Annotated in this window: 47 protein-coding genes and 1 pseudogene (1 of these 48 running past the window's edge); 20 read left to right on the top strand and 28 right to left on the bottom strand. The window is 49.5% G+C overall.

What is annotated here, in order from left to right:
- On the bottom strand, nucleotides 1-2249 hold the 5' portion of the coding sequence (locus NDA01_RS15835; protein ID WP_348228685.1) for a TIGR02921 family PEP-CTERM protein. Its footprint begins 553 nt before the window's first position; 2249 of the gene's 2802 nt are visible here — the first part of the coding sequence; the start codon lies at nucleotides 2247-2249; its stop codon lies off the left edge, out of view.
- Nucleotides 2250-2348: 99 nt separating this feature from the next.
- Nucleotides 2349-3101, bottom strand: a complete 753-nt coding sequence (locus NDA01_RS15830; RefSeq protein WP_348228684.1) for an actin-binding WH2 domain-containing protein — start codon at nucleotides 3099-3101, stop codon at nucleotides 2349-2351.
- 149 nt (nucleotides 3102-3250) lie between these two features.
- On the opposite strand from NDA01_RS15830, the gene NDA01_RS15825 reads away from it, so the two are divergent.
- The 3 genes from NDA01_RS15825 to NDA01_RS15815 are packed head-to-tail and all read left to right on the top strand — an operon-like array spanning nucleotide 3251 to nucleotide 9603.
- Nucleotides 3251-3925 carry a hypothetical protein gene (locus NDA01_RS15825; protein WP_348228683.1) on the top strand — a complete coding sequence of 225 codons (675 nt, stop codon included), beginning with the start codon at nucleotides 3251-3253 and terminating at the stop codon, nucleotides 3923-3925.
- A gap of 2 nt (nucleotides 3926-3927) precedes the next feature.
- Nucleotides 3928-4971, top strand: coding sequence for a DUF1822 family protein (locus NDA01_RS15820; RefSeq protein ID WP_348228682.1), 1044 nt, complete (start codon nucleotides 3928-3930; stop codon nucleotides 4969-4971).
- A 6-nt stretch (nucleotides 4972-4977) separates the two neighbouring features.
- Nucleotides 4978-9603, top strand: a complete 4626-nt coding sequence (locus NDA01_RS15815; protein WP_348228681.1) for an nSTAND1 domain-containing NTPase — start codon at nucleotides 4978-4980, stop codon at nucleotides 9601-9603.
- Here the strand turns inward: NDA01_RS15815 and NDA01_RS15810 are convergent.
- From NDA01_RS15810 to NDA01_RS15795, 4 genes are all read right to left on the bottom strand, one after another.
- A complete protein-coding gene (locus tag NDA01_RS15810) occupies nucleotides 9575-9898 on the bottom strand; it encodes a DMT family transporter (protein ID WP_348228680.1) in 324 nt (107 codons plus the stop codon). The genes NDA01_RS15815 and NDA01_RS15810 overlap by 29 nt on opposite strands.
- Nucleotides 9899-9966: 68 nt before the next feature.
- Nucleotides 9967-11496, bottom strand: a complete 1530-nt coding sequence (locus tag NDA01_RS15805; RefSeq protein ID WP_199295940.1) for a glycoside hydrolase family 1 protein — start codon at nucleotides 11494-11496, stop codon at nucleotides 9967-9969.
- A complete protein-coding gene (locus NDA01_RS15800) occupies nucleotides 11486-12676 on the bottom strand; it encodes an MGDG synthase family glycosyltransferase (protein WP_348228679.1) in 1191 nt (396 codons plus the stop codon). The genes NDA01_RS15805 and NDA01_RS15800 overlap by 11 nt, the downstream gene beginning before the upstream one ends.
- A 40-nt stretch (nucleotides 12677-12716) precedes the next feature.
- On the bottom strand, nucleotides 12717-13235 hold the full coding sequence (locus NDA01_RS15795; RefSeq protein WP_348228678.1) for a thiol-disulfide oxidoreductase DCC family protein: 519 nt from the start codon (nucleotides 13233-13235) through the stop codon (nucleotides 12717-12719).
- A 246-nt stretch (nucleotides 13236-13481) separates the two neighbouring features.
- Between NDA01_RS15795 and NDA01_RS15790 the strand changes: the two genes are divergently transcribed.
- Nucleotides 13482-13682: a hypothetical protein gene (locus NDA01_RS15790; protein WP_348228677.1), complete on the top strand. Its 201-nt coding sequence runs from the start codon at nucleotides 13482-13484 to the stop codon at nucleotides 13680-13682.
- 101 nt (nucleotides 13683-13783) lie between these two features.
- Here NDA01_RS15790 and NDA01_RS15785 read toward each other — a convergent pair whose 3' ends face one another.
- Nucleotides 13784-15100: a GTPase family protein gene (locus NDA01_RS15785; protein ID WP_348228676.1), complete on the bottom strand. Its 1317-nt coding sequence runs from the start codon at nucleotides 15098-15100 to the stop codon at nucleotides 13784-13786.
- Between the two features lie 254 nt (nucleotides 15101-15354).
- Here NDA01_RS15785 and NDA01_RS15780 point away from each other — a divergent pair, with 254 nt between their 5' ends.
- Nucleotides 15355-16176, top strand: a complete 822-nt coding sequence (locus NDA01_RS15780) for a C39 family peptidase (protein ID WP_190435457.1) — start codon at nucleotides 15355-15357, stop codon at nucleotides 16174-16176.
- 112 nt (nucleotides 16177-16288) lie between these two features.
- Here the strand turns inward: NDA01_RS15780 and NDA01_RS15775 are convergent, their stop codons facing one another.
- Together NDA01_RS15775 and trxA are read right to left on the bottom strand one after the other, a co-directional pair.
- Nucleotides 16289-17419, bottom strand: a complete 1131-nt coding sequence (locus NDA01_RS15775) for an alkene reductase (protein ID WP_348228675.1) — start codon at nucleotides 17417-17419, stop codon at nucleotides 16289-16291.
- 38 nt (nucleotides 17420-17457) lie between these two features.
- The gene (trxA, locus tag NDA01_RS15770; protein ID WP_348228674.1) at nucleotides 17458-17820 is read right to left on the bottom strand and encodes a thioredoxin; all 363 of its coding nucleotides are present in this window, start codon (nucleotides 17818-17820) and stop codon (nucleotides 17458-17460) included.
- Between the two features lie 182 nt (nucleotides 17821-18002).
- Between trxA and NDA01_RS15765 the strand changes: the two genes are divergently transcribed.
- Nucleotides 18003-18341 (top strand): ArsR/SmtB family transcription factor, encoded by a 339-nt coding sequence (locus tag NDA01_RS15765; protein ID WP_348228673.1) that lies wholly within the window; start codon nucleotides 18003-18005, stop codon nucleotides 18339-18341.
- A gap of 182 nt (nucleotides 18342-18523) precedes the next feature.
- Complete coding sequence (locus NDA01_RS15760; RefSeq protein ID WP_190435469.1) at nucleotides 18524-19063, top strand: hypothetical protein; 540 nt, start codon at nucleotides 18524-18526, stop codon at nucleotides 19061-19063.
- Nucleotides 19064-19168: 105 nt separating this feature from the next.
- Here the strand turns inward: NDA01_RS15760 and NDA01_RS15755 are convergent, their stop codons facing one another.
- The 10 genes from NDA01_RS15755 to NDA01_RS15710 form a co-directional block, all read right to left on the bottom strand.
- The gene (locus NDA01_RS15755) at nucleotides 19169-19723 is read right to left on the bottom strand and encodes a GNAT family N-acetyltransferase (protein ID WP_348228672.1); all 555 of its coding nucleotides are present in this window, start codon (nucleotides 19721-19723) and stop codon (nucleotides 19169-19171) included.
- A gap of 74 nt (nucleotides 19724-19797) precedes the next feature.
- Complete coding sequence (locus NDA01_RS15750) at nucleotides 19798-20985, bottom strand: class I SAM-dependent rRNA methyltransferase (protein ID WP_348228671.1); 1188 nt, start codon at nucleotides 20983-20985, stop codon at nucleotides 19798-19800.
- A 155-nt stretch (nucleotides 20986-21140) separates the two neighbouring features.
- A complete protein-coding gene (locus tag NDA01_RS15745; RefSeq protein ID WP_348228670.1) occupies nucleotides 21141-25025 on the bottom strand; it encodes a leucine-rich repeat domain-containing protein in 3885 nt (1294 codons plus the stop codon).
- Between the two features lie 403 nt (nucleotides 25026-25428).
- Nucleotides 25429-25872, bottom strand: coding sequence for a hypothetical protein (locus NDA01_RS15740; RefSeq protein ID WP_431193422.1), 444 nt, complete (start codon nucleotides 25870-25872; stop codon nucleotides 25429-25431).
- Between the two features lie 88 nt (nucleotides 25873-25960).
- Nucleotides 25961-26896 (bottom strand): NADP-dependent oxidoreductase, encoded by a 936-nt coding sequence (locus NDA01_RS15735; RefSeq protein WP_348228669.1) that lies wholly within the window; start codon nucleotides 26894-26896, stop codon nucleotides 25961-25963.
- Nucleotides 26897-26965: 69 nt separating this feature from the next.
- Entirely contained in the window at nucleotides 26966-28615 is a 1650-nt protein-coding gene (locus NDA01_RS15730) for an ABC1 kinase family protein (RefSeq protein ID WP_190435482.1), read from the bottom strand.
- A gap of 184 nt (nucleotides 28616-28799) precedes the next feature.
- Nucleotides 28800-29861, bottom strand: a complete 1062-nt coding sequence (locus tag NDA01_RS15725; RefSeq protein WP_348228668.1) for a mannose-1-phosphate guanylyltransferase — start codon at nucleotides 29859-29861, stop codon at nucleotides 28800-28802.
- A 161-nt stretch (nucleotides 29862-30022) separates the two neighbouring features.
- Nucleotides 30023-31525, bottom strand: a complete 1503-nt coding sequence (locus NDA01_RS15720; RefSeq protein WP_348228667.1) for a sensor histidine kinase — start codon at nucleotides 31523-31525, stop codon at nucleotides 30023-30025.
- 17 nt (nucleotides 31526-31542) lie between these two features.
- A complete protein-coding gene (locus NDA01_RS15715) occupies nucleotides 31543-31989 on the bottom strand; it encodes a response regulator (RefSeq protein ID WP_348228666.1) in 447 nt (148 codons plus the stop codon).
- 29 nt (nucleotides 31990-32018) lie between these two features.
- Entirely contained in the window at nucleotides 32019-34106 is a 2088-nt protein-coding gene (locus tag NDA01_RS15710) for a PAS domain-containing sensor histidine kinase (protein WP_348228665.1), read from the bottom strand.
- Between the two features lie 159 nt (nucleotides 34107-34265).
- Between NDA01_RS15710 and NDA01_RS15705 the strand changes: the two genes are divergently transcribed.
- The 3 genes from NDA01_RS15705 (at nucleotide 34266) to NDA01_RS15695 (ending at nucleotide 38694) form a co-directional block, all read left to right on the top strand.
- Nucleotides 34266-36503 (top strand): S8 family serine peptidase, encoded by a 2238-nt coding sequence (locus NDA01_RS15705; RefSeq protein WP_348228664.1) that lies wholly within the window; start codon nucleotides 34266-34268, stop codon nucleotides 36501-36503.
- Nucleotides 36504-36625: 122 nt separating this feature from the next.
- Nucleotides 36626-37288: a protease complex subunit PrcB family protein gene (locus NDA01_RS15700; RefSeq protein WP_348228663.1), complete on the top strand. Its 663-nt coding sequence runs from the start codon at nucleotides 36626-36628 to the stop codon at nucleotides 37286-37288.
- 215 nt (nucleotides 37289-37503) lie between these two features.
- Nucleotides 37504-38694, top strand: coding sequence for a SpoIID/LytB domain-containing protein (locus tag NDA01_RS15695; protein WP_348228662.1), 1191 nt, complete (start codon nucleotides 37504-37506; stop codon nucleotides 38692-38694).
- A 193-nt stretch (nucleotides 38695-38887) separates the two neighbouring features.
- Here NDA01_RS15695 and NDA01_RS15690 read toward each other — a convergent pair.
- From NDA01_RS15690 to NDA01_RS15675, 4 genes and pseudogenes are all read right to left on the bottom strand, one after another.
- Nucleotides 38888-39688 (bottom strand): annotated as a pseudogene (locus NDA01_RS15690) (acyltransferase); the annotation flags it as partial.
- 297 nt (nucleotides 39689-39985) lie between these two features.
- Nucleotides 39986-40120, bottom strand: a complete 135-nt coding sequence (locus NDA01_RS15685) for a hypothetical protein (RefSeq protein ID WP_277876157.1) — start codon at nucleotides 40118-40120, stop codon at nucleotides 39986-39988.
- Nucleotides 40121-40380: 260 nt separating this feature from the next.
- Nucleotides 40381-41694: a hypothetical protein gene (locus NDA01_RS15680; RefSeq protein ID WP_348228660.1), complete on the bottom strand. Its 1314-nt coding sequence runs from the start codon at nucleotides 41692-41694 to the stop codon at nucleotides 40381-40383.
- A gap of 159 nt (nucleotides 41695-41853) precedes the next feature.
- Nucleotides 41854-42717: a hypothetical protein gene (locus NDA01_RS15675; RefSeq protein WP_348228659.1), complete on the bottom strand. Its 864-nt coding sequence runs from the start codon at nucleotides 42715-42717 to the stop codon at nucleotides 41854-41856.
- 321 nt (nucleotides 42718-43038) lie between these two features.
- Here NDA01_RS15675 and NDA01_RS15670 point away from each other — a divergent pair, with 321 nt between their 5' ends.
- The gene (locus NDA01_RS15670; RefSeq protein WP_348228658.1) at nucleotides 43039-43527 is read left to right on the top strand and encodes a hypothetical protein; all 489 of its coding nucleotides are present in this window, start codon (nucleotides 43039-43041) and stop codon (nucleotides 43525-43527) included.
- Nucleotides 43528-43574: 47 nt separating this feature from the next.
- Here the strand turns inward: NDA01_RS15670 and NDA01_RS15665 are convergent, their stop codons facing one another.
- Nucleotides 43575-44807, bottom strand: a complete 1233-nt coding sequence (locus NDA01_RS15665; RefSeq protein ID WP_348228657.1) for a class I SAM-dependent methyltransferase — start codon at nucleotides 44805-44807, stop codon at nucleotides 43575-43577.
- The gene (locus tag NDA01_RS15660; protein WP_348228656.1) at nucleotides 44804-45418 is read right to left on the bottom strand and encodes a DedA family protein; all 615 of its coding nucleotides are present in this window, start codon (nucleotides 45416-45418) and stop codon (nucleotides 44804-44806) included. Before NDA01_RS15660 ends, NDA01_RS15665 begins: the two co-directional genes overlap by 4 nt.
- 193 nt (nucleotides 45419-45611) lie before the next feature.
- Between NDA01_RS15660 and NDA01_RS15655 the strand changes: the two genes are divergently transcribed.
- Together NDA01_RS15655 and NDA01_RS15650 are read left to right on the top strand one after the other, a co-directional pair.
- Nucleotides 45612-46469, top strand: coding sequence for a DUF1206 domain-containing protein (locus NDA01_RS15655; protein WP_348228655.1), 858 nt, complete (start codon nucleotides 45612-45614; stop codon nucleotides 46467-46469).
- Nucleotides 46470-46516: 47 nt separating this feature from the next.
- Complete coding sequence (locus NDA01_RS15650) at nucleotides 46517-47296, top strand: photosystem II electron transport protein, Sll1252 family (RefSeq protein WP_348228654.1); 780 nt, start codon at nucleotides 46517-46519, stop codon at nucleotides 47294-47296.
- An 82-nt stretch (nucleotides 47297-47378) separates the two neighbouring features.
- On the opposite strand, the gene NDA01_RS15645 is transcribed toward NDA01_RS15650, so the two are convergent.
- Nucleotides 47379-47849: a tetratricopeptide repeat protein gene (locus NDA01_RS15645; RefSeq protein ID WP_190553270.1), complete on the bottom strand. Its 471-nt coding sequence runs from the start codon at nucleotides 47847-47849 to the stop codon at nucleotides 47379-47381.
- A gap of 180 nt (nucleotides 47850-48029) precedes the next feature.
- On the opposite strand from NDA01_RS15645, the gene NDA01_RS15640 reads away from it, so the two are divergent.
- The 6 genes from NDA01_RS15640 to NDA01_RS15615 are packed head-to-tail and all read left to right on the top strand — an operon-like array spanning nucleotide 48030 to nucleotide 55965.
- Nucleotides 48030-48773, top strand: coding sequence for a PspA/IM30 family protein (locus NDA01_RS15640; protein ID WP_348228653.1), 744 nt, complete (start codon nucleotides 48030-48032; stop codon nucleotides 48771-48773).
- A gap of 13 nt (nucleotides 48774-48786) precedes the next feature.
- Entirely contained in the window at nucleotides 48787-50190 is a 1404-nt protein-coding gene (locus NDA01_RS15635) for an ABC transporter substrate-binding protein (RefSeq protein ID WP_348228652.1), read from the top strand.
- 42 nt (nucleotides 50191-50232) lie between these two features.
- A complete protein-coding gene (locus NDA01_RS15630; protein ID WP_348228651.1) occupies nucleotides 50233-51693 on the top strand; it encodes a TIGR04222 domain-containing membrane protein in 1461 nt (486 codons plus the stop codon).
- A complete protein-coding gene (locus NDA01_RS15625; RefSeq protein ID WP_431193421.1) occupies nucleotides 51599-52345 on the top strand; it encodes a sigma-70 family RNA polymerase sigma factor in 747 nt (248 codons plus the stop codon). The genes NDA01_RS15630 and NDA01_RS15625 overlap by 95 nt, the downstream gene beginning before the upstream one ends.
- 45 nt (nucleotides 52346-52390) lie before the next feature.
- The gene (locus NDA01_RS15620) at nucleotides 52391-53518 is read left to right on the top strand and encodes a DUF1822 family protein (RefSeq protein WP_348228650.1); all 1128 of its coding nucleotides are present in this window, start codon (nucleotides 52391-52393) and stop codon (nucleotides 53516-53518) included.
- 38 nt (nucleotides 53519-53556) lie between these two features.
- Nucleotides 53557-55965: an ABC transporter substrate-binding protein gene (locus NDA01_RS15615; RefSeq protein ID WP_348228649.1), complete on the top strand. Its 2409-nt coding sequence runs from the start codon at nucleotides 53557-53559 to the stop codon at nucleotides 55963-55965.
- Between the two features lie 10 nt (nucleotides 55966-55975).
- On the opposite strand, the gene NDA01_RS15610 is transcribed toward NDA01_RS15615, so the two are convergent.
- A complete protein-coding gene (locus NDA01_RS15610; protein ID WP_348228648.1) occupies nucleotides 55976-56446 on the bottom strand; it encodes a hypothetical protein in 471 nt (156 codons plus the stop codon).
- Between the two features lie 109 nt (nucleotides 56447-56555).
- Between NDA01_RS15610 and msrA the strand changes: the two genes are divergently transcribed.
- A complete protein-coding gene (gene msrA / locus NDA01_RS15605; protein WP_348228647.1) occupies nucleotides 56556-57209 on the top strand; it encodes a peptide-methionine (S)-S-oxide reductase MsrA in 654 nt (217 codons plus the stop codon).
- Between the two features lie 158 nt (nucleotides 57210-57367).
- On the opposite strand, the gene NDA01_RS15600 is transcribed toward msrA, so the two are convergent.
- On the bottom strand, nucleotides 57368-57496 hold the full coding sequence (locus NDA01_RS15600; RefSeq protein WP_431193420.1) for a hypothetical protein: 129 nt from the start codon (nucleotides 57494-57496) through the stop codon (nucleotides 57368-57370).
- Nucleotides 57497-57671 lie beyond the last annotated feature (175 nt).

Below are 57671 nucleotides of genomic sequence, written 5' to 3'. Positions count from 1 at the left end.
CCACCATTGGCTTGGATGATTTTGAGAATGGTGTCGTCATACGCGATCGGTTGTTCTCCCAAATGCACCATCCATAAAGGAGTAGAGAGAGTTGCGATCGCCTTTTGCTGATTCTTGCCTAGTTCGTAACTACCACCATCTGTTAACAACAAGACACCATCATAAGCAGTGTCACCCTGTAGGCGGGAGTATTGTCGTAACATCTGGGTTGGTTGTAAAGAGCCGTAGAAGGCTATTTTGGCTGGATTGAACTGGTGAATATCATCAATACGTTGGGGTTTCGCATTGGCAGCTCCAGTGATATAGAGATCCGCATCATTATTGGCGAGGTTATTGTCAGCAAACCCATGTTGTTTCAGCCACTGGATTGCCTGATTCAGTTCCTTGGCGTGGGTTGACATACTGTAGGAACTATCTACGACAACGGCAAACCGTTTATTTTGCAAAGATGTGTAGTCTTTGAGGGTAATTGGCTTGGCCGAAACCTGATAATCTCCCAGTTCGACTTGATGCGAAAGAGGGATAACTGTGTCAATTGCTGGTAGAAAAGCTGGTAGCCAATCTACTTGATTTAATAAAGGTGACTGCCCATTATAGAGACGTTGGGTTTTGCGGTTCCAAAAGACATTGCGCTTCTCGGTGAGTTGCGGCAATGCCCAGCCTTGGGATTGGCGCATCACTTTGTAGGTCAGCCACAGATGCATCTCTGTCGGGCGATCGCTGGGTACCTCTGCTCCAGGTAATGGTTTAGGAGGAATGGGAAATGCCCGCAGACGGTATTGCTGCGGCCCTACCTGTTCTAGCAATGCTGGGTCAACGCTGCGTCTGACTTCTGCGGTGTAGACTTGTTCAGCTGCTCCGCGTGGGGATACTTGAAATACAAAACGCTGGTCCAGGTTAGCAGTATCTCCCAACCAGATCCCAGTGAGGACGGCTGTCTCGGGAAGTGTAAAGGCATAGCGGATTTCCTGCTGCTGCTGGGTTTCATTTTTGTAAACCTCGTACAGCTCAACTTCGGCCCAGTCTCCCTGCTCGGTAACTTTTAGCTGTTGCGATCGCAGCCAAACATTCTCCTGATCGATCGCCAACAAGCTGGCCTCTGGCGATTGCCGCCAAGGAGCTTCGGCAATTCTGAGAATCGGTCGAATCGTGTCGGCTTCTGCCTTTTCAATCGGAGTATCAAAGAATTGAGCGTAAAGCTTCTCAGCTCTCTCGCGATCGTTGTAAGAGCCTTGATATAAGAATGGTGCGAAGAGACAATTGTTAGCTTCTCGCCAAAACTGAGCGATGGGTTCTGGCAGAAATGTGTCAGTGATGTAGTAGCTGTTCTCTGAATAACCAAGATATCGATAGTCTGCCAAATAAGCATTGAGCAAACCCGCCCGGATCACATCTGATTTAGCTACAAGAGCTTGGCGATCGCGGTCTGTCTCAGGTGGGCTTGATAGTAACTTAAAAGCTTGAATTTGCGGCTGTTGTAGAAAAGAGAGGAATAGCACTAACCAAGCGGTTAAACCTGCGATCGCGATTTGCAGCGCCTTCTTTTGGCCGTACTGTTCTGCAAAAGCTTTGAGGACTCGATGCCCGGAGCGGATATAAGAACTGCCCAACTCAAAGGGAAAAAGAAGAAACAAAAAGGCGCTAAACCCTAGCAGGACGCCACCTGCCCCTGCCCACCAGTAGTCCCAGTTCCAGGATTCCATTAGAGGTTTTACCCATTCAAAGGTAAAAAACCAGAGGACAAGTGCAGGAGTCACGGGAACGCTGTAAGACAAGATGCTGAGTCCAGCATAGACGCTCAAGCCAATCAAAAAAGTGTGGGCAACCACTTGCATGCTGGCGATCGCTCGATTTTGTCTGGCATAGCCATAGAGTAACTCTAGATAAAAAGCGACAATGCCAACAACTGCAGTACCGAGAATTAAAGTGCTTGCAGGATTCAGCCGTTGCCAGATAAATAGCCGCAGCAGACAGAGTAGCAGGAGCGGCACTTCGACGCCAAAAAACAAGCGAATCAACTGTAGCGGTTGAGCGCGGAACCTCCGCAGCCCTACAGCAGTAGCTATTGTAGAAACAACAATTAAAATCGCCAAAGTCAACAGTGACTCTGTGATCCAAGGATCTGCAAGATTCTCTTCGAGTAGATAAACACCTAGTTGAGGTAAGAGCCCAGCACAGACAATGAATAAAAATGCAATGTTCCAAACCCAAAAGACGGTATGGAAGATGGCATGGAGAAAATTTTTCATGCTCGAACTCCAGCAGCAGTAAATTTGACGAGTTTATGAGCGGTGATCTAACAAGGACGATTTAGCAAAAGAGACCAGGATAGAAGCGAGGTAGAACTTTCAGAACCCTAAAATGTTTTTCACGGCATCTAAAACATGGGAGTAAATGTTGCCTTCCAAGTTCCGAAACAGCTCAAAATCTTTGTTGGGTGCGCCGAAGAAGGGTCGTAAAATCCATCCCATTTGGCTACCCACAAAGCCGTAGAGCACCAGCCAAAGTTGCAAAATTTTCTGCCGAGTTTTAGTGTCTGTTTGGCTTTCTAGCTCTGTGGGTCGCATTGCCTGATAGAAAGCATTCACGCCAATCAAGCCAGTCACCGCGAAGATCACCACATTGAGGAGCTTAAAGAACTCATAGTCCAAAACTGACAGACGAAAAAAGAGAGTGATGGGGGCAAAACTACAGAGCAACAAGCTGATGAGCGACACCGATGATAATAGCAAGGCAAAATGTTGAGCAAAGCTGCGGTTGGAGCCAAAAAGGATATTGAAGAAATACAGTGTCGGCAGGCAAATTACCAAAGTAATTAAGTACAGCGCTGGTAGCTTAATGGCAGAAGCCACAATTTGCAGTCCGCCTGTAAAGGAACCAATCACGGCTCCATAAACTGTAAATAGAATCGAGCTGGCGACCAGCAGGGCAATAATTTTTTGTTCTAGCTTAATTCCCTGATTCACTTCCTCCATAAAGCCTGGGCGATCGCGCAAGAGCTGCATCAATATCCCAAAGTAACCCCCAACATGCCCTCCAACCTGCCCCCTAGCGTGCCCCATATTTTCTCCCTCTGCGATTTGCTGTAGCCAGCAGTTCACTTTTCTCTCAGGCGATCGCAAACAAATTTTGGGAGTTACACTCAGGCTTTGCTGAAACTTTATATTGGCGAATCAAGCTAAATGGTTTATCAATAAGAAGCCATGAAGTAGTGCCATTCAGTGGTGCATGTAGAGATAGTTGAGCAGCCATGAGTGAACGGGACGAACAACTGAGGCAACTGGTTGCGGCAGTCTGCCAAGCGACTCCTCAAACTTGGCAATGGCAACAGGCCATGACGCTCCTGCTGACTCAGGTGCTCGCTTTGCCTGGCTTGGCGCGCTCTAGTCATCCCAACTACGCCGATGTCCTCAATGAAACGCTGATCGAGTTGGGCGATCGCCTCTGTAGCGAGTTTCAACCACAACCGAATTTATCCTTTGAAACGAGTTTAGTCGCCTGGATTAATAAAAAACTCCGCTTAAAATATCGAGTCCAAGACCTCCACAGCCCTACTCAGCCAACTCCGTTGCCTTTAGAGATAGACCTACCTGCTACGGCTGCTTGCACCATTTGGGAACTGGATGCCGAGATTGAGCAGCAACAGCAACAGCGCCGCGCCAAGCGGGTGGGCCAGCAGTTGCAGCAATATGTTGAGCAAGACCCTGAAGCTAGATTGCGCCAATGTCACCCCGGCGCTTATCCCCAAGCCCATGCTCAAGTGTTGGCCCAACGCTTACTGTTGAAGTCACCGCCAGACAAATTAACGGCGATCGCTCGTGAGCTAGAAGTGCCTTACCAAGCGCTTTACTGGCATTGGAAACACAAAGTTTTACCTTTGTTGCAAGAAATCGCCCAAAATTTCGGCTACCAACCCGATAAATAGGTATGAACAGCACTCACACTCCGCTCCTCACCGTTCCTCTCAACCGCGATGCTCATGCTTGGGCGCGGAAATTTGCCGCTGAGCAAATCAATCCGCATCATGGCAAGCGGGTTTATCTCAATACCTTGGCGGTCTACGCCGTTCACACCTATCTCCGTTGGATTCGCATTGCCACGGATCTTAGCCAAGGAGACAGTTGGCAACTTCATTTGCAAGCGGTGTTAGATGTGGCCGATCTAGTCATTCCTAACGTAGGGAAACTAGAATGCCGCCCCATCCTGCCGGAAACCTCGGTTTGCCACTTACCACCAGAAACCTTAGATCAGCGCATTGGCTACGTTGGTGTACAGTTTCAGCCCCAATTGGATGCTGTGCAATTGCTGGGTTTTGTTCCGGCGATCGCGCCTTCAACCTCACCTCTCACCCAACTCGCTCTCACCGATTTTCAACCTCTCGCAACCTTAGCGGCTCATCTGCATCAACTCCACAGTGCCCAGGCAGTTACTACTCCAGAAACACGAATCACAGTGCCGAGTGCGCCCGTAAATTTAGGGCAGTGGCTACAGAACATCTTTGAGGTAGGCTGGCAAACTTGGGAAGATTTGTTTAGTGACGATCTGCGTCCAGCCTTTAACTTTAGAGGCGATCGCTCCGCACCCGCGATCATCGCTTCTGAAGCTAGCCTGGAGCCACCAACAGGTATACGACGAGGAAAGTTAATTGAGTTAGGAGGACAACCCACGGCTCATGTAGCCGCTCTAGTTGTGGAAGTCACTCCTTTACCAGGCACTCCTGAGATTAAACATGAAGTCCTCCTGCAAGTCCATCCCACTCGCGAGCAGCGTTTTCTTCCCCCAAATCTGCAACTCATCGTGTTGGATGCAGCAAATCAACCCGTTTTGGATGCCAGTGGTGCTCCTTTAGCAGTTCACAGCCACCAAACTGATAACTTCATCCAGTTGTTACTCAGAGGCCGGACAGGCGAACAATTCCATGTCAGATTAGTCCTAGGAGAAGTCAGCGTCACCGAAAAGTTTGTGATTTAAATGCCGATGGGGAAGCTAGTTGTCTTCAAGTTGGGTGCAGGCGATTTTGAACGGGGCTTTCCGGTAACGTTGCAGATTGGTGTGGAAGGCGATCGCCCCAGTACAGAAATTACCGGAGTTCTCCCGCCCAACCCCACAATATTGGAAGACTACCAGCGCTGGCAAACCACTTATCTCGCTCTGGGTTGGCAATTTAACTTACGGATTGAAGCACCCAGCGGGCAAGTTAATCGAGTTTCCTTTACCACGCTCTGTCAGGATGCGGCTGATACTTTAAGCGCTAATCTCAATCATTGGCTCAGCGCTGGCTCATTTCGTCCTGTCCGCGAGAAGCTGCTGGAAAAACTGTCGCCTGCCGATCTGATTCGGCTAATTTTGCAAGTTGGAGATCTGCGTTTACGCCGCTTACCTTGGCATCGGTGGGATTTTTTTGAGCGCTACCCGAATGCTGAACTTGCGCTCAGTGCGCCTGGATACGAACGACTAGACCGACCTGCGATCGCTAGAGACAAAATCCGGATTCTGGCAGTATTGGGCAACCGGGCAGGAATCGACACAGAAGCCGATCGCCAACTCCTGGCCCAACTCGCCCCCACGGCTGAAGTTGTTTTTTTGGTAGAACCCAAACGTCAGGAACTGAATCAACAACTTTGGGATGCCCAAGGCTGGGATATCCTGTTTTTTGCAGGACATAGCGCTAGTCAAGCAGATGGGGCCACAGGCCAAATCGCGATCAATCCTAACCAGCGTTTGGGGTTAGGCGACTTGAAACATGCCCTCCAGCAGGCGATCGCTCAGGGGTTGCAATTAGCCATTTTCAATTCTTGTGATGGTTTAGGCTTAGCCCACGATCTACAGGCTTTGCATATCCCCCAGATGATCGTGATGCGAGAGCCTGTGCCTGATTTGGTGGCTCAGGAGTTCTTGAAAGCCTTTCTTACAAGCTTCACTCAAGGAGCACCGCTCTATCTGGCAGTGCGGCAAGCCAGAGAGCAATTGCAAGGATTAGAAGATGAGTTTCCTTGCGCTAGTTGGCTCCCGGTTATTTGCCAAAATCCTGCTGAACTGCCAATGATTTGGCAGCCTCAAAACCAAGCGGTAGATCAGAGGGTTGAGTCAGTTTCCTTAGCCCCCGTCCCGCCTTGTCCTTATCGTGGTTTGGCAGCCTTTCAAGAGTCGGATGCGCCGTTTTTCTTTGGGCGGGAAGCTTTTACCCAAAAACTGCTGCACATAGTACCCACTCAACCTTTAATCGCTGTGCTTGGGCCTTCTGGCAGCGGCAAATCCTCAGTGGTGGCAGCAGGGTTAATTCCCCGCTTACGAGCGGAAGGAGATTGGCTGATTTGCAGCTTGCGTCCTAGCCAACGACCCTTCTTGCGCTTAGCGGAGCAGTTTGTAACGCTGCTAGAGCCAGACCGTAGCGAGACAGAACAATTAATTGCAGCTAATCACCTCGCTGCTGCTTTGCAACAAGGAACTCTAACTCTGCCCGATGTGATGGAGCAGATTCTTTACAAATACCCCACCGCCAAGCGATCGCTGCTGTTGGTGGATCAGTTTGAGGAACTCTACACCCTTTGCCAATTAGATACGGAACGACAGCAGTTTCTCGATCAGCTCTTGGCTTTGCTGCCATCTGGGACCGCCTGTACGTTGGTCTTGACGCTACGAGCAGACTTCCTCGAATCAGCCCTAGCCTACCGACCCTTTGCCGATATCTTAAGTCAGTTCGCTCCAGAATTGATCGGCCCTATGAGTGCCGCCGACTTGGAAGCTGCGATCGCCCAACCCGCCGCCTTGATGCAAGTCAAAATTGCCGATGGCCTCACCGTCCGGATTTTGGAGAGCATCAGTCAGGCTCCCGGAAACCTGCCACTCCTAGAGTTTGCGCTGACTCTACTGTGGGAGCGGCAGCAACGAGGTGAGTTAACTCATGCCGCCTATGATGCGATCGGCGGAGTCAATCAAGCGCTAGCCGTTTATGCTGAGCAGGTTTATGCAAAGTTGGCTGCGGCTGAGCAAAAACAGGTGCAGCGTTTGTTGACGCAGTTGGTACGGCCTGGAGAAGGTGGTGTCGATATCCGCCGCTTAGCCACTCGCCGTGAGATTGGCGAAACTAACTGGCCCTTGGTCAGACGCTTGGCTGATGCTCGATTGGTGGTGACGAATCGCAGTGCCGATGGCATAGAAACCGCAGAAGTCGTGCATGAAGCCTTGATTCGGGAGTGGCAGCGGTTGCGGCAGTGGATGGAGGAGGTGCGGACGTTCCGGTTGTGGCAAGAGCGACTGCGATCGCTGATTCGGCAATGGCAGGTGAGCGATCGCGATGATGGAGCCTTGCTGCGGGGTGCCCCTTTACTGGAAGCCCAATTCTGGTTGCAAGAACAGTCGGCAGATCTAAGTTCAGAGGAGCAGGACTTTATTCAGCGCAGTTTAGCTTACCAACACCAGGAGCAGTCCGAGCGTCACCGCAGCCGCCGCCGGGTGATTTTCGGCCTCAGTTTGGGTTTGCTTGGGTCGCTGGGATTGGGCGCGATCGCGGCATGGCAATGGGAACGAGCAGAAATCCAAACCCGCAATGCTCAACTCAGTGCTCAGAGCTTTTCCTCAGAAGCGCTTCTGGCCTCTGACAAAGCTTTCGATGCCCTGCTGGAAGCGCTTCGCGCTGGTAATCAGCTCCAACATGCGTCAGGCGTAACACCCACCACGCGCATACGAGTTGCCTCGACCCTCCTACAAGCACTCTATACGGTGCAAGAGCGTCAACGACTGGAACAACATCGAGACTCGGTTACCAGTGTCAGCTTTAGCCCCAACGGTCAAACCCTAGCCTCAGCTAGTGCAGACCGAACCATTTTGTTGTGGCGGTTGGATGGCACCTTGCAAAGAACGATCTCCGGTCATCGCGATCGCGTCACAGCGGTGCAGTTTAGCCCGGACGGAAAACTCATCGCATCGAGTAGTGCTGACCAAACGGTGCGCCTGTGGCAAGCCAATGGCACACCCCTGCAAGTTCTCCCAGACCATGCCGCAGGAGTAACCAGCGTCAGTTTTAGCCCGGATAACAAAATTTTCGCTTCAGCCAGTACGGACGGCACGATTAAACTATGGCAACGCAATGGTACGCCCTTAAAAACTTGGACTGCTCAGGGAGATAGCATTCAGTCTCTGAGCTTTAGTCCCCAGGGTCAGACACTAGCCTCCGCCCACGGTAACGGTAGCATCAAAGTTTGGCGACTCAATGGCACCCTGCAACAAACCCTCAAAGGACATAAGGGCGCAGTGAACATGGTGCGCTTCAGCCCCAATGGCCAACTGCTGGCTTCAGCTAGTAATGACCAAAAGATTCGCCTATGGCATGTGGATGGAGCAATGCTTCAGGTTTTGTCAGGGCACCGCGCCGCCGTAACAGCCATCAGTTTTAGCTCGGATGGGAAAAGGTTAGCTTCTGTGGGCGGCGATCGCACCGTCAAACTCTGGAATCTCAAGGGCAAGCTGCTCCAAACTTTACCGGGTCATAGCTCACGGATTGAAACCATCAGCTTTAGCCCGGATGGGCAACTACTCGCTTCTGGGAGTGGCGATCGCACCGTTAAACTCTGGCAACTCCAGCGCCGCGCCTCACAGAGTATTGGCGATCGCAGTAATATCACCAGTCTGAGTCCCAACAGTCGCCTGATTGCAGCAGGGAACCGAGAGGGTCTGATCCAACTTTGGCAGCAAGATGGTAAACTCCTGCATCAATGGCAAGGGCACGCAGCTCCGGTTTACAGCATTCGTTTTAGCCCCAATGGTAAAACTCTGGCTTCCGCTAGCAGTAATGGCACGGTGAAGCTTTGGCGGCAGGATGGCACTTTGCTGACCACCCTAACAGGGCATAACGCTGCGGTTTACGATGTCAGCTTCAGCCCCGATGGTCAAACATTAGCGTCTGCCAGCTTCGACCACACCGTGCGCCTATGGAACTCGGCAGGAAAACTCTTGCACATTCTATGGGGTCATCAAGATTTAGCTCTGACTGTTCGCTTTAGTCCAGATGGGCAAATTTTAGCTTCTGCGGGCAAAGACAGCACGATTCGGCTATGGCGGCAAGATGGATCGCCTCTGAAAACCCTAGAAGGCCACAATTCCAGCGTCCTAGCCATTAGCTTTAGCCCGAATGGTCAAATGCTAGCTTCTGCCAGTGCCGACAATCTGATCAAGCTATGGAGTATCGATGGTAGATTGCTCAGCATTTTACGGGGCCATAGTAATACTGTCACCAGCATCGGCTTCAGTGCCGATGGCCAAACCTTAGTATCTGGAAGTGCTGATAACACTGTGAAACTGTGGAGCTTGGATGGCACACTGCTGAAGACGCTCCAGGGATATAACGGAAGTGTCTTCGGAGCAACATTTGGCCTGGATAATCAACAAATTCTTTCCGTGAGTAATGGAAAAGTGGTGTTATGGAGCCTAGAACTAGACTGGCTGATGCAACAAGGATGTGATTGGGTCAGTGATTATCTACGCAGTAACCCGACAGTACATCCTCGCGATCGCCAGTTATGTCCAGGTTCATCGCCGCCTGCCATCGGGCAACTCAAGTCAGAAATCAAAAAAGCTATCTTTTGGCGACGTTCAGGCCAATGATACCAAAGAGGATCAGAAGTATACAGGCCATCTTGAAATTGCTCAGGCTCTCGCCAAACAAAGCTGCTCCCAAGATCGTGGTGCCAACAATGCCAATCGCTGACCAAATGGCGTAGGCTACACTCACTTCTATTCCTTTGAGAGAGAATCCAAAACAGATAAAAGCGGCTGGATAGCCAATCACAGAACCCAATAGATATTTGGAATTAACGAAACCATTGGTTTTCTTTAAGCACAGAGTTGCTATCAACTCGCAAAGAATGGCAGACGCAAGAAACACCCAGCTTTGATGCATTGGAGGCAAACACTTTAGAACCTTTCCCTATTAAGCCACTAGAATCCTTGCGCTCCATCACGATATTGTCATCCCGATACATTCACTCGCTCAGCCATGATTTCTTGAATTAATTGGGCATAAGTTTCTGAGGGGCGATCGCCGAGGTGGTCTTCTAGCAAGCGATCGCTGCCGTGAGCAAAGTCAATGGTAAACAAACCAAAACGTGGAGTATAAGAACCCCACTCATAGTTATCAGTGAGTGACCAATGCATGTAGCCAATCATGGGCACAGACTCCTGCAATAGCCGCTGCACCTGCTGGAGATGGGCTTTAAGAAACTCACTACGACGAAGTTGATCCGCCCGATGGGTGGCTACACTGTTATCTGGCTTCCGCCGCAGCGCCATACCATTTTCAGCAATCATCATAGGAAGATTACGGAGATCTTCGGAATAGTATTTACAGAAGAAATGTAGACCTTCGGGTAAACTGCGCCAATCCCACCACTTGCTGGTAATGCCACTCATCAGCCAAGCCCGGAAGCCCTTAGTTTTAAACTCGAAATCTGAGAAGGCGGGGAGACGAAAAATATGAGCAATAAACGGATCGTAGTAATCGATCGCTAGATAGTCAATGACCTGAGGCCGAGGTGAAAGCTCTAGCTCTTGCAAGAATAAGTCAAGCTGCTCAAGATTGAATAAGCGGTAGCCTAAACGATTCACACTCCAATGGGTAAAGCGCCCCAGTTGATAAGGCAAATTATGTCGGAAGGGCAGTTTTGCTTCTAGCAGCGCTGTTTCTAACTGATCCGCCTTGTCATGAATATACTCTTTAATATCTCTTGGCTTAACATCATGTTGTCGTAAATCTAGTAGATCCCAAATTACTTTCTCTGACCAATAAAGATCGCTACAGTAAGTATTGAGAGAGACTCGTGGCGTGGTCCACCCAGAGGCAACATAGATGTCATGGATACAGTTGTAAGCTCGAACATGAGCGGCCAACATGTGATTATAAGCCTCTAGGACGATGCTCGAACCCATTGCCGCATCCGAGGGAAACTGCCGGCTTAAATAGGTATTGGAAACTAAAATATTCGGTTCATTGATGGTGATGTACCAATGGATCGGCGGCAGTTGATGATGATCTACTAAGCGACGATTAATGTGTGTGACTGCCACCCGGACATATTCCACAAAATAATCAACAGTCGCTTCAGTCAGCCAAGCATCTATCCCTAACCAAGCAGGATGAGTGAAATGATGTAAGGTAACGACTGGCTCCAAACCATACCGACGACAAGCAGCAACGCGATCGCTATAAGCATCTAGGGCACTGTAGTCAAAAGCTGGAAGAGAACTGGGGTGGCGATCGCTAGAAGGTTGAATTCGGGCCCACTCTAAGCCTAAGCGAAATGAGTTTAAGCCAATGGTTTGGCAACGCTGAAAATCTTCTTCATAGCGATGCCAAAATTCAGTCGCCCCTACCGTCGGCATCACGCTGCCTTTCGACTCACTCCAACACCAGTTGTTCTGGGGTTGTCCAGGACCGTTATATCCCCCTTCGCTTTGGTAACCGGAGGTGGCAACTCCCCACAAGAATGATTCACGTGACATCGTTGAGTTGTTCTGCATAGGGTTCTAGATTCGAATCTTTAGAAACGTAGTGAGATTGCCAATTGTGGAGAACATATTCAGCAATATTCAGAGCAGCCGCAGGCTGACCAATTTCCAAAGCTGCCTGCCGCATCTCTGCTAGGCGCTCTGGATGCTGTAGCAGATATTGAACTGCTGGAGTGACCATTTCTAAAAGTCGCAGTTGCACCCCTGCGCCCGCCGATGCAATTACGTCAGCATTTTGCTCCTCTTGACCGGGAATCGGATCAACAATCACCATCGGTGTACCCCGCGCCAAGATCTCGCTGGTAATCAGTCCCCCTGCTTTCGTAATCGTCAAGTCGCTGGCTACGATCAAATCATCTACATGATCAATCATGCCCAGCCGACGCAGCTTAGTTGTATCGTTGTCCTCCAAATCGGACACTGCTTCTAACAAATCACCATTACGTCCAGCGACCAACACTACCATGCTCGCCCCGGAGTACTCCACTAGACTAGAAACCATTGTCCGGACTCGCCTGGGGTTTAGGCCACCTCCAAAAAGTGTAATGATCGAGCCATCAAGAGGTAGATCATGCTGCGATCGCACCGCGACTTTAGTCTTAGGCTTCGTACTCTCTAGGTGGATTGGAATCCCGGTTACATGCAGCAATTGCGGATTTACCCCCCGCTGCACTAAAAAATTCGCACTTAAATCATTCGGCAGGAAGTAGCCATTCACGCCATAGTTAATCCAAGTGCTGTGGGCGATTGTGTCAGTCACAACCACATATTGCGGTTTGGAGACTTCATCTTCCTGGTCTAGGAGTTGTAACAAGCGGCTGGGAATCTGCTGCACACAGACCACCACATCGGGATCGGCTTTCTTGATAAACTGCCCTAACTTGCGAAAGAAAGGACGTTCCAACCGAGCCCAAGTGAGATTACTGTCAATAGCGCGTTCCAGGTCATCTACGTCACTGCCTTCATAAAACGCCTTGTAGAGCAATGGCACTTTTTCGCTTAGTTGCTCATAAAGTTGCGTTATGGCGTTGCGGTAAACTGAACTGGCATAGGTAAGGGCGTCTTCACTGAGCACTTCTACATCAGGAAAGCGAGCGAATGCGTCCTTCAAGGCTCTGGCAGCGCTGACATGCCCTGATCCTAAAGAAGAGTACAGAATTAAAATTCGTGTCATGGGGACTCATTTAAGAAAGAGTTGCCTGATGCATCCATAGTTAAACATCATCGTGAGCCAATTGACAGCGTCCTTGAGTCTGGCATTCTAGTCGCTGCTGGCGTTCTGCCGCGATCGCCGCTAAATGGGGTCGTCCCGTCAGCGCCAGTCGCCGATCTGCCCAAAAGTCATACAGGCGATCCACAATGGGTCCAATTACAGGCCATTTTGTGGCGGCGTAGATCCAGCCCATCTCCAGAATTTCATAAACTCGGCGAAACACTTCCACATTCTTGATCACGGTGCCATCGGCTAGCACGGCATGAATGCGTCCCATAGCCGCTGCAAAATCTACTCCACCATTGGCTTTGGGATCGTAGTCATCCTTGGCAATGTCTACAAATGCGACTAATCTTCGGCCTGCATCGCGCTTAGCCAAGAAATTAACTTCCCGCAAGCACAACGGGCATTCACCGTCATATAGCAATTTAATTTTCCAGGAGGGGGCAGCGGCTACAGTTTTAACTTCGGATAGCGGCAGTTGAGTAGACGAGGCATCTTCGTAGGCATTTAAGGACATAGCAGTTCTAGGGTGATGAGTGCTCAAGTAAGAGGAGTATTAGCTTACTTAGTATTTTAAGAAAATTAACAATTAAAAGGCGTAGCAGATTACCGTCCGATACGGCTAATTATTTGCCTGCTGTAACAGGCTTCTAACTTAGATAACAACAACTAAAGAATTGTCTTTCTCCCCAGATGACCCCAGCCCAATGTTTTTATACTGAAGCAATTCCCATCGTTTCGAGTTAAACGAGGAGGCTCCGAAATGGTTCACACTTACGAAGTATGGGTTGATATCAAAGAGTGTGCTGAGCAGCTATGCACGACCTTTAACCACGGCACAACCCGATACGAAATCGATGCTGAGTCAATGCAGAGAGCGGGTGGTATCGCCTGCGATCAGGCTAGAAGTGACTACCCACGAGGTGCTGAGTACGACGCAAGAGTTACCAGGCTGCTGAGATAGACACGCGTCACATGGCAACAATGACTGTAGGGGCGGGTTTTGCACCTGCCCCCTGAATACATCAGGGCAAGCCAAGATGAGGGCAACTACAAAGCTCGCCCCTACGGCTTAATTCCTTTGAAGCGCTCTTGGGCTGACTTGAAAGCTTCTTGCATCACCGTCTGAATCTTTTGGGGATCAGGCTTTTTGCCACCCATTAAGTCGCCGAAATAAACACAAGCTCCTTCACCCAAAGCCCAGGTATAAGCTGCTGCCCAAGATGCAGCGATCACACTGCCGAAGCCAGGAATAAACTTGACTAGTTCTCGTCCGATCGCCTGCGCCACAAAACCACCTGCGATCGCACTGACGACACCTCCTGCTTGAGACGGGGTGAGGGTTTGGCCGTAAAGTTTTCCCAGTAAACCCACTAGCGACACCTGCAAAGCGGTGAGGACAGGCATGGTAGCAAATGGTAAGGGTACAGCGGCGAGAGTCGCAGCACTGATGGAGAAGGCCAATAGATAGCGGCGGCTGACATCTCGGTAAAGATTACCAATTTTCTCACCAGCACCTTGCTCTAGCAGTTGATGAATTGCTTGCGCTTCTGCTTCTGGCAGTAAATCAGCTAAGGCATCACGGAAGGCTTCTAAACCATAGAAGACCGGATGATAGTCATCTTCTTCGAGTGTGAAGTCGATTAAGACAGCGCGATCGCATAACTTCCCAAAAGCGTTCTGCAAAGCGCTAAAGGCGCGGTTTACTTCTGTATAGTCGGGGGGATGCGTCGGATGATCAGCGGTGCCAGAGGGATATAGCTCATGTAAGCAGGTCACTGCCAGCAGGCAGGGGATTTCGGGATAACGTTGCCGCAGTTGCTGAGCAATCTGACGCAACGTATCGGTAGCAAAGTCGTTAATTTTGACCGTGAGAATTAACACTCTGGCACATTGGGTTTGTTGCTGTAGATCCCCAATGAGTTCCTGAATGACTAGCTGCGTCTCCCGATTCACGTCACCTAGCCCAACCGTATCGGTAAAAATCAGCAACGGTAAATCGTTGGAAGGGTAGGCATAGCGCTCCGTATGCTGGGTGTGAGGCCGAAAACCCTGGCCTACGATCTCCGATGAAACTCCTGTCAAGCCTCGGACAATGGAGCTCTTGCCAGATTGGGGTTTGCCAATCAGCAGCGCTTCCGTGGTAGGCAACTCGGCCCGCACTTTCTCTAAAATTTCGGCAACCTGCTCTTCGCTGACGTTGAACCAGCCTGATGTCAGTTGAGTGACTTGCTCCATTGGCAAGAGTTTGGTGAGGCGAGTTGTGGCATTGCTCCAAACCCCCGAAATACGCTGCTTCCAAGCTTCTTTGCCCGCTTCAGGGGTCATGCCTGGAGTTGGTGGATGAGCGGATTGAGAATCTGCGTCAGGGGGTTGGGTCATGGCATCAACACAGCAACGAGGGGCAACTTGACTGAAGTTGGAGAGAGCTTCAGGGAGTAGATTCTTAAGATTGTTAAACTTAGGAGCTACTTATAGCTATTTTAGCGAAGTCTACGCCAAGCCCTGTAGACCAAGGATTGAGTTCAAAGATTGAGTGGCAATAGCAGCGATCGCGCGATCGCTTAAGCTATCAGAACAGGGTTGAGGCAGAGATATGGTGGAACTGTCCCCTTGAGTTGATCTTCAATGAAATTATGAAACTCAAAGTTATTCGCAATACTACTTTTAAGCAATCCACAGATGATTCTGCCAAGTTGCCTGAATCAGACAAAGTCCAGGTCGAAGCAGGTAAAGTATTTGAAGTTCATTCGTGGAAAGCAGTAGGCAAGAATCATCTCAAGGTGGCACTCCTCAAAGATGTTCTAGGAACACCGCCGCAAAATACTTGGTATGTTTATACACCCCATACTCAATTAATCAATAATCAAAACAAAGTGACGACGGCTGCTCCTCCAGGGCCGAAGATTTCACTGCCGCTCCCAACTCGCCGTCTACCAGAACGCAAAACGCTAAATATTCCTCACAAAAGCCAGTTAGATAATGCTTTAAATCCTACTGGTGCTTGTAATGTCACCTCCTACGCGATGGTGATGGCATACCTCCAAATTAAGGGACGAACCGGGGTAGGACAGCTAGAGGATGAACTGTATCGCTACATGGAGCGCAATGGTTTGTCCCGTTGGGAGCCGCTAGATTTAGCAAAAATGGGTCGAGCTTATGGCTTAAAGGTAGATTTCACGACTCAAGCGCGGCTGTCGGATATCCGTAAAGCGATCGCGGAAGGGAGACCTTGTATTATTCATGGCTACTTCACGAGCTTCGGTCACATTATGGTCGTCCGTGGTTATGATGCTAACGGTTTCTATGTCAATGATCCCTATGGGGAGTGGTTTGCGTCAGGCTACAGAAACGATCTATCTGGGGAAAATCTCCATTATTCTAATCAGTTGATCCAAAGCAAGTGTTCGCCAGAAGGACCTAACTTTATTTGGCTCCATCGTCTTGCGAAAGCTTGAGGCATTCTGCAACATCCAAAAAAACTAAAAAAGCGATCGCCCGTGATTAAAGCAGGCGATCGCGTGAAGCTAGTTGAGTGTTTCGGTCAAGCGCTGGTTAGAGTTAGAGCATTTAGGCAGATTGGAGAGCTAAAGTGGGGTAATCGATATAGCCTCGCTCATCTCCCCCATAGAAAGTAGAGCGATCGGCAGGATTGAGCGGCGCATTGACGGCAAAGCGTTCTGGTAGATCTGGATTGGCAATAAAGTGTCTGCCATAAGCGACCAAATCTGCTTCTCCGTTGGCTAATGCCGCATTGCCAGTCTCGCGATCGTAGCCCCCCGCAGCAATCAGCGTGCCTTTGAAAATCGAGCGGAAGTAGCCTGTGGTCAAGCGAGATGCGGGTGTGTCAGCGGTAAAGTTTTCATCAGCTCTGGGTTCCACAATATGTAGATAAGCCAAATTGAACTGGTTTAACGCTTGAGCCGCATAGCTAAACGTCGCTACTGGATCAGAGTCAGACATGCTGTTGAAGGAACCGCTGGGAGAGAGACGAACTCCAACGCGATTCCCGTTCCGGGAGGCTTCGCCAACGCCGTCCCACACACTAGTCACTGCTGCTGTGACTTCTAGCAGGAACCTAGCTCGGTTTTCAATCGAGCCACCATATTCGTCTGTGCGATGGTTGGTACCATCTCGCAAAAACTGATCGATTAGATAACCATTGGCCGCGTGGATTTCTACGCCATCAAACCCAGCCTCTAGAGCATTTTGCGCTCCTTGGCGATATTGCTCTACGATCCCAGAAATCTCATGAGTTTCTAGAGCGCGGGGCGTGACAAAGGGCTGCATCCCTTCGTAGGTAGAAGCTTGTCCTGTAGGGGCGATCGCGGAAGGAGATACAGGCAACGCCCCATCAGGTTGCAAAGAAGGATGGGAGATTCGTCCCACGTGCCAAAGTTGCAGAAAGATCCGACCTCCCTTGGCATGCACAGCATCGGTGATGAGCCGCCATCCTGCCACCTGTTCTGGTGAGTAAATCCCAGGAGTACTGGGATATCCCAAACCCTGCGGTGACACTTGGCTGGCTTCACTGATGATCAAACCTGCCGAAGCTCGCTGAGCGTAATAAGTCGCGATTAAGGCTCCAGGTACATATCCTGCGCTCGCCCGATTGCGAGTTAGCGGAGCCATCACTAAGCGATTCGGCAATTCGTAAGGACCGAGCTTTACCGGAGAGAGCAGATCAACATTGGCACTCATGAACAAAATCTCCCTGAGATTCCTGAAAATCAACGAAGTTAGGCAGCGGAATGAGAAGCGCGATCGCGGTGTAACAAGGCGTTGAGCTTATCTGCCAAGACTTGCATGCGCACCACTCCGCTCACTTGGTCAACAGCATGACCATCTTGGAAGAAAATGAGAGTAGGGATAGCGCTGATGTTGTATTTCGTCGCAAGTTGCTCGTAGTCGTCCACATTGAGCTTGGCTACCTTTGCCTGCCCCTCAAACTCTGCGGCTAATTCTTCCACAATGGGGCTGAGCATTCGGCAAGGCCCACACCAAGGAGCCCAAAAATCTACCAACACGGGCATGGAGCTAGCCAGCACTTCGCTGTCAAAGTTTTCGTCGGTCAGCTTGATGGATTGATAATGATCTGACATGGCGTTACGCCTCCAGTTGGTTGTTGCAGTTCAAGTAGTTAAACAACCATTTAACTAAATAGTAAACAACCTGTCCTCGATCGTCAAGTACTTGTTTAAGTATTTAAGTAAAAGCTTTTACGCCTTAAGATAGAAGTAGAATCATTAGCCATAAAAAGGGGTTCTACCCTTGCGATCGCCCCATGCTCGACTCCAACCTTGATTCATCTCGCAGCGCTGCCCCGCTCCTAAAACTAGACTCAGAACAACGGGCTAAGATCTTTGCAGCTCTTGGCGATCCTACCCGTCTACGAATTGTGGATTTGTTAGCCCAGTCCGTAGAAATGAGCGGCTCCGAACTCGCCAACCATCTAGAAATTAGCCTGGCCTTATTCTGCCATCACTCCAAAACTTTGGTTGACTGCGGCCTAGTCCAAGTCAGAAAGGAAGGACAAACCAAATACAGCTCGCTTAATCGCTGTCTACTCGCCCACTGTTTAGCCAGCATCAAAGGACTGCCTGACGCCAACAGCTCTAATTAAATCTAATTAAAGGATTTCTTAACGCAATTTTTAATTGGCTGAACCACAGTATTTCCGTAGGAGCAAGTTTTGTGCCTACTCACCCAAGCAGTCCAAGCAATCTTATTTAGCTCGCTTCAGAGAAAATCTCCAGAAGCGGCAAGACGGCCTAGAATGCTTAAGGAAGCTTAGAAGATGCATGAATGGAGACGACACGCACGTTCGCGATTCTTGCTCCTGTCCCGGAAATTCACCTGCTTTCGGGACTAGAAGCGATCGCTGCTCAACTCAACTTAGATGAAGTCACAAACGAAGGGTTGCCCAAGGTGGCTTTTGGTAGTATGGCCTTTGAAGTCATTCGGAAAGCGGATGAGCTTCGCAAAGAACGCGCGGTCGAAGTGTTAATTTACGCTTCTGAGGCTCAAGGAGATCAGCCATTAAATCCCGAAGTTTGGTGGCGCGCCCGTTACATTGGGCATGTACCTTCTCGCAATGGCCGTTACCCAGGCAAATCGATGTTTCGTCCCCAATCTACTGCTGGAGCGAGACCGACTTGGGCGATTTACTGGGAAGTGCAAGAATTAGAGAAACTGAAAGCCCCAATCGCGATCGCGTCTTTGCAAGGGTTGGGTCAAAAGGCACCTCTGAAAGGGCGCTTTGTCCCTGAAGATCCTGTTTTAATTGAGTATCCTTTTGCTGCTTTTGTCGCTATCTCTCGTCAAGCTGCTGCCGATCGCAAGTAGAATCAAGCGATCGCTTTTAGCGAATGGTAAACCTAGGCTTAGGTAGCCATTCGCTAAACTTTGGGTATAACTACATCCTCAATTTAACTCGCTGCCATCTGCTAGTCAGACTGCTGATAAATGCTCCCACGCTTCCCGCGTCAGTTGCCATTCCGTTTGGCTCCATCCCCGCGCAGTCATCCAACTAGGGCTAGGACGTGGGCCAATTTCAACAAACCCGTATCGTTGAGCTAAACGGGTGACTCGCAAGTTTGCACTCACGGAAACACCCCGGATCTCTTTTAATCCCAGATCGCGGAAGCCAAACTGAATCAAGGCTTGAGCAATCTCGATTGCGTAGGCATAACGTCCCCAAAACTGGGGAGCTAACTCAATCCCTAGTTCTGCTTGCTCAGCACCATAACCTTCACGGCGCAGTCCACCGCAGCCAATCAGGTCATGCAATTTCCGGCGATCGCGGATGGCAAGCTGATAGTTGCGACGGGGAGACTCGGTTGCCCACTGGCCGAATAGGTGGAGCAATTCACGGGTTCGGTTGGGTGACACCTCTTCCGGCGCACAGAATTCGGCATATTTTGGATCGGCATGATAAGCCATAAAAGCAGGCTCATCTTCCTGGATAAAGTCTCGCAGTAGAAATCTTTTAGTGACGATCTCCATCGTTTTTCTTCTACAGTAGCCCGAAGGTGATCGCGAACAGAATTCTGAACCTCAGTCGTTACTTAACTCTCTAGTTATCTCACTCGCCCCACCACAAACTTGAGATAGCGGCCTTCGGGGAAGTGGGCAGGGACAGGATGATCGAGAGGTTGGCCCGCTTCATGGATGATTTGCACACGTCGCCCTGCTGAAGCTCCTGCTGCCGCGATCGCTTCCTTAAATGCCTCTGGGCTAACTTGGCTTGTACAACTTCCGCTTACCAACAAACCACCGGGAGCTACACAGCGCAGAGCCAGCGCATTGAGTTTGACATAAGCTCTTTGGGCAGCATGGCGGTTTTGCTTACTCTTGGCGAAGCTGGGCGGGTCAAGAATCACTAAATCAAAAAAGCGTTTTTGTTCTGCATAGCTATTGAGCAGATTGAAACAATCTTGCGTCACAAAGGTGTGGCGATCGGGGTCTAAACCATTGAGCGCAATATTGGTATCTGCCGCTTCCGCCAATCCCTTGCCAATGTCTACGCTGGTAACGTGTTGGGCTTTGCCGCGCAGGGCATACAACGAGAATGCTCCGGTGTAAGCGAAGCAGTTTAGCACCTCACGTCCTTGGCTCAAGTCTTGGACAAAGCGGCGGTTTTCCCGATGGTCTAGAAATAGCCCCGTCTTTTGCCCAGAATACAAATTTACCTGAAACGAAAGGCCGTGCTCTTTCACCACTAAATCATCCGGTGCAGCTTGGCCCCACAACCGTTCTATCTTGCTATCAGGTTTGCCCTCAGTCGCTTCATCAGAGGCTCTATGTTGAGTGCGGAGAAAAATACCTTGCAGCGGTTTGGCGGCTTTGAGCGCATCCACTAGCCAATCTAGGAGCACAGCCGCCCCTTCCATGTAAGTTTGCACTACGGCAAAGTCGTTGTAGAGATCCACTGTGATCCCTGGTAGGCCATCTCCTTCTCCAAATAACCACCGATACGACGTACAACCTTTGTCTCTGAGAGGAGAACGTAAGTCCCAAGCCGCCTGGACTTGTTCCCGCAGCCAGCGTGGATCTGGAACTTGCTCCTCCGAAAAAATCCGAATCGCGATCGGGCCATTAGCATCCCAAAGACCATAGCCTGTCCAGTTGCCGCACCGCGCGCGCACCCAAGTTCCAGAGGGGAAATGCAGATTCGACGGGACATGGTTACGGTAGACCCAAGGATGTCCTTGCAGGAGCCGCTCTTTGAGCGCAGTGGGAAGTTGAATGTGGGGCAGCTTTGCCATGATCTCAGTTAAACAGCCGTTTCTTGTCGCTGCGCCTAAAAATAGTCCTTTTCAACTATACAGGCGCGATCGCCTCTTATCTCTTCCTGCCTAGCAGTTTAGTGTTGAGCTGCTGGTAGTTGCTAGGGGAATGCTTAAAGCCTACTAAATCACAGTTAAGGTGCAGGAGGAAGCTGAGGTGCAGGAAGTTCAATGCCTAATTTGCTGCCTAAATCTATGGCGGTATTGGCAAAGTCAGTGACACCTGCGATCGGAGTAGCAATCGCAGCACCGATGGCTGCTAAAGCAATTAAGCGCTTTCTCAATCGGGTTAAATTGCGCTGATTTTCAGGTTTCTTGATTTCTGCTTCTACGTCATCAATGTCATCTAAGGCATCATTCTGGATTTCCTGAGGAAATTGCGTGGCGATTTGGCGCATGTTGGTAATGAGTTGCAAGAGTTCAGCAATGCTGGCACCGCTGGTTTGGGTAAAGTTGGATGCTGTCACTTGGGCGCTATCTTTAGCTTCGTTAACGATGTTACCGATATTTGCGCCTTGATTATTGTTTGTGTATTGAGAACCTTCTGACATCGCTCTTGCCTCTGCTTTGTTAATGATTGGTCTACTGACTGCGAGTTTAGCAAGATCACGCATGTCTTCGTATACTCTTTCACTCATGCTCCCCTTCTCGTTCATTTGCCGCAATTCGATCGGTTCGTAACCATCTAGAAGTTGGCGCAGATCCATAACGATACCTAACCGGCCGATTGGATGGGACCGAACTCCCATTTTTTCTAATCCTAGGAGTTCCTGGTATTCAAGGGGTGGATGGCTGAGATAGCCAGGGACAGGTACCCACTCAGTTACTTCAAGATTGGCGAAGGTGTCGTGAATTCTGTTGAATACATCGCGGATCATTAGCAGAAAGGATCGCCGGGTTGTTTCACGACCGCTGATAGAGATGAAGATCTTCTTATCTTCTAGGTCAGCTTTGATGCGAGCAATGTTGTAGGTTTCGCTACCTTCGCTATAAGCGAGCATGATCCCACTGCGCCAATAAGTTTGGCTGTGGATTTTGTCGTGAGTGAGAACAATAAAACGGGAGAGGATGCTTTCGGGCAAGATGCGATAGTGATACTGAAATTCTAGGGTTTCACCTTCGAGCTTGGTATCTCCGGGTTCCTCTTTAGAGAGAAGTCCAGGGATCAGAAAGGTATCTATGGGGCAGTTAGGGATCTGAAAACAGAGCTGAAATTGTTTCATCAGCTCAATTAAGTAGTGATGACGGTTGGCAGGGTAGCGCTGCGAGTCGAGAACGCGGCTGAGGTCAGCATAGGTGAGAATGCCTTTGGTTTTAGTTTTGAGGATTTCGTCACTGAGGAGGGCATATATACCCTCAGTCACCCAATCAGGGTTTAGAACGTTTGTGGATTGAAGAATCGGGTGATCGCGGAAGTTAAGTACTAGTCCCAGGTTGTGCAGCAGGTCGATCAGTTGTTCCTGGTTCGGTTCTTCGGTGACAGTTTTGGAAGCACAGATGCAGGCGTATTTGCTATAGCTGATAAAGTCTTCATCCATGCTCTCAAGCTGCTCTTTTACCTCGAACCAGGAAAGTGGTAGAAGGTTGTAAACATCGCTCAATTGACCCACTTCACGAATAAGGGCATTGCGGAGGTCGTTGATACCCTCGCTGGTGTCGCAGGAAGTTTCGAGGATGTCTTTAATGTTGGGGTATTTGTCGCGTAGGGCTTTGCGATTAATGTCGAAAGGCTGTTCGTCTTTCTTGTTACCTACGATGATGACGGGGGATTGACCACCAAAGCTTTCGATCAGTTTAAGCCAGCGTTCAATTTGGTTCTCCTCTTCGCTGGTGCGGCAGTTACACACCAAGAGGTAGAGCGATCGCTTGGTTAAGAAAAACTGGTGAGTGGCATGGTAAATCTCTTGTCCGCCGAAGTCCCAGACATTCAGCCGCACATCTTTGCTGTTAACGTAAATATTCCAAGTTTCAATGTTGAGACCATCCGTTTGTGACTCGTGGCGATTGAATCGGTTGTAGAGGAGACGGTTGATCAGAGAGGTTTTGCCGACGCTACCTTGACCGATGAGAAGGAGTTTGGCTTCATTCAACGGGCGGACTTCGCCACTTCGGAGTTGACGGCAGTAATTGAAGATAGCCTCAACAGAACCAGGATCGTGACTAGGGTTTGGTGGACCAAGAATTTCTGGAGAAATGGGTAGCGGGTTTCGGCGCAGATCTAGTTTATTGAGGTCGGGTACTTCTTCGAGCCAATTGGGTATCTCAGTGATTTGGTTGCTGGAGAGGTCAAGCGTCGTGAGATTGGTCAGCTGTCTAATCACTTCTGGAGTCTGCGTGATTTGATTGCTGGAGAGATAGAGCTCGTTGAGATTGGTCAGTTGCCCGAGCGCTTCTGGAATCTGCGTGATTTGATTGCTGGAGAGGTGAAGCATCGTGAGATTGGTGAGTTGTCCAATCACGTCTGGAATCTGTGTGAGTTGGTTGTCAGAGAGTTCAAACTCAGTGAGATTGGTCAGTTGCCCGAGCGCTTCTGGAATCTGCGTGATTTGATTGCTGGAGAGGTGAAGCATCGTGAGATTGGTGAGTTGTCCAATCACGTCTGGAATCTGTGTGAGTTGGTTGTCAGAGAGGTCAAACTCAGTGAGATTGGTCAGTTGCCCGAGCGCTTCTGGAATCTGCGTGATTTGATTGCTGGAGAGGTGAAGCATCGTGAGATTGGTGAGTTGTCCAATCACGTCTGGAATCTGTGTGAGTTGGTTGTCAGAGAGGTCAAGCTCAGTGAGATTGGTGAGTTGTCCAATCACGTCTGGAATCTGTGTGAGTTGGTTGTTGGATAGATAAAATGTAGTGAGATTGGTGAATTGCCCGATTACTTCTGGAATCTGCGTCAGTTGAGTGTTGGAGAGGCTAAGCTTGGTAAGCTTGCTGAGTTGTCTAATTACTTCTGGAATCTGTCTGATTTGGTTGCCGACGAGGTAAAGCTCGTTGAGATTGGTGAGCTCTCCAATTGCTTCTGGAACCTCCGTGATTTGATTGTGTGAGAATGCAAGCGTACTGAGATTGGTGAGTTGTCCAATTGCTTCTGGAATCTGTCTGATTTGGTTATTGACGAGGTTAAGCTCGTTGAGATTGGTGAGTTGTCCAATTACTTCTGGAATCTGCCTGATTTGGTTACGGACGAGGTTAAGCGTAGTGAGATTGGTGAGTTGTCCAATTGCTTCTGGAATCTGTCTAATTTGGTTACTGACAAGGTCAAGTGTAGTGAGATTGGTGAGTTGTCCAATTGCTTCTGGAACTTCTGTGATTTGGTTGTCGGAGAGGTTAAGCGTAGTGAGATTGGTGAGTTGTCCAATTGCTTCTGGAATCTGTCTAATTTGGTTACTGACAAGGTTAAGCGTAGTGAGATTGGTGAGTTGTCCAATTGCTTCTGGAACTTCTGTGATTTGATTGTCGGAGAGGTTAAGCGTAGTGAGATTGGTGAGTTGTCCAATTGCTTCTGGAATCTGTCTAATTTGGTTACTGACAAGGTTAAGCGTAGTGAGATTGGTGAGTTGTCCAATTGCTTCTGGAACTTCTGTGATTTGGTTATCGGAGAGGTTAAGCGTAGTGAGATTGGTGAGTTGTCCGATTGCCTGAGGTAACTCCTTCAATTCTGTCCGTATTAGTGTGAGTTGCTTTAACCTCCGCAGTTGAGTCACCACATATGGAAGTTCCTTAAATAGATTGCCGCTTAGATCCAACTTACGTAGTTCGCTTAAATTGACTAGTTCAGGCGGCAACAACTTCAACTGATTACCTGAGATGAGTCGTACCCAATTACGCCCTACATGCTCATAGCCCTCAATGCCTAGCCGTCCTTTTTTCGCTCGCTCCCACTTCCCCAAAATCAACGTCTCAAGCTGCGTTAGCTTGCCAATCTCACTAGGCAGTTCTGTCAGCTCCTTGCCCGATAGGTCTAGCTCTGTCCAACCTTCTTTGGCTGCTTGGTTGATTAGCGCTAACAACTCCTCTCGCGTCATGCCTTGCCTCTCCGGATGGTGTTTCTAGTCTGACAAAGCTTTTAAAGAATGTCAGGGTTTCATTGCAGCGACAATTAAGCAAAAATGACAGGTTAATGATTTAAATTTCCGCGCAAAGCTCAAAGTATTCTCGGTGATTATTGATCATTCAAGGCTGAATCTTTTCTATTCAAAACTCAATAACTTTGATTCAGCTTTAATGCTGTTTTATTCAGCCTTGAACGATTAAGGTTTAACAGTGAACCTACACTTTTTAGCCACTAATCTAGAACATTCAGCGTTAAACAATTTTAGTTCACCCTTGAACCCTACAGATTTACCCGCCATACTTTGAGCTTTGGCAACGAATGTTTGCTAACTAGTTGTGATTGTTTCTGTGGCTGTTGGTTTTGCTGGCTTACTCTTAATAGCCCGAAACAGCGTCCCTAACTGTTCGGCAATACCCTTCAATACCAGGTGTCTTCTTCGCTGCCGTCTTTACGTAGTCATACACAGTTAGGCTGCTTGACATCGCTTCACTGCCCACTGTCAGCAACGTATCATCTACCTGTTCCGACATCTGGTTCAGCAACATCTCAATTTCCATCAGTGAGGTTGCCAAGCGGAAATCATTCGAGAAACCATCCAGATCAAAACTCGCAGGCAAAATATTCCGGTTGCACTGAGCTGCATTCAGACTGGTCTGCACAAACGCCAGTCGCTTATCCCCCATCTTAAACAGCCGCTTTCGCTCTGTCGTATTCAGCATGATCAAAAATGGCAGCTTTTGCTGAATAGTAGCGATCGCTTGACGAATTTCTTTGAGATCTGTGTCCGATAAGGTTACGTTGATGTCTTGGTAAGGCATAGAAAACTCTTAAGAATAAACAGTAGCAAAATAGCCATAGGCCGAATTCGTGGCTGTATTATTCCCGGAGTGCTAGAAGTGCTACTGATCAAGCTGTGGATACCTGCAACACGATTTTGCCGCGCGTATGCCCACTTTGGCTCAGTTTGTGCGCTTCAACTGCTTGGCTCAGAGGTAGCACTGTTTCAACGATCGGCTTCACCTGCCCCGCATCCATCAGTTGTGCTATTTCGCTCAGCCAGTCGGCTCTGGGCTGAATGAAAACATAAGCACTCCGACACTGGTGAGCCGCAGCTTTTTCCTCAGATGGGGGAGAAACGACCGAAACCAGAATGCCGCCTGGCTTGACTACCTGCCAAGAACGCTTTTGGACCTCGCCTCCAACCGTGTCGAACACGACATCCACAGGTTCGACAACATCCTCAAACTGGGTGGTTTGGTAATCAATGATTTCATCCGCTCCCAACTGGAACAAAAAGTCCTGATTCCGAGCTGAGGCAGTGCCAATCACATGTGCCCCTTTCCAGCGAGCAAACTGAACTGCATAGCTGCCAACTCCACCTGCCGCTGCGTGAATTAAAACTCGCTGTCCAGCCGTTAACCCAGCGGCTTCAAACAGACAGTGCCAGGCTGTAATTCCAGCTAGAGGCACAGCCGCTGCATGAATGTGATCAACAGTTTTGGGTTTGAACGCAACCTCCGAGGCTTTAACCGCAATGTACTCTGCGTAAGCGCCATCTCGTTTGATATCAGGGCGAGAATAGACTTCATCGCCTGGTTTGAAGGTGGTCACGTTCTTGCCAATTGCTTCTACAACCCCAGAGACATCCCAACCCAAAGTTAAGGGCAAGTCATAATCGATAAAACCTTGCAGATACCCTTCGCGAACCTTCCAATCTACCGGATTGATAGCAGCGGCATGAACCCGAATCAGTACGTCATCCTCGGCGATTGCAGGCACCAAGACATCCTCATAGGCCAAAACCTCCGGACCACCATAAGCGTAAATTCGGACTGCTTTCATGCTCGTTATCACCTTCTTCCGTAGATATTTTTTTGAGTGCAAGCGAGCCTCGCCTTGTGGTGCGATCGCCTACCGCAATCTGCCCGATCTAAGGATACTAACGACGAGCCAAAGACCTAGAAAACTGGCAACGACAAATAAACCAATGCTGAGTTGAGAGAGGCTACCTGTGGGGGCATTGGAGGAGATGATCGCTGCCCCAATCGTCAAGCAACCCACAAGGATACTAAAAGAGAGACGGTTGGCGGAGTCATCCATGCTACGACGCAGAGGGTCGAGATCACGGATGGTCAGATTCCACTTTAGGGTTTCGGAAGTGACGCGATCGAGCAGCAGTTCAATTTGGCGCGGAGATTGCAGGGAGAGGCTCTTAATATCTAGAGCGGTGCGGAGTAAAGCTTGCAGCGGTTGATCACCAATTAACTGTCGTCGAAACAGATCGGTAATCAGCGGTTTAATTTGTTCTAGCAAATTGATTTCTGGATCAAATTGCCTAGCGACTCCCTCCAGATTGGCGAGCGCTTTGGCATACAGCCCTAGGTTGCTAGGGAAACGGACTTTATTATTGCGGGCGGTTTGCAGAATCTCGTAGAACACTTGACTGAAGTTGATTTCTGAGAGATTGACATTGGCATACTTCCGCAACATGCGATCGTAGTCGGTTTCCAAGCGGGCCATATTCACTCCGCTCTGTCCGGAAGTCCCTAGTTGTATGGTAAGTTGCACACACCGCTGGGAATCCATATCCGAAATCGCCAAGATCATCTCGGTCAAAATTTGCTGGGTGCGTGGATCTAAGCGTCCCATCATGCCGCAGTCTAAAATTGCGACTCGGCCATCTTTGAGGTAGAACAAGTTTCCGGGATGGGGATCGGCGTGAAAGAAGCCATCAATGTATAGTTGCTGGAAGAATACGCGAAACAACAAAACCGTAATTTGTCGTCGTTCTTCTTCAGGAATGATCGTATCCGCGCTAGGGCGAATCTCAGCAGACAGCAAAGGTACACCATCTAGCCACTGCATCACCAATAGCTTCTCTGTGGTTAAGTCCCAGTTAATCTCCGGAATCACGAGGCGGGCAGGATCAAACCAGCGGCTCTTAGAGAGATTGCGGCGCAGTTGGTCGGTGTAGCTGGCTTCCTGGCAAAAATCTAATTCTGCTTGTAGCGCATTGGTAAATTCTTCGGCGATCGCCACAATATCGTACTCTTTGCCTAACTCGGTACGAGCGGCCAAATCTGCCATGCCCCGAATCAAGGCAATATCTTGCCTAATCACCGCTTCCAAACCAGGACGCTGGACTTTGAGAGCCACTTCCCGACCATCGATCAACGTCGCATGATGGGTTTGGGCGATCGAACCCGCAGCGACGGGGACTGCATCAATCGTGGCAAACACTTCATCTAGCGGCCTGCGGATGGCTTGCCGAATCACCATTTCAATCGCGGGCCAAGCGACCGGAGGCACCTCGTCTTGCAGGGTAGAGAGTTCCTCAATGTACTCAGCGGGGAGCAAGTCAGGGCGAGTGCTGAGGAGCTGACCAAGCTTGACATAAACAGGGCCTAAATCCACCAAAATATTCCGCAGTACGGCAGGAGGTGGCAATTTTGGCTCATCCGCCTTGCCTCCGGTCAGCAAGCGCCGCATGAAGTCCCAGCCGTTACGGAGGACTACTTCAATAATTTCTCGCTGACGGGAGCTGGTTTGCGCTAAAAACACGGGACTTCCTAGGGGGTGAGGTCAGGGGGCATGAGTCAGTGAGCCGCGATCGCTTATTGCCAGAGCTAGAAACCCTATCCACTGGCACTACTGCGTTCACTGACTCTCTTCTAACGCCTAACGCCTCAGTTCGCCAAGTCCCCCAAGGGAGAGATTCCAGCAGGCTAGGTCTAAAGTAGATGTTCTAGAGTAGGTGTTCTAGATCGGGGCGATCGCGTAGCTGACCAAGAGCTTGCTTAATTTCCTGGGTGCGGTCTTTTTTCACAATTAAGGTGACGTTGCCGTCTCGCACCACCACTACATCTTCCAGACCAATCGTGACGATCACATCTTCAGTATTGCTGGCGTAAAGAATGGCTCCCTGAGTGTCAAGACCTACATGGGTCGCCAACTCGACGTTCGCTTTATCTCCTTTGAGCAAGCGCTCGATCGCCGTCCAATCTCCTAAATCATCCCAACCAAACCCAACGGGTAAAACATAAGCCTTTTGGGTCTTCTCCATCAGCGCATAGTCAATGCTCTTCTTGGGCAACTGAGGATAAGCGCTGGGGCCTTGTTGTTCTAGCAGGTGCATCAGCTCTGGGGCATGCACTCGGAGTTCATTTAGGGTGACTCCTGCGCGGAAGACAAACATGCCGCTGTTCCAACTGAAGCGACCACTGGCGAGAAATGTTTCGGCGGTTTCGCGATCGGGCTTTTCCGTAAAGCGATCGACGCGGTAAGCAGGGAAGCCTGCATAGCTGCCGACAGGTTCTCCCTGCTCGATGTAGCCGTACCCGGTGGAAGGAGCATTGGGTTTAATCCCCAAAGTCACGATCGCTTCTTGTTGCGTTGCCAGTTCCGTAGCCGCGCTCAGCGTTTGTTCAAACATAGCTTGATCATCAATCCAGTGATCAGCCGGAAAGAAGCCAACTACAGCATCTCCTCCATAGCGCCGAGCGATTTCCAAGGTGCTCCAAGCCACGGCAGGGGCAGTATCGCGGCCTTCCGACTCTACCAACAAGTTTTCTAGGGGGAGATCGGGGAGTTGTTCCTTCACCCCATCCGCTAAGTGGGAAGCAGTAACCACCCAGAGATTTTCCCAACCTCCAGCTAAAGGCAACAAGCGATCGGCTGTGGCTTGCAACAGGCTTTTACCACTACCATCTAAACTCAAAAATTGCTTGGGTCGTAGCTTGCGGCTTAGGGGCCAGAAGCGTTCACCTTTGCCACCAGCCAGAATCACGGGGATGAGGGAATTGCTCATTGCTTAGATTAGTTTCTGGATTAACAGTCTACGTTTCACCGCAAAGCTGACAACGAAGAAATGAGAGTTCCGCTATCAGAATGAGTGCTACTGCCAACATAGTCTAAGTTGTGAAGCAGAACTAGGGATAAACCTTATGGATCGCAAAATTCTTCAATTCCTCACAATTGGGCTTGGAGCGGCAGGGTGACGATAAAGTTAGTGCCTACACCCAGCTCACTGGTAGCTGTAATGGTGCCACCTTGCAACTCCGTAAATTTTTTGGCGATCGCTAAACCTAGACCTGTCCCTGGAATCCGATCCACATTACTGGCACGATGAAAAGGTTCAAACAAGCGGGGCAAATCTTCAGAAGGGATACCTATTCCTTGATCTTGAACTTGGATGATGGCGACATCACGCTTTTGGTGCAACTCAAACTGAATCTTGGTGTTTGCAGGCGAGTATTTGATGGCATTGGCGAGCAAGTTGCTCAGGACATGGCGCAATATCTCCTCATCTATCTCCGCATCTGAGCCATCTCCCTCGTAACTAAAAACAATTTGATGTTCCTTGGCACTGGTTAGTTGAAACTCCGTGATTAATTCTTGACAAAAAGCGCTCAAATCTAAAGGGACGGGTGCGAATTGAAACCTACCAGATTCAGCCTTGCCGATGACTAAAACATCATCCACTAAATGCCCTAGGCGTTTCGTCGCGTTCAGAATTCGTTGAAAACATTCTTTCTGCTTATTTACCTCAAAAGCCTGAGAATGATCTCGCATCAGTTGGGCGGTCATTTGAATGGCGGTGAGGGGGCTACGAAATTCATGAGACATCATGGAATAGAACCGAGAGCGTAATTCACTAAGTTCTTTCTCCGTTTCCAGCGCTTTTCGCATCTCCTCAGCTTGTCTGCGTTCGGTGCTGTCTCGCGCATTCACAATAATCCGAGTCGTGCCGCTGGGCTCAACAAAATGTTTACCACTGGCTTCTAACAGCCGCCAAGAGCCGTCTTGATGGTGGCAGCGAAATTCCGCCGTTGCAGTCACTCCAGGCTGAGCAATCACATTTTGAAAGGTCTGCCGCACATGAGAGATATCTTCTGGGTGCAGGTATTTGAAAATATTGGTGGCAGCGATCGCCTCTGGTTCATAGCCAAACAAAGTTTTACTGGAAGGACTAGTGTATTGAATCGTGCCATCAATCGCTAAAACCACGATCAGATCGAGGGCATTTTCAATTAGTGACCGAAAGCGTTCTTCATTTTCTCGCAAAGCTTTCTGGGCGGTCCGCCGCGCTTGACGCTCCTGGGCTTCCCGCAGTTCTCTCGCGATCGCAGGCACTAGCCGCACCAAATTTCCTTTAATCAAATAATCATGTGCCCCCGCTTTCATGGCGGCCACCGCAATATCCTCACCAATGGTGCCAGAGACAATAATGAAGGGGATATCCAAGTCTCTGCTTTGCAACAAAGCTAAAGCCGCCGGAGCACTGAACTGGGGCATGGAGTAGTCGCAAATAATCACATCCCAAGTGGCTCGATCCAGAGCGGCCTGCATCGCCTTCGCAGTATCTACCCGCTCGTAAATGGGGTCGTAACCCTGTTGCTCCAATTCCAACACCAACAACTCTGTGTCATCTTCAGAATCCTCCACAATCAAAGCTCGCAAGATCTGACCCATGATGTGCTCCCGTCAGATTAAAGTTCTCGGATTTGCGGCGTTTCATTGATCAGTAACCAATAAACACCCAGTTGGCGAATCGCCTCCATAAACTGATTAAAGTCCACGGGTTTTCGGATGTAACTGTTGCACCCTAAGCTGTAACTGTTAATCAAGTCTTGCTCCTCTTTCGAGGTCGTCAAGATAATGACGGGTAAAACTTTGGTACGAGCCTCACTGCGAAGACGGCGCAACACTTCCAAACCATCGATTTTAGGCAGCTTCAAGTCCAGCAAAACTAAGGATGGCATGGGATACAGATGGCGATCGCTGTAGATTCCCTGACCCAATAAGTAATCTAGCGCTTCGGCTCCATCCCGTTTGACAATGACTTCGTTGGCAATCTGGCAATCCTCAAACGCCAATAAAGTTAACTCTTCATCGTCTGGATTGTCTTCTACAAGTAAGATTCTTTTTTTGAGCATGGCAGTCGTTTTAGGCGCCTCTGTAGATCTCAAAGGGAGTTGCGATCGCTTTCTGGAGCCAGCGTAAAGTAAAAGCAAGCTCCCTGCTCTACGGCTCCCTCGGCCCACACCTTGCCTCCATGTCGGTGAATAATCCGCTGCACAGTGGCTAAGCCAATGCCAGTGCCAGGAAATTCAGTCATGGCATGCAATCGCTGGAAAGCTCCGAACAACTTGTGAGCATACTCCATATCAAAACCAGTGCCATCGTCCCGCACGAAGTAAACAGGTGTGATTCCTTCTAATGGTAAGGCTCCAAACTCAACACAGGCTTGAGAGTGTTTAGAAGTAAACTTCCAGGCGTTTCTGAGTAAGTTGTCGAGCACAATCGTTAGCAGTTGAGTGTCACCATAAGCCATCAGCTCGGGGGCGATCGCAAATTCGACTTGCCGATCTGGTTGGCCCTGCTGGATCTCGGTAGCAATAGATTGGGCGATCGCGCTTAAGTCTACGGGTTGCCAACTCATTTCGCTGCGCGTGACTCGCGACAGATTCAGCAAATCATCGATCAGTTGCCCCATCCGCTGAGTGCCTGCCCGGACTCGTTGCAAATAATGTTGTCCTTTGGCATCTAGCTGCTCCGCATGGCGCTCTAGCAACGTTTGGCTAAAGCCATCAATACTCCGCAAGGGAGCCCGTAAGTCGTGCGACACCGAGTAAGCAAAGGCTTCCAGCTCCTGGTTAATGGCTGCCAGTTGGGTAGTGCGCTCCATCACCCGTTGCTCAAGTTCCTGATTGAGCGCTTTAATTTCTTGCTCTGCACGCTTGCGATCGGTAATGTCGTGAGTCACCTTAGAGAAGCCCCGTAGTTGGCCAGTGCGGTCATGCAGGGCGGTGAGGATGACGTGAGCCCAAAACTGTGACCCATCTTGGCGCATGCGCCACCCTTCTTCTTCAAAGCGGCCTGTTGTTGTAGCGATCTGTATTTCTTGCTGGGCCTTACCGTGCGAGTTGCTGGCATCCGGGTAAAAGCGAGATAGTGATTGACCAATGATATCTGGGGCTTGGTAACCCAGAATTCGCTCTGCACCACTGTTCCAACTGGCGACTTGACCATCAGCACTCAGCATCACAATGGCGTAGTCTTGCACACCTTCTACAAGCAAACGAAAGCGCTCTTTACTTTCCCACAAGGCGATTTCTGCCTGTTTGCGCTCGGTGACGTCGAAGCGGATTGCCAGATATTGAAAAGGTTTACCCGCCTGGTCTAGAAACGGCACGATGGTCGTATCGACCCAGTAGTCGCTACCATCCTTAGCGCGATTCTGAATTTCCCCGTGCCACACTTTGCCACTGCTAATCGTGGCCCAAAGAACTTGAAAAAACAGCGAAGAATGATGCCCCGAATTAATAATGCGGTGGTTTTGGCCTAGCAACTCGGCTTTAGAGTATTTCGACAGCTCGCAGAACTTGTCATTGACATAGTTGATGGTGCCGTGGTGGTCTGTTGTCGCGACGATCGCGGCTTTATCTAGGGCAAATTTAATATCTGATGACTCTTTGAGCGATCGCCGCAACTCTGTTTCCACTCGGCTGCGTTCCGCAATTTCACTTTTGAGCTGTTCGTTCAATTGCAGTAGGGTCGCGGTCCGTTCGTCCACTCGTTGCTCTAGCTCAGCATTCAAGGTGCGCACACAAGCTTCTGCCTGCTTGCGCTCTGTTACTTCATTCGACAAAGCTAGGTTCACAGCGGCGAGTTGATTGGGGCTGGGTAAAGCCAGGGCTTGAGGTAGTAAGGGAAATAAGGAAGCGGCTGTGCCTACGGAAGCCAAAGCCGTGATCGCTTTAACGAGACCAGCCAGCCAATAGACTGGATGCCATAAAGTCCAAATGTCAATGATGTGGGTCGTGCCACAAGCCACAATAAACAACCCAAACATCCAAAAAATCCAGTCAAAAGGGATATCTCGGCGCTTATGCACAAAATACACCAACATGATTGGAATCGAGTAATAGGAGAGGGCGATCAGAGCATCTGAAACTAAATGCAATCCGACTAAGCCTGGTCTCCAGAGGTAGCAGTGGCCGTGAGGCATAAATCCGCTGGAAGCCAGCAACACGTTAAAAAATTCCGACATAGCATCTTTCCTGGGGGCTTGCTTCTATTCTCAACGCATCCCTTTGGATAGGGAAAAGAACCTTGCGGAAAATCCCTGCTTGCAGTTGATGCCTGTTAAGGGACTGTATCAATCCGTACAGATCCAAGGCCAGATTCAACTCTCTCACAAGTAGCCCCCATGCTAGAGCCTCTACCACTAGACTCCCAAGTTCTGTCTCATTTTGCCCTTCCTTCCAACTCAACTGCCATCTTAGCGGGAGAAACAGATCCGAATTTAGGGGCATCGCCTTTAGGCCACCGTCAGGCTGGGCACGATGCCCTCAGTTTTGCACTGGAGAATTGGTCATCCCTACAGCCCATTCTTGCTGATGCGAGCAGATTTCGCAGTGAGGTGTTTAGCGCTCGTTTAGAAGCGCTGCCCTTTCCAGAAACACCAGCAGCATCCAACCCAGTCACCCCGCTAAGCACCTATGAACTAGGCACCTTAAGTGGTAGCTCCAACTTTAGTGGTTTCGTAGATAGCTACAATCCTCAGGATATTTACTACTTCCAGCTAGACACCACCAGCGGCCTTGATCTCAGCCTTACTAACTTAGCGACTGACGCGGATCTGTACCTAGCGCAAGATACTAATCAAAATGGCGCGATCGAAACTGATGAGATTATTGCGTCGTCCATTGAGGGTGACACCACTTCAGAAGCGATCGCTCTCACAGGACTAGAAGCTGGAGACTATGCAGTGATTGTGGAGCAGTACATTGGCGGCACGAGCTATAGCTTAAACCTCACCGCTGATGCAGCAGGCAACACGCTATTTGAAGCCAGGGATTTAGGACTTTTAGTCGGCACGAGCAGCTATAGAGACTTTGTCGGCAACTCCGATCCTCAAGACTTCTATCGCTTCTCCTTGGAGGATACCAGCAACCTCAACTTAAGTTTGAGTGAGTTAGAGAACGATGCCGATCTCTTCCTATTTCAGGATCTTAACGACAATGGCCTGATGGACGATGCTGAAGTTTTGGCTTCCTCCTTAGCCTCAGACAGTCAGCCAGAAACAATTAATTTTGGTAGTTTAGCTGCTGGTACTTACTCAGTACTGATCGATCAATATATTGGCGACACCAACTACAACTTCAGTTTGACTGCCTCCCCACTCGTGCAAACCGTTTGGGGCTCTCTAGAAGCAGATACCTTCACAGTGATACCAGGTGCGAGTCGCATGGTTTTCTCTGGCAATGGGAATCTGGAGTTTGGCACTGGCGAATATGATCTGCTGGATCTTTCCCATTTGCTGTCAACGGATGTAACCTTCAATCTAGCAACAACTACGGGTGGGGGCTTACTTTACGATCCTGGCAATGGCGATCGCCTCTTTGATGCTTTGACTTTAGGAGATGGTCGCGAAATTTTATTTGAAAGTATCGACAGCATTGCTTTCGCTGACACAACTTTCGATTTATCCGTGACTCCTAACGATCCACTCTTTAACGAACAGTGGAACCTCCATATGATGGGTGTGCACAATGCTTGGCGTTTTACCACTGGCTCAGAGGAAGTGCTAGTGGGCGTTCAGGATTCAGGTTTAGGCGTGGATGCTGACGGGTTCTTACATCCAGACCTCAGGACCACGACCATTTTTTCAGACAACTACAACGATGATTCAACAGATCTATCACATGGCACAGCGGTTCAGAGCATTATTGCTGCCACTGCCAATAACGGTATAGGTATGAGCGGTATCAACTGGAATTCCAGCGTCATCAACATTGATGTGCTGGGAGGAGAAACGGGTGACTACAGCTTAGCTGAAGCGACCGCAGCCATGATTGCTGAAGCTGCGCGCCAAGGCCAACGTTTAGTCATTAACATGAGTCTGGGAGGTGGTGGCCTTGAGCCTGACTTTGAAGCACTGGTCGCGAATCACCAGGAGGATGTACTGTTTGTCATCGCTTCGGGTAATGGTGATCAAAACAGTCTTCTCTATCCCGCTCAACTCGCGGCGCGTTACAACAATGTCATCGCTGTTGGAGCTTCTTGGGGCGCAGAAGACATGTATGGCAATTCTCAAACTCCAGGCACTCGGATTTCTTATCCTGACTTTTGGGGATCTAATTATGGTGAAGGTTTAACGTTGATGGGACCGTCTGAAGTCATTGCCACTGGTGCAACTCCAGCCGACTTAGGCACAAACTTCGGCTACGAAACTCAATTTAACGGTACATCTGCTGCCACCCCCAATGTGGCTGGAGTGGCGTCCTTGGTTTGGAGCGTCAACTCTGAGCTCACAGCAACTCAAGTCCGGGAAATTCTGTCAACCACTGCCTATGATCTAGGAGATCCTGGTTATGACGAAGAATACGGCGATGGGTTTGTTAATGCAGACGCAGCGGTGCGGCGAGCGATCGCATTAGCCTAAGCCTTGCTGATTCAGATCCCTTCCTATCTTTGTTAGACTTCCTGTCTTTAGTTGGAAAGGAAAAGAAGGGATCTATTAAAATCGCCCCCTAGCAAGCCCTTAGCAAGTGTGAGGTCTTCACCATGCAGCAAATCTGGTTTTCCCAGTGGTTGAGATTCCCTCCGGGCCAGTTTTGGTTACCACTATTAATCAGTGAGCTAGCGATCGCCTTGGTCGGTTGCAATTCGCTGGCTACAGCTCTTTATCCAACTGCTCCAACGAGTCCAACCAAGTCAACCCCAATTATTTCAACACCAATTATCTCAGTGCCGACTAGTTCAACAATTGACGCCTCAGCCAAACTGACCACCATGAAGACATCCATTCCCTTTCAGGTATTGCGGGTTGGGTCCAATCCTTTGTCTCAAAGTATGACGACTCAACCCAAAGTTTTAGTATTTCAAAATCAGCAGGATTGGTCTAAGTTTTGGAACCGCAGTTCTTCGCTCGATTTAAATTTACAAAAACCAACGGCTCCCAGCGTGGATTTTTCGCGGCATCAGGTGATTGGGCTAACCTCAGGTTCTCACTCAACAGGAGGTTTTAGTCTACAAATTGACCGAATAGAAAAGGTGGTAATGCCTCAGCGTGAGGAATGGGTGATTCATTATACAGAGAAGGTTCCAGGTGCAGACTGTTTCGTGACTCAACAGACAACAACCCCAACAGTTTTTCTTTTGACAGCCACTTCCGATGCCTCTATTCGTATGCAGGGAAAGACTATCTCAGAGTCTTGTAATAGTTAGCAGCTTTCTTGGGAAATTCGAGAAACATTCACTCTCAAGATGGAGTCTCACAAACAGTGGTAATGAATTTGACTTGCTTTTTATTCACTTCCTCTATCCCAAGTTTGAGGAAATTAGCTTATATTAACTAGGGTTTGCATCGAATTACTCAAGCTGATCATTATTCTAGTTACAACTCATCTAGCCGCACTGTTTGGAGTGAGGAGATTTACGGAATGACATCTGGACATACCCCTGCCTTCCTGATTCAAGGACTACGGCATTTGATTCGATTGGGAGGGCGTCACTGGTGGGTATCTGCCCTGATTTGGCTAGCCATGATTGCGCCTGCACAGGCGGCTCTAGACTTACGAGTTGCGATTGAAGAAGGCAAGCAGCAGGTCGGAGTGGCTAGCTCTACAAAAGCCTTGATCAAAGATGGTAACGGACGAATCTTAGGAGAACTCGCTCCAGAGCAATCTTTGAGTGCTGCCTTGAGTGCGGGTGGTGTGTCCCTGCAAGGACAGTGGCAGGCAGGTCAGATTTGGGTGGAGCCCACAGGAGGTGGCTATGTCTGGATTGGCGATCGCTGGTATCGCGGACGGGCATTTCTGGTTCCCACTGCTAAGGGTCTTACTGCTGTTAACTATGTGGATTTGGAGCAATATCTCTACAGTGTCGTTGCGGCTGAGATGATTCCGAGCTGGCCCCAAGAAGCTCTGAAAGCTCAAGCGATCGCGGCTCGTTCCTATGCTCTCTATCAGCGGCAAAGTTCTGCTAACAGTGTTTACGATGTCGGCGATACACAAGCATGGCAGGTTTATGAAGGGGTTGCCAAAGAAACCTCCACTACCCAAGCCGCAGTCAACGCCACCGCTGGTCAAGTTCTAACTCATAGTGGTCGCATCATTGAAGCGGTGTTCCATTCTTCCTCTGGTGGACACACAGAAAACGTGGAAGATGTCTGGAAGCAACCGCTGCCTTACCTGCGTGGCGTGCAAGACTATGACCAAGGCGCACCTGTTTACCAATGGACTAAGACTTTTTCCAACTCCGAACTGAGCAACCGCATCTCTGGAGTGGGGAATGTAATCTCTATGCAACCCGCCCGGACAACGCCTCAAGGTCGCATTGTCACCATGAAAGTCGTCGGTGATGCTGGAAGCCGCACCATCAGCGGTAGTGCCCTCCGAGATGCTTTGGGTCTTAGAAGCACGCTGTTTACTGCTACTGCCGTTTCTGGTTCCGCTGGCACCAAGAGCAGCAGTTCGCTACCAGGATTTCAAATCTCAGGTCGTGGCTTTGGTCACGGCTTAGGCATGAGCCAATGGGGAGCCCATAACCTAGCTCAGCGTGGCTATAACTATCAACAAATTGTCTTGCATTACTACAAAGGCACCGCCCTCGCCAGAATTCAAGTGCAATAGAGTTGTCTCCCTGAGCTAGAACGTCCTTTAGCAGGAACACAGGGAGTTAGCCAAAAATTAAGATTTAGGAGCTAGAAGCCAGCACCAAGCCAACTTCTAGCTTTTTTTAAGGTCTATCTTGCAAGTCTTGAGTTAAAGCTAAAGTTGCATAGCTGACTAGCTCGTTTAACCGAGAGTTGTCGATTTGATGACGCTGGGCGATCGCCTTGGCGGGTACTCCAACAGCTACTGAGTAAGGAGGAATATCTTTGGTGACTACTGCACCTGCCCCAATTACGCTACCGCGATGAATGGTCACCCCATCCAGCACTCGGACGCCGCTGCCTAACCAGCAATCATCTTCTATAACAATTCCTTTGGCAGTCACACCTTGATCACGAATTTTTTGTGATGGATTGCCAAAGTCATGATTGCTGGCATAAATGCCAGAATGCGAAGCAATGAGGCAGTCTTTGCCAATGATGACGTGACCAGGCCCAGCGATACAGGTGTAGGGGCCAATATAGGTTTCTTGACCAATCTCTACATAGCCGTGGTCATGAGATTTAATATCAACACCGCGATCGAGACAGGCATGCTCAGCGATGATCAGTTGACTATTCTGACCAGCACTACTTAAGCGAGTTCCCCAGCCTAAGCGGGCTCGGCAACGAACTAAAATTGTATTATTTTGACCTGAACTATCCAATTCAACATTTCGTCTGATTTTTACTTGTTCTTCAATACAAATCTTGTTGTTTTTGCCCGAATTGTTGAAAGTAGCTCCGCGATCGACATTAACTCGGTCACCAATTTCAATGCCAGCAGTACCCTTAAATTCAACGTCTTTTTGAATTTGTACCGCACTCCCTAAGCGGCCCAAAACATTACGGTAGAGCCATTCGCGGAGTTTAATTCCTAAGGCAAAGGGGATTCCCTCTAAAGGAGCTATTACAAGAGATTCTTTATGGCGTAACCATCGAGTTAAAGCAGGTAGATGCTCTTCGGCGTTCATAGCTAAGTCTCGTTTCAGATAAATATGTAAACAATGATTCATGGACAACTCGTGAGGTGAATTGCCAGCCTATAGGGCAAGGTTGAGGGTCAAAATTGATGCGACTTTAGGTGACTGAGCAAAGACTAAGTTCTCATTCTCAGCCTGGGGTGATCTTCAGCGATCGCAGATACCAAGGGCGATCGCTAACTCTAAAAATAAGGCTGAAGCTAGAGAGCTAATCAGAACTTTGCTCTCCCTAAAAATCAGATGAGTTATTCACCAACTCATGAATAAAACTTTAATCACTGAGCCCGTCTAAGGCGGAGTGTCGCCAACTTCAGCCATCACATTGAAGTTAGCCATGGGGGCAAACAAATAAATGCTGCCTCGATTGCTATAGCGGCTCTGTTGTAACCAATGATCTACAGCTACGGCCATGAAAAGAAACATAGCGAACTGAGGTGAAAGTCAAGCAGAGGATGCCTGAATCTGAGGAGATCGGCTAGTCGCAAATCTGACTTAGATTGGATCTTAAAGCTCATCCTAACTAAGCCATTAATACAAAATCAAGCTTTATCAAGTTTACGTAAATCACCTGAGAGACAAAGCCTCTATAAAACTGAATTTCATAAAGTTTGCGTAAATAAACTGAGCCGCTTTCCCATCAAGAGGGAAAAGCGGCAATATTGAGGAGATTGCTGATGAGACAACTAGGAAGATTCATTCAGGCGACGCTGCCATTCTGCGTCAATTTGGTCCGATCGCTCAACTTCTTGTTCTATCAAGTCAGTCTCAGTGGTATAAGCTAAGTCCTTCTCGCTTACCACCATTTCAGTAGCAAATTGCTCGGCATAAGCCAGCTTCTGCTGTAGTTCTGGTTCAGCTTGGTTCAGCCGTAGGGCACGTTGCCGACGGTTTTGATTACGAATCGCCAGCTTGCTATTGCGCCACTGAATCCAGAAATAGCGGACCAACGGCACTCCCAAGAAAGCCGTACCATACCCGAGTAATAACCAGTAGATAGACTGCACAAACGCAACCAAGCCACCTAATTCTGCGGCTGCTGCCCCATCAGCGAGCAAGCTCCCCAGAACCAAGGCTCCAATCAAGTTCAGTCCACCCAGACCGATCGCCAGGATAATTTGCCCTGACCCAGCGGCACTAAAGCGCCAGGGAATTTCTTCTAAATAACCAGGCACCGATCGCGGACGATTTTGAGCAGCGGTGGTTTGCAATTCGGGAAAATGATAGACAATCCCGCCTTCTGGACTCACTTCGGGCCGCCCATTGAAACGAGAGAGTACGGGAATCATAAAGTCTTCGTACTCGTGACCATAGCCTTGGCCGACATTATCTAAATAAGGAGCAATTTGCTCAGCGACCACTGCACCTCGATGATTGCGAATCACAGTGCCGATAGTCTGCCAGCGTCGCTCTTCTAGGTCAGCGTTAGGATTGCCATCCCCAAATAAGAAGGAAAAGATCGCTTCTAAAAAGTTGAGCTGATTTCCTTCGGCATTGCGAGAACGGCGACGGCGGCGTTCATAGGGGCGATCGTCGTAATAATTGGGGTAAAAGATCCAGAAGAAATCGGGAGTAATCCAAAAATTGGGGAGAAAGATGCCACCCCCACCTCCGGAGTCATTGTCATTGTCTCGGCTAGAATTCATTGCCATGACGATGAGGGCGATCGCCACCACAATTAAAACAATCGACGCTAGCAAAACAACACCAAAGGAGATGCGAATCAGATAAAACAGAACTCGCCAAACCTTGGCCCACCATTCCTTCAGGCGCAATCGGAGGAATTTGTTCCGCAGGATATTGCGAAAGTTTTTGGGAAAGAGGTAAACCACTTCCCCGGATTCGGCTACCTGCAAGTGCCCGCCCGCATCTGATGCCAAGGCTAGAAGCCCCTGCTGAGCCAGATTAATATCTAGCCCTGCCTGAGCAGCAATATCCCCAACCGTAACGCGGTAATCTAGTCGTTCTACCGCTTGCATAATCGTGGGATTTGGAACCATCCGCTTCCTTCCCTTGCGAAACCATAATCGTGATTACTTCCAGTATAGGCATCAGGAATAGCGATTCTGGCTAGGCTTTGGCTCCCCTTCCCTGTAGGGAAGGGGTTGGAGGTTAGGTCTCAATCTGTGCCCTTAGCAAGTCACTTGTGTAGATAAAATCTACTGACAGCCAACAGCAGTAGATTGGAGGGCCGAGCTTAAACTAGCAGCAAAGGTGATGGTTTGGACAAAAGGAGATGAGCCTGGGCAGTTCATCCGGGAGCGATCGCTACGGCGAGGAGCAAACCAAGAATTGGCTTTGACCACCAAACTGCTACCCGTCCAAGCCAAGCCCGTGACCGTTAAGGAGTTGCTGTCGCCGCTAGTGAGCATACCGGAGAGAAAAGTGGCATTGGCAACGGTCCCGGTGGAGGGGTTAATCCGAGCAAGCACGGCAACTTTACGGCTGCCACCTTTGCCATAACTCGTTAACCAACCACTTGTTGCAAAACGACGGAAGTCTTGACTGGAATAACCTTGAGTGCCAGTAGAGCTGAAGACGCCATACAACACACTCCCGCCATCCCAAATCAAGCCATATCCGGTGCCATCGTCATTGGTGACTTCGTAATCTGTTTTACACCAAGTGCGCTGTCCGTTGTCAAAGCGAACTAGACGAGGATTTTTGTTGATCGATGAAACTTGTTGATAGCCGATGTAAATACTAGTGGTACCGAAGGTGACCGAAGGGCCACCCTTCGCCTTAATTGTCGCTTGGCTGTCGGTACAGGTGAAAGCCACAGCTCTACCCACTGACGCCACAGGAGCCGCTTGTGCAGTTTGGGCAGTCACGCCTGCCAAACCGATACTGCTACTTGCACCGAGGAGTGTCGTGAGACCCAAAGCAGTAAGCTTGGTTGAAAGTTGACGGGTTTGCTGTGATGGTGCCGAAGCGTTGAGATCGCTGCGTAACTGATGAGGCTGCTTTGAAGACAAGTTGAGTTGTCGTTGCCCAAGCAACGCAGACAGAAAACGCTGATTCATAGGAATTCTCCAGCAAAAACTTTGTCAGAAGTTATGTTTCACCGCTTCTACACCTGGTTTGGTTGTGCACAACCAACTGATGAAACTTGAACCATGTAGAAACGAGGCAGGATGCACCAATGAACCGTTGACCCTGTGCAATCTAACCCAGCGTTGCAAGAAGGTGGCCTAGAAAATTTACCGAATCTTCAAAATCTTTTACACAATCTTTAATTTATTCAGAGAATTTTTGGTATTTTTTTTGACTTCGGTTAGAAAATCGCCCGGTTGACGCCTGATAAACCTGAAAAGTAGAAAGGAGAATGTTGGCTTAAGACTTGTATGCAGAAATTCTCATACCTAGCGATCGCGGCTGGACTGACACTGATGCCGTTGGAAACGCCAGCAGCCTTGCCCGGACCCAGTGCACAGCTAACCTTATTAGCAGCTAGTCAAAATAGCGTGGTTACAGATGCAGGAACGCCCCTGTGCTACATGCAGACAACCAATCAAGGTTTAGTAGATCTGAGCCATTTGTGTCAGCGATCGGCTCCTACTACCCCCAGCAATCCTCAAGTAGTAGTACTTGGTTTTGAACGCAGCGGCGATCGCGTGCTGGGCCAGGTCCGTAATGATACGGGGAAACCAGTCAGATTCGCGATTGTGAACTATGCAGTCGCTGCTCCCGCTACTGATGCGGCAGCTAGTTTCACTTATGTGACCCCGGAAACTCTCCAGCCTGGACAAACAGGCAATTTTGAGGGAACGCTTTCCCAACCAGGCACCGTAACAGTGACTTCTGTAGAGTGGGAAGCAGAACCCAACAGCTAAAGCTCGCTCTTAGTACCAGAGTGTCATTTGCGGATTTTTAGGCTCATCTACAAACTTAAACCCTTTAAGGTTTTCTGCTGTTCAGAGATCCCTAGTCCCTTACTTTGAATCAGGACGTTAAAGTTACCTAACCCCATTGGGCTAGCCAAAGCATGCAATGCTTCCCGCCGAGCGAGCAGAGCTTGCAAAGACTCCCCAGGTTGACTGAGATCAGTGTGGGAGAGCGCGGCAATGCGATCGCCTAGGCCCAGCGCCATTAAGAATAAGCCTTGCTGAATCAGACCCACCTGTTGCAACCCACAGCGATCGCCCTGGCGTTCTAAAGCTGTAAAGTCCACATGCGCCGTAATATCTTGGTAACCTACATAGAAATACGGGTTGTTGTGATAACTATGTTGGTAGTAGCACTGCAAAGTGCCTTCCGATCGCGCTGGATTATAGTAGCGAGTGGCTGGATAGCCATAATCAATGGTCAGAAGATAGCCTTGCTGCAAGCGATCGGCGACTGTTTGTAACCAGCTCAAAGCGGCTAGATTGACTTCAGTTCTGTATCCTTCCGGATAATTACCTGATAGCAGTGGGATACCTAACCAATCAAAGTATTCTCTCAGTTGAGGGGTTGAGAGTTCTCCTAGCACTTCAGCAAACTGCATTGTGTCGGGAGTAGATGGGCTAGAAGTGAGGGTGACATAAACTTCTTGTAGTTCTCCCTCAGTGAGTACCACTTGATGTACCGGGAATGCATCGACTAATTCATTGGAAAAACAGCAACCCACAATAGAATCAGGAGCGATCTCCTCCCAGGTGCACCAACGCACCGAGAGAGAAGCCTCAAGGTGAGATTGCGATCGCAGCCGCTGCTGCTGTTGTAGCCGTAATGTAGGAGACTTTTCTACCACTACATATTCGATCGCTTGCAAGAAATCAGGATATTGTTGCTGGAGGTACTGCAAAATATCTGTGGCTAAGAGTCCCTGACCTGCTCCCATCTCTACCAACGTAAAAGGAGAGGGTTGCCCCAGCGATCGCCACATATCCACAAACTGCTCCGCTAGCAATTCGCCAAAATCAGCCCCTAAATGAGGAGAAGTGAAGAAATCACCTTGAGCACCAATAGTGACCGCTTTGGTGGAATAGTAACCTTGTTGGGGATGGTAGAGTGCCAACTCCATATAGTCAGCAAAGGTAATTCGCTGATCGGGACTGTTGGTTATCTGTTGAGCAATGAGCTGGCAAAGAGCAGAGTTGCTACCGTTGGGGCTGAGTTGCTGAGCTGTCATAGTTTCGATTCTAATTTTTTTGGTCTTAAGCTTGATTTAGATTTATTAGCACGCCGGATCTTACGCCTAAACAGCAGAACTACCACTGCAATCAACAAAATCGCGACCACCACATTAGAAGCAGGCCCCAGATATTGTTTGACTAAATAGTAGCGATCGCCTAAAACATATCCTGAACCCGCGAGCAAAGCATCCCAAATCGTTGCGCCCAAAACCACATAGAACAGAAACAACAGCACAGGCATACCGCTGATACCCACTGGCACAGAGATAAATGTCCGTACGCCTGGTACGGCTCGACTCAGTACTACAGCTCGGCCCCCGTACTGCTTAAACCAATATTTAGACTTCTCAATATCTTCCATTGATACTTTGATCCAGCCACCCGAGCGATGGGACAGCTTCCGCAATCCTGGCTCCCCTAAGTACTTGCCCGCAAAGTACCAAGGCAACGCCCCAATTACAGAACCTAAGACCCCTGCTAAGACTGCATACACTAAATTCAGTTTGCCCTGAGCTGCCATAAACCCTGTTAACGGCATGATGACTTCAGTCGGAAGCGGGGAGATCAACGTCAACAATACAATGCCGAGGTAGCTGAATGATTCCATAGAGGGGTGCCTTGCTAGCCTTCCATTCATTCTCTACGATCGCGCTGCAACTGATCGCTGTCAAATCGGCAACAGTATATTGAGTTGACTAAGTACACTTTGTTGAGAAATCTCACCTTCCGGAAGACAGAGGATCACCGCGATCGCTGCTAGTTTAGAACCAATTAGACAGCGGCAAGCGAGGCGCAGATCAATGAGAGGGCGCGATTCAGTAGAGCGAGCCAGTAATCAAGCAGGGCGAGCTGCCAGACAGGTTGCGTCTCAACCGTGGGTGGAGCCTCTAGCCCGATTCGGCTATACCGCTAAAGGGATTGTCTATGGCTTAGTTGGTATCCTAGCCGCTCAAGCTGCTTTTGGGTCAGGCGGAAAAACCACAGATTCGCGAGGAGCGCTGCAAACCATCCTAGACCAGCCTTTTGGTCAGTTTTTGTTGGGATTAGTGGCGATCGGTTTGCTGGGTTATGTGCTTTGGAGCTTGGTTCAAGCAACGATGGATACCGAAAATCATGGGACCGATGCTAAGGGAATTGCCCAGCGACTCGGTTACGTCGGGACGGCTATTGTCTATGCAGGATTGGCCCTGACAGCGGCTCGGCTAGTCCTAGGTTCTGGTGGTAGTGGAGGTGGTAGCGCTTCCCAAGATTGGACGGCTCGTCTCTTAGCTCAACCCTTTGGTCAATGGCTGGTAGGCACAATTGGAGCGGCGATTATTGGCTTTGGTTTTTACCACTTCTATAAAGCCTACACCGCCAAGTTTCGCCGTAAATTGAAGCTGAACGAAATGAGTGAGAATGAAAAAACCTGGGCCACTCGCATGGGTAGATTCGGCTTAGCTGCCAGAGGCGTTGTGTTTGCCGTGATTGGTTTTTTCCTGATTCAGGCGGCTCGGTCTTCTAATGCCAGTGAGGTGCGAGGTCTGGGAGGAGCGTTGGCAGCTTTGGCGAGTCAGCCTTATGGCCCTTGGTTGTTAGGGCTGGTAGCCCTAGGACTGGTGGCCTATGGTATCTACAATTTTGTCTTGGCTCGCTATCGTCAGATGGTCATCCAGTAAGTTCTCCCTTTAAAATCAGAAGTGCTCTCTAGAATTACAGCCAACGCATGCTGCCACGCGAAGACCTATTGAAAGGCATTGAAAATCGAGACGCGATCGCACGAGTGATCGACCAAGCCGACCAGGCGATCAAAACCTGGGAAGTCGTCTGTAGCGATTTTCTTGCCCCTCCAGAACTCGCTGACATGCAGCAAGCATTTGGGCGGTTGACTGAAGTCCAGTTGTTACCTTGGGGCGGCTACCCACAAGCAGAACGGCAACGAGTGGCGATCGCACGGGCCGAACTCCCCCTAGAAGCCACTCAAGTAGAAATAGCAGCTCTCGACATTGCTGGTAACTTTCTGTTTGACCCTGCGACCCACCGTGACTTCCTTGGAGCGCTTTTAGGCACAGGCATTGTTCGGGAAAAAGTAGGTGACATTATTGTGTTAGGAGAGCGAGGAGCGCAGGCGATCGTAGTGCCTGACCTAGTGGAGTTTCTAGAACTCCAGCTTAATCAAGTGCGATCGGTGCCCGTAAAAACTCGGCGGATTGAACTCAGCGAACTGAAAATCCGAGAACCCAAGAAAAAAGAACTGACGACGGTAGAAGCCTCACTACGCTTGGATGCGATCGCCTCGGCAGGTTTTGGTATGTCTCGCAGCAAAATGGTGGACTTGATCGATGGCGGAGATGTGAGGGTGAACTGGAAGGAGATCAGCTCTGCCAGCCATCAACTTAAAACTGGGGACTTGGTGGCAATCCGAGGCAAAGGTCGCCTAGAAGTTGGCGAAGTCGCCGTCACCAAAAAAGATCGCTACCGAGTTCAGCTAACTCGCTTTGTGTAGATAGTGTATATGCTGCTTTAAAGTGAGCTGGTTCCCTTTCCTTTGAGGGAAGGGGCTGGGGGTTAGGTCTCAATGCGATCGCTCAGCTCAATTTAGCGCTACATTCCAAAATCAAACGTTGGTTCTCGACTGAATAGGGTTGAATTTCTAAGGCGCGACGAAAGGCAGGAATGGCTTCTCGGTATTCACCCAACGCCACATGACAGAGCCCTATGCCATGAAGTGCGCCAAAATGAATTGGGTCGAGTTGCACCACTTGTTGGCAATCGGCCAGCGACTTACGATACTTGCCCTGAACGTAGTACAGCACTGCTCGTCGGTTCCATGCTTCGGCAAAATCGGGTAAGTCCTGAATCAGCTGGGTAAGCACCGCTTCTGCCTTGAGTTTTTCTCCGGTTTCTAACAACATTTGTGCCTGCCGAATTTGCTCCAGGCCCGCAACGCCCTTCTGTTCAAACCAGCGTCGCCACAATTCCTGGGTAGCACGATTACGCACCTCTGGGTCTGCGTGCTTGAGGTCTTCAAGTAGCCGCTCAATTGATCGGTTATCCATGCAACTATGACTCTACCGTGAGGATCAGCGAGGTTTCTCCTTTCTTATTGTGGCCTCAATTTAAAGCTAATTGTAAAGTTTTGCAAAATTCAAAATAAGTTCTTGGCTAGAGCCTGAGAAGCACATAGGCGATCGCTTCTCGAAATATCGATGTCGTTACAACGGCGGGATCTAGGCTCTATGGCTCAAAAACATTTCAAACAATTTATCTATTGGTTCGTAGGCGAGCGGGCGGGGCGCGTACTGACAGGCACTTGGTCTTGGCTCTGGGGCTTGCCTGTGGAGTCAGGCGGCAAGATTGCGGTGGAAGTGGCCCAGGAATCTTTGGAAACGATGCAAAAGTCGGTAGCGCAACTCACCCAATCAGTGGCGAGTCTAATGGCTGCTTACCAGCAAGCTAAGAGTATGTACGAGAGTAGGCAGAAAGAATTTCGGCAAGCTGAACAACAAGCAATTTTGGCACAACAACAAGGCAATGCAGAAGCCGCCCGGATGGCAATGACGAAGGCCATTTTGCTCGATCGCTCGCTGCCTTCCTTAGCAGAAAAATTTGCCAAAGCGGAGACAGTGGTGCGGGCTGCCAAGGACAGACTCAACCGAGAACGCCAGAAGCTAGAAACTTACAAGCTGGAGATGCAAAATCTCAAAGATTTGGCGGAGCTAAATGAGGCATTGGCTGTGATCGATCAGGCTAATACTGAACTTGAAATTGGCTCAGCGCGATCGCAGTTTGCGACGGCTCAAACTTCTATAGAACGGCGACATCTCCAGATGACTGCCCAGGCAGAACTCTCAGAAAATCCAGCGGAGAAACTGACCGCAGATTTAGCTCAGATGACGCTTGACGATGAGATTGCTCAACGGCTGCAACGCCTGACAGCTTCATCTTCATCCTCTCGCTCAGTCACTCCCTCAGATGCCTAAAGGAACTCCTACAATGACCTCAACTCAAAAAAGAAATTCTACTTCTGTGCGTCCAAAAGCCAGTGTCCCACCCATTGTGCTCTTGTTAATAGGTTTAGGAGTAGTCACAGGTATCTCCTGGCTAAAGGGAAATATCTTTTCTCCATCATCATCCCAGTCGCTCAATGCGGGTGTTCTCAAAGACCGCATGAGTCTGGGTAATAAGCTCTTGATTGAGGCGGATGCTACACCAGAGAAACGCGCCGGAGTTGCGGCCTTTGCCAAAGGAGATTTTGAAGGCGCGATCGCCCAATTTGAAGCTTCTCTCCGAAAGCGCCAAAATGACCCAGAAACGCTGATCTACTTGAACAATGCCCGTGTTGATGACACAGCGCTCCGAATTGCCGTGGGTGTTCCGATTGGGAGCAACCTGAATGTAGCTCAGGAGATGTTGCGCGGGGTCGCCCAAGCCCAGGATGAAGTGAATCGAAATGGTGGCATTGATGGCGTGCCGCTACAAGTTGAAATTGTCAACGATGAAAATAATCCAGAAATTGTGAAGCAGGTGGCGACAGAGTTGGTAAAAGACTCGCGCATTCTTGCCGTAGTAGGACATAACGCCAGTAATGCTTCTTTGGTCGCTGCGCCGATCTACCAACAGGGACAACTGGTGATGGTGACTCCGACTAGCTTTGCCAACAATCTTTCTGGGTTTGGCAGTTATGTCTTTCGCGCTGTTCCCACAACTCGGTTAATGGCGGAACCTCTGGCGCAATATGTAGTTGCTACCACTCGTAAAACTAATATTGCTGTGTGCTATGACTCCCAAGCTCCAGACAATGTCTCCTTTAAAGATGAGTTTGTCGCAGCTTTGGTAGCTCAGGGAGGCAAACTCGTGCCAACCGTTTGTGACTTCTCTACTCCGAACTTTAACCCAACCACGGCGATCGCCCAAGCGGTTAGTAGTGGGGCTGAAGGGCTGTTGGTTTCTCCTCACATTGATCGGCTCGATCGCGCAATCGAGTTAGCTAGAGCCAACCAAGGCAGGCTCGCATTATTGGGTAGCCCAACTTTATACACAATCAAAACGCCGCAGTCTGGTCAAGCCGATATGAATGGATTAGTCTTACCTGTGCCTTGGCATCCGACTGCTTTTGCCGACCATCCATTTGCAGTCAATGCGAAGTATCGATGGGGAGGAGCGGTAAATTGGCGAACGGCAATGGCCTATGATGCCAGTCGTGCCATTATCAAAGGTTTAGAGCAGGATAAAACTCGGAGTGGCTTGCAGAATGTTTTACGGAGTCCAGCGTTTTCGGCCTCTGGAGCAGGAGAGCCGGTGAAGTTTCTGCCATCAGGCGATCGCTTGGGTCAAGCTGTTTTGGTGCAAATCCAGCCTAGTGCTTCTGGCTATGACTTTGCGCCACTCCGTCCATAATCGCTTTGCTTCCTGACTTTCAACTTTGGTAGGTATCCGGAGATGAATATTGAGCCAGCAGAACTTTACGACCGGATTCAGAAATTTGCCTTAGATGATGTAGATACCGAGCTGCCGTTTAGCAAACGATTGGCGAGGGAGAATGGCTGGACTGTGCAGTATACGCAGCGAGTGATTGCTGAATACAAAAAGTTTGCATTTCTCGCGGTAGTCGCTGGGCATCCAGTTAGCCCCTCCAAAGATGTGGACGAAGCATGGCATTTGCATCTCCTTTATACACGCTCCCATTGGGGATATTTTTGTCCAGAGGTTTTACAAGTTTCCCTGTATCATGAGCTAGCCAGAGAGGGTAGTAGCAGTCGCGAAAAATTTGATAGCTGGTATACTCAAACGCTTTTTAGCTACGAACGTTGGTTTGGACAGGTTCCTCCTGCTGATATTTGGCCGCCAGTACCTAGGGAGGTTCATCAGGGTAAACAAGTTAGCAACAGAGATCAGTTCTGGAACTGGTCTCTCACAAAGCACCGAGCTAACCGACGCGCGATCGCAGTTTTGTCGTTTTTGTTCACCCTAGCCATCACTAGTTTTACTCCATCGCTTGCTAGTAGCGTCGCTACTAATGTCGCCACCAACATTAGTAATCCGCTTGATTTTGCAGGAGTTGAATTTCTAGATTTCTACTTTAGATTGCTTAGTGTGGTAACGCTCTTTGCCTGTGGTTTACGATGGTATCTCTGCCAACCAGGTCATCAAACCTCTGTGCAGGCGGTACATCTCGATCCCTACGAGGTGGCTTACTTAGCAGGTGGTAAACGTCGGGCTGTAGAAGCGGCGATCGCGCATTTGGTAGAGCGTAAACACCTAAGATTGTTGACGACTGAACGAGCCTTCCGGAGAGGTCTCCCCCTGCCGAAAAATAGTCATTTTTTAGAGCAAGCAGTCGTGCGAGCAGTTTCTAAAGGTGGCAGCATTGAGAACGTGAGATCCCTAGTAGAACCTTTGACAAAGACTATCTACACAAATTTGCAAGAACTCGGCTTACTAGTCAAGCAAAGTCAAGCAGCAAAGACTCAGTGGTTACCCACGCTCTCTGTTGCTGCGGTACTGGTGTTAGGAATTAGCAAGATAGTGGTCGGTATTGCTCGGGATAAACCTGTAGGATTTCTCGTCATACTTTGTCTATTAACAACAGTCATCGCTGGCCTTCTATTTATTAAGCCGCATCGCAGTCGATATGGAGATTCTGTATTGGAGCAATTGCAGCGACAACATGCCAAGTTGCAATACAATTCGCCAGCTACTCAACTAGCATTGGTGGTGGCTCTGTTTGGTAATACGGTTTTGGCAGATGCGGTTTTAGATAATTTAAATCAGGTGTTCATGCCTCCTGCAAGCGTGGGTGGTGGAGATGGAGGCGGTGACGGCGGTGGAGATGGAGGCGGGGGTTGCGGGGGCGGTGACGGAGGCGGTGGGGGCTGTGGTGGCGGTGACGGCGGTGGTTAACCGCATGGATGAAATCGATCAACAACTGCGCCAACTAGTGATAGCTGCTTGTGGTCAGCCGCGAGGCAGCCTGAAGCGTCAACGGGCCTTAAATCAACTGATCTGGCAAATTCAGCGCTCTGGCAAACTACTCCGAGGCGTGGGTGTCCCTGATTATGAAGATGCCCTTCAACAAACGTGGCTCTACTGCTGTCGCAATCTCTGTGAAGCGCTAACTGGTAACGCTTACGACCCAGAGCTAGCCAGTGTGATTACTTGGTTAAATGCCTATCTCAAGCGACGGTTGAGCGATCGCCAGCGGGAAGTGTTTCAACAACAGGCAGAACGGGCGTTTGGTCAGCTTGCAGAGACGGGGGAAGTAATTAATCCAATCGACACTCTCCCTGCTCCTGCCAATCCGCCACCGATCCTAGAAGAGATTCGGGAATGGGTAGAGCGAGAAGGCAGACAACTCCGGCGGATTCATGTGCGCGATCGCCCCGATATCAACTGCGAAGTGCTGATTCTGCGCCGCTTACCAACAGAAACTGCTTGGGAAGCGCTATCTCAGGAGTTTGGTGTGGCGATCGCCACCTTGAGTAACTTTTATCAACGAGAGTGTTTTCCTCGCTTGCTCAAGTTTGGACAAACGCAAGGATATTTAGATTCATAGATCGTTTCAGTATCGTTTCGATTGCCGCATTCAACCTCCTTACCCATGATTGACTCCACCCAAGACCTCACAATTACGCTGCCAATTCCTGCCTCTGCTCGCCAGGTGGCGCAACAATTTGCTCAAGCCCAGCCCACTCCAGAGAAAGCGACTCAAGTTTATCGCAATACGCTGGCTGTGTTGCTGATGCGAGATTATTTACAAATGCTCGACATGCCTATCAATCTGGAGGCAAGCTATAGCTGGAATCCGATCGCTCGTCTCTGTGCAGATGTGGCTGACCTGGAAATTGCGGGAGTGGGACGTTTGGAATGCCGTTCTATCCAAATGGGCGATCGCAGTTGCTCCATGCCGCCGGAAGTATGGCAAGACCGGATTGGTTATGTGGTGGTGCAGTTAGATGAAGCCTGCCGTGCTGGCACCCTATTAGGATTTGTCCCTAGTGTCACTACTACCATGCTGCCGCTAGCACAACTGCAATCTTTAGATGCTCTACTGTTGCGCTTGCATCAGCCTGCTCCTGCTGCTGTGCAACTGGGCCAGTGGTTTAATCAGGTCTTTGAACCGCAGTGGCAGGCGATCGCGGCTTGGCTAGAGAACCGAGACACCAATTATGCGATGGCTTTTCGGGCTAGACAGGTAAAAGGTATGACCATCGATACGCCGGAAGCAGTGAAACACTTGGTTGAACAGTTGTATGCCAATCAGGCTGAGCAAGAACCAGAACATTTTACACTAAGTACCGCTAATTTGAGCGTTATTCCTGCCTTGACCCAACTGCTGCAAACCACGCAAGACGAAGAAATCCGTTGGACTGCGGCTGAGCTGTTGTGGACGCTTGATCCTGACCATCCCGCCGCCGGAGTCAGACGCATCACAGACTTAGGCATTCATCTGGCAGGCCATGCGATCGCGTTAATGGTGGCGATTCTGCCCAAACCCGAACAAAAAGTGGCAGTACTCTTGCGGGTTTACCCAATGGTAGGTCAAGCTTATTTACCGCCCGAATTGCAATTGGTTGGCTTAGATGCTGGAGGGCAGGCATTTTTGACCACCCAAGCTAGACGTAAAGATGATTACATTCAGTTGAAGTTTACCGCTGACCTAGGAGAACGATTTAGTGTGAGAATTGCTCTAGAGTCAGCTAGCATCGTGGAAAATTTTGTGGTTTAGCGTTGTTTGGCGGGCGATCGTAAGACGGAAAAAAGATTGTGAGTAAGTTGGTCGTCTTCAAGTTTGGTGAGGGCAGTTTTGCACAGGGATTTCCTGTGACGCTGCAAATTGGTGACGATGGCCAAGCATCTGCGATCGAGGTCAGAGGGAGATTTCCGGCAGCTCCAGATATTCCTCAGCTATATCAGCACTGGCAACACCTCTACTATCGACTGGGAGGCATGCGAATTGAAGTTCCTCCCGCCCAAGTCACCAATGTCTCTACCGTGACCGAGTGCGACCAAGCAGCGCAGAAATTACGAGCCAGCTTAATTCATTGGTGGAGCCAAGCCAGCGTGCGAGATTTGCGGGAGCAGGTCCAGGAAGAGGTACAGCGGCATGAGGCGGCGCGGGTAATTGTACAGACTCAAGATCTCCTCTTACGCAAGTTACCTTGGCATCTGTGGGCCTTATTTGAACGTCGCCCTGGCGCTGAAATGGCGCTCTGTGCCGATTACGCACCTCCTTCCCCACCGCTGCACAGCCCAGTTAGAATTCTTGCGGTGTTGGGTAACAGTGAAGGTATTGATGTCCAAGCCGATCGGGCGGTGCTAGAGCAGTTGCCAGGAGCCAAGGTAACTTTGCTAGAGAAACCCCGTCGCCAGCAACTCAGTGAACAGTTGTGGAGCCAGCCGTGGGACATCCTGTTTTTTGCGGGTCATAGTTCTAGTGAGGAACGCGGGCAAATTCAAATTAATGACACCGAAACCCTCTCCCTCGATCAGCTCCGTTATGCCTTAAAGGCAGCAGTGCGTAACAATCTGAAGCTAGCCATTTTTAACTCTTGCGATGGCTTAGAACTGGCTCGACACCTGGCAGATTTAGGCATTCCACAGGTAATTGTGATGCGGGAACCTGTGCCCGATCCAGTAGCTCAGGCATTCTTGCGCTATTTCCTGCAAGCTTTTGCCCAGGGTCAGTCGTTATATCTATCTGTGCGTCAAGCGAGAGAACAGCTACAAGGGATGGAAGGAGACTTTCCCTGTGCTTCCTGGTTGCCTGTGCTCTGCCAAAATCCAGTGGAGTCTCCTTTGGCCTGGCCTGTGGTCAGAAAACCCTATCGCCTTGCCAAAACGTTGTTTGGAGGGGCGATCGCGGCTCTCTGCACAGGCATGTTACAGCCGACTCCCCCCTTGCCAACACCCTGGGCCAACCGCATCAGCTTGGGGGACAAGGTTTTAGTCCGGGCGATCGCCACCCCCGCTAAGGAAGCAGGTGTTAAAGCATTTCGCACCAAACAATTTAGTTCGGCAGCGCAGCAGTTTCAAGCCTCGCTTCAGCAACAACATAACGATCCAGAAACCTTAATCTACTTCAATAATGCACGCATCGCTAACCAGGCAGCAGTCAGAATTGGGGTTAGTGTGCCGATTGGTAGCAACCTGAATGTCGCTCAAGAGATTCTTCGGGGAGTAGCTCAAGCCCAGGATGAGATTAATCGCCAAGGTGGTCTGCGGGGACAACTCTTGCAGGTAGCGATCGCAGATGATGAGAACCAACCAGCGATCGCCCGTCAGATTGCCACAGCACTGGTGAAGGATACTCAGACCATAGCTGTGGTGGGACATAACGCTAGTGATGCTTCTGTGGCAGCCGCTCCCATTTATGACGAGGGAGAACTGGTGATGCTGTCCCCCACTAGTTTTTCTGACAAACTCTCCTCTAGTGGCAAATATATTTTTCGTATGGTGCCCAGCATTCGCTTCATTGCCGATGCATTGGCCCGCCACACCATCAAAAATGACTACAAAGTCAAAATTGCCATCTGTTCTGACACAGCGGCTGTGGATAATGAATCTTTTCGCAATCAATTTACGGCAGCGGTTTTTGCCGATGGGGGACAGTTTATCAATGTTCCTTGTGACTTCTCCGCTACTGACTTTAATGCTGAAACCGCGATCGCCACAATCATCAGTAGCGGAGCCGATAGTATTCTCCTCGCTCCCCATGTCGATCGCATCAATAAAGCTGTGGAGATGGCACGCGCCAACCAAGGGCGTTTAACTTTATTCGGCAGCCCAACGCTATATACCTCCCAAACCCTCCAGGCTGGACAGAACACAGTCAATGGCTTGGTGTTGCCTGTGCCTTGGCATCCCACACCACGGGCTAAACACTCTTTTCTCCGCGAAGCTCAGCAACTTTGGGGCGGCTCGGTAAACTGGCGTACTGCTATGTCCTACGATGCAACTAAAACCGTATACATGGGATTACAACATCAACAGACTCGCAAAGGTTTAAGAGATACCCTCAGAAGCCCAGATTTTCTACTGGAGGGAGCTAGCGGCGTAATTCAATTCCTTCCCTCTGGGGAGCGCCGAATTGTGCCAGGCATTGGGGTATTAGTAAAAGTACAACCTAGTACCAAAGCTCCTCTGCGTTACGAGTTTGCCCTTCTCAAGCCGTAACTTCCAAATGCTAATTGCTGCTTGGCAATGACCTGCGATCGCGACAGAAGCCTTGAATCAACAGAATCAGCGCTGCCAAGTAGGCCACAAGAGTTGCGATATAACCAATGCCGAATTGAGCACCCAATAAGTGCATCGTGACCGCAAATATCGTTAAATGGATCAGCCCCAACAGAGTGGCAACGATGCCAATGACAGGCTTGTACGCTCCCAAGGGGATCAGCAACCCTCCGAGCACGACAATCCAGTTAGGAATGGCATAAATTCCCAATCGGAATCCTCCTTGCCAAGCCGTGAATGTATCACTAGGACCCAGCATAAAGGCACCATTGGCGACTCCTAGCTTTGCAGGTAAGTTTTCAAGTGGGGAAATATTAGGATCTATGAGTGAAGCAGATTGCAACGAAGCCCAAGGCAAAAAGGAAGCCGCTAAAATTACTGCGCTCAGCAAGAGTAAAGTTGTTAGCACTGTAAATCGCATCGAATTTCGGCGTTAGATGAAGCTGACTGGCGGGGAAGGAGCAGTTATCAGGTTAGTCATTTATCATGAAGTAAGGTAAAGCGTATCTCAAAAAGTAGGGTTAAAACTCATGGCGTTATTTGGATTTGGCAAAAAGCTGAGCTTGCCCACGCCAGCAGAAGCCTTACCAGGACGGGCAGAACCGATGTCAGTCCCGGAAAAGCACTACGTCAATGGCAACCCCTTGCAGCCACCTTACCCCGCTGGGCTAGAAGTGGCAATGTTTGGCATGGGCTGCTTCTGGGGCGCAGAGCGGAAGTTCTGGCAGCTGCCGGGTGTGTTTACAACTGCCGTGGGCTATGCTGCTGGCGTGACCCCAAACCCCACCTACCAAGAAGTTTGCTCTGGTATGACTGGGCACAATGAAGTGGTGCAAGTGGTGTTTGACCCTAAGCAAATCAGCTATGAGGCTCTGCTGAAGGTATTTTGGGAAAATCACAATCCTACCCAAGGCATGCGCCAAGGCAATGATTCTGGAACTCAGTATCGCTCTGGGATCTATGTGTATTCGGAGCAGCAACGTAAACTGGCAGCAACTTCGCGGGATGCTTACCAACTAGGCTTAAGCAAAGCAGGTTATGGAACCATCACCACAGAGATTATTGAAGCTCCAGAGTTCTACTACGCAGAAAGCTACCATCAACAATACTTGGCGAAAAACCCTAACGGTTATTGCGGCTTGGGTGGGACTAATGTCTGCTTGCCAGATGTGATTCAAGCTTAGGGCAAGACTCTAAAGTTTTACGCAGTTTTGCGATCGCTGGCAGCACTAACCCTGCCAGCTTTGTTGTTTTTTGCTGCCCTAATTTATTGGCGTATATCGGCGCGATCGCTCATTCTTTCAGGGAAGCTCTGGAGGCAGTTGCCCCCAGAAGTTTAGTGCTATTCCCAACCCAAGGGTGGTTCAATTAAGGATTGATCAGATTTGCCAACCGTTACTCCTGGCTTATCCACAATTTTGACTGTGGTTGCCTGTGGCCCCTCTTCTCCGTCTTCCACAAAGAAACGCACACCTGTGCCAATTTCCAGGCGATCGAAATCATCGTGGAGGACGCTATTACGGTGGAAGTAGACAGGGCAAACGCATCTTATTGAGCAAAGACTTTAGCCAGATAATCATTATCCCAGCCTGCTTTGAGGCGCTTGGCCTTCATTCCCCCCTTGGCAGTCTTCTCTTGGCTCAACA

The sequence above is a fragment of the Trichocoleus desertorum AS-A10 genome (assembly GCF_039962155.1).
Classification (GTDB): Bacteria; Cyanobacteriota; Cyanobacteriia; order FACHB-46; family FACHB-46; genus Trichocoleus.
This window is presented reverse-complemented; position numbering and strand designations above follow the sequence as displayed.

Bases quoted from the DNA above. Each gene is read 5' to 3' on its own strand.
- NDA01_RS15745 (WP_348228670.1), bottom strand. From the start codon at position 25,025: ATGACGCGAGAGGAGTTGTTAGCGCTAATCAACCAAGCAGCCAAAGAA.
- NDA01_RS15640 (WP_348228653.1), top strand. From the start codon at position 48,030: ATGGCTCAAAAACATTTCAAACAATTTATCTATTGGTTCGTAGGCGAG.
- NDA01_RS15675 (WP_348228659.1), bottom strand. From the start codon at position 42,717: ATGAATCAGCGTTTTCTGTCTGCGTTGCTTGGGCAACGACAACTCAAC.
- msrA (WP_348228647.1), top strand. From the start codon at position 56,556: ATGGCGTTATTTGGATTTGGCAAAAAGCTGAGCTTGCCCACGCCAGCA.
- NDA01_RS15650 (WP_348228654.1), top strand. From the start codon at position 46,517: ATGCTGCCACGCGAAGACCTATTGAAAGGCATTGAAAATCGAGACGCG.
- NDA01_RS15750 (WP_348228671.1), bottom strand. From the start codon at position 20,985: ATGGCAAAGCTGCCCCACATTCAACTTCCCACTGCGCTCAAAGAGCGG.
- NDA01_RS15765 (WP_348228673.1), top strand. From the start codon at position 18,003: ATGCTCGACTCCAACCTTGATTCATCTCGCAGCGCTGCCCCGCTCCTA.
- NDA01_RS15740 (WP_431193422.1), bottom strand. From the start codon at position 25,872: ATGCCTTACCAAGACATCAACGTAACCTTATCGGACACAGATCTCAAA.
- NDA01_RS15685 (WP_277876157.1), bottom strand. From the start codon at position 40,120: ATGTTTCTTTTCATGGCCGTAGCTGTAGATCATTGGTTACAACAGAGC.
- NDA01_RS15665 (WP_348228657.1), bottom strand. From the start codon at position 44,807: ATGACAGCTCAGCAACTCAGCCCCAACGGTAGCAACTCTGCTCTTTGC.
- NDA01_RS15695 (WP_348228662.1), top strand. From the start codon at position 37,504: ATGACATCTGGACATACCCCTGCCTTCCTGATTCAAGGACTACGGCAT.
- NDA01_RS15630 (WP_348228651.1), top strand. From the start codon at position 50,233: ATGAATATTGAGCCAGCAGAACTTTACGACCGGATTCAGAAATTTGCC.
- NDA01_RS15705 (WP_348228664.1), top strand. From the start codon at position 34,266: ATGCTAGAGCCTCTACCACTAGACTCCCAAGTTCTGTCTCATTTTGCC.
- NDA01_RS15790 (WP_348228677.1), top strand. From the start codon at position 13,482: ATGGTTCACACTTACGAAGTATGGGTTGATATCAAAGAGTGTGCTGAG.
- NDA01_RS15625 (WP_431193421.1), top strand. From the start codon at position 51,599: ATGGAGGCGGTGACGGCGGTGGAGATGGAGGCGGGGGTTGCGGGGGCG.
- NDA01_RS15710 (WP_348228665.1), bottom strand. From the start codon at position 34,106: ATGTCGGAATTTTTTAACGTGTTGCTGGCTTCCAGCGGATTTATGCCT.
- NDA01_RS15635 (WP_348228652.1), top strand. From the start codon at position 48,787: ATGACCTCAACTCAAAAAAGAAATTCTACTTCTGTGCGTCCAAAAGCC.
- NDA01_RS15780 (WP_190435457.1), top strand. From the start codon at position 15,355: ATGAAACTCAAAGTTATTCGCAATACTACTTTTAAGCAATCCACAGAT.
- NDA01_RS15805 (WP_199295940.1), bottom strand. From the start codon at position 11,496: ATGTCACGTGAATCATTCTTGTGGGGAGTTGCCACCTCCGGTTACCAA.
- NDA01_RS15775 (WP_348228675.1), bottom strand. From the start codon at position 17,419: ATGAGTGCCAATGTTGATCTGCTCTCTCCGGTAAAGCTCGGTCCTTAC.
- NDA01_RS15660 (WP_348228656.1), bottom strand. From the start codon at position 45,418: ATGGAATCATTCAGCTACCTCGGCATTGTATTGTTGACGTTGATCTCC.
- NDA01_RS15725 (WP_348228668.1), bottom strand. From the start codon at position 29,861: ATGAGCAATTCCCTCATCCCCGTGATTCTGGCTGGTGGCAAAGGTGAA.
- NDA01_RS15715 (WP_348228666.1), bottom strand. From the start codon at position 31,989: ATGCTCAAAAAAAGAATCTTACTTGTAGAAGACAATCCAGACGATGAA.
- NDA01_RS15795 (WP_348228678.1), bottom strand. From the start codon at position 13,235: ATGTCCTTAAATGCCTACGAAGATGCCTCGTCTACTCAACTGCCGCTA.
- NDA01_RS15620 (WP_348228650.1), top strand. From the start codon at position 52,391: ATGATTGACTCCACCCAAGACCTCACAATTACGCTGCCAATTCCTGCC.
- NDA01_RS15610 (WP_348228648.1), bottom strand. From the start codon at position 56,446: ATGCGATTTACAGTGCTAACAACTTTACTCTTGCTGAGCGCAGTAATT.
- NDA01_RS15680 (WP_348228660.1), bottom strand. From the start codon at position 41,694: ATGGTTCCAAATCCCACGATTATGCAAGCGGTAGAACGACTAGATTAC.
- NDA01_RS15800 (WP_348228679.1), bottom strand. From the start codon at position 12,676: ATGACACGAATTTTAATTCTGTACTCTTCTTTAGGATCAGGGCATGTC.
- NDA01_RS15760 (WP_190435469.1), top strand. From the start codon at position 18,524: ATGGAGACGACACGCACGTTCGCGATTCTTGCTCCTGTCCCGGAAATT.
- NDA01_RS15645 (WP_190553270.1), bottom strand. From the start codon at position 47,849: ATGGATAACCGATCAATTGAGCGGCTACTTGAAGACCTCAAGCACGCA.
- NDA01_RS15670 (WP_348228658.1), top strand. From the start codon at position 43,039: ATGCAGAAATTCTCATACCTAGCGATCGCGGCTGGACTGACACTGATG.
- NDA01_RS15655 (WP_348228655.1), top strand. From the start codon at position 45,612: ATGAGAGGGCGCGATTCAGTAGAGCGAGCCAGTAATCAAGCAGGGCGA.
- NDA01_RS15735 (WP_348228669.1), bottom strand. From the start codon at position 26,896: ATGAAAGCAGTCCGAATTTACGCTTATGGTGGTCCGGAGGTTTTGGCC.
- NDA01_RS15810 (WP_348228680.1), bottom strand. From the start codon at position 9,898: ATGCATCAAAGCTGGGTGTTTCTTGCGTCTGCCATTCTTTGCGAGTTG.
- NDA01_RS15720 (WP_348228667.1), bottom strand. From the start codon at position 31,525: ATGGGTCAGATCTTGCGAGCTTTGATTGTGGAGGATTCTGAAGATGAC.
- NDA01_RS15700 (WP_348228663.1), top strand. From the start codon at position 36,626: ATGCAGCAAATCTGGTTTTCCCAGTGGTTGAGATTCCCTCCGGGCCAG.
- NDA01_RS15820 (WP_348228682.1), top strand. From the start codon at position 3,928: ATGAACAGCACTCACACTCCGCTCCTCACCGTTCCTCTCAACCGCGAT.
- NDA01_RS15815 (WP_348228681.1), top strand. From the start codon at position 4,978: ATGGGGAAGCTAGTTGTCTTCAAGTTGGGTGCAGGCGATTTTGAACGG.
- NDA01_RS15755 (WP_348228672.1), bottom strand. From the start codon at position 19,723: ATGGAGATCGTCACTAAAAGATTTCTACTGCGAGACTTTATCCAGGAA.
- NDA01_RS15825 (WP_348228683.1), top strand. From the start codon at position 3,251: ATGAGTGAACGGGACGAACAACTGAGGCAACTGGTTGCGGCAGTCTGC.
- NDA01_RS15785 (WP_348228676.1), bottom strand. From the start codon at position 15,100: ATGACCCAACCCCCTGACGCAGATTCTCAATCCGCTCATCCACCAACT.
- trxA (WP_348228674.1), bottom strand. From the start codon at position 17,820: ATGTCAGATCATTATCAATCCATCAAGCTGACCGACGAAAACTTTGAC.